At 42.5% G+C, this 57,671-nt stretch carries 47 protein-coding genes and 1 pseudogene (2 of these 48 running past the window's edge); 32 read left to right on the top strand and 16 right to left on the bottom strand.

All coding sequences use genetic code 11. The features are described from left to right. The 6 genes from AAFH98_RS14040 to paaA all read right to left on the bottom strand — a co-directional run. Nucleotides 1–337, bottom strand: the beginning of a protein-coding gene (locus tag AAFH98_RS14040; RefSeq protein ID WP_342523412.1) for an enoyl-CoA hydratase-related protein. 449 nt of this gene lie to the left of the window's left edge; only the first 337 of its 786 coding nucleotides appear in the window; it begins with the start codon at nucleotides 335–337; its stop codon lies beyond the left edge, outside the window. A gap of 20 nt (nucleotides 338–357) precedes the next feature. Further along, the gene (locus AAFH98_RS14035; protein WP_342523411.1) at nucleotides 358–756 is read right to left on the bottom strand and encodes a hypothetical protein; all 399 of its coding nucleotides are present in this window, start codon (nucleotides 754–756) and stop codon (nucleotides 358–360) included. A 3-nt stretch (nucleotides 757–759) separates the two neighbouring features. Continuing rightward, nucleotides 760–1,269 (bottom strand): 1,2-phenylacetyl-CoA epoxidase subunit PaaD, encoded by a 510-nt coding sequence (gene paaD, locus AAFH98_RS14030; protein ID WP_342523410.1) that lies wholly within the window; start codon nucleotides 1,267–1,269, stop codon nucleotides 760–762. Between the two features lie 71 nt (nucleotides 1,270–1,340). Continuing rightward, nucleotides 1,341–2,126 carry a 1,2-phenylacetyl-CoA epoxidase subunit PaaC gene (paaC, locus tag AAFH98_RS14025; protein WP_342523409.1) on the bottom strand — a complete coding sequence of 262 codons (786 nt, stop codon included), beginning with the start codon at nucleotides 2,124–2,126 and terminating at the stop codon, nucleotides 1,341–1,343. After that, nucleotides 2,123–2,437 (bottom strand): 1,2-phenylacetyl-CoA epoxidase subunit PaaB, encoded by a 315-nt coding sequence (gene paaB / locus AAFH98_RS14020; RefSeq protein WP_342523408.1) that lies wholly within the window; start codon nucleotides 2,435–2,437, stop codon nucleotides 2,123–2,125. The genes paaC and paaB overlap by 4 nt, the downstream gene beginning before the upstream one ends. A gap of 50 nt (nucleotides 2,438–2,487) precedes the next feature. Beyond that, a complete protein-coding gene (gene paaA / locus AAFH98_RS14015; RefSeq protein ID WP_342523407.1) occupies nucleotides 2,488–3,432 on the bottom strand; it encodes a 1,2-phenylacetyl-CoA epoxidase subunit PaaA in 945 nt (314 codons plus the stop codon). Between the two features lie 198 nt (nucleotides 3,433–3,630). Between paaA and hppD the strand changes: the two genes are divergently transcribed. From hppD to AAFH98_RS13960, 11 genes are all read left to right on the top strand, one after another. After that, the gene (gene hppD / locus AAFH98_RS14010; protein ID WP_342523406.1) at nucleotides 3,631–4,779 is read left to right on the top strand and encodes a 4-hydroxyphenylpyruvate dioxygenase; all 1,149 of its coding nucleotides are present in this window, start codon (nucleotides 3,631–3,633) and stop codon (nucleotides 4,777–4,779) included. Between the two features lie 146 nt (nucleotides 4,780–4,925). Next, a complete protein-coding gene (locus AAFH98_RS14005; RefSeq protein WP_342523405.1) occupies nucleotides 4,926–6,110 on the top strand; it encodes a homogentisate 1,2-dioxygenase in 1,185 nt (394 codons plus the stop codon). 157 nt (nucleotides 6,111–6,267) lie between these two features. Beyond that, nucleotides 6,268–8,025, top strand: a complete 1,758-nt coding sequence (locus AAFH98_RS14000; protein WP_342523404.1) for a tetratricopeptide repeat protein — start codon at nucleotides 6,268–6,270, stop codon at nucleotides 8,023–8,025. Nucleotides 8,026–8,193: 168 nt separating this feature from the next. Beyond that, nucleotides 8,194–8,646, top strand: coding sequence for a cupin domain-containing protein (locus AAFH98_RS13995; protein ID WP_342523403.1), 453 nt, complete (start codon nucleotides 8,194–8,196; stop codon nucleotides 8,644–8,646). 46 nt (nucleotides 8,647–8,692) lie between these two features. Next, on the top strand, nucleotides 8,693–9,460 hold the full coding sequence (mddA, locus tag AAFH98_RS13990) for a methanethiol S-methyltransferase (RefSeq protein ID WP_342523402.1): 768 nt from the start codon (nucleotides 8,693–8,695) through the stop codon (nucleotides 9,458–9,460). An 84-nt stretch (nucleotides 9,461–9,544) separates the two neighbouring features. Continuing rightward, nucleotides 9,545–11,158 carry a tetratricopeptide repeat protein gene (locus tag AAFH98_RS13985; protein WP_342523401.1) on the top strand — a complete coding sequence of 538 codons (1,614 nt, stop codon included), beginning with the start codon at nucleotides 9,545–9,547 and terminating at the stop codon, nucleotides 11,156–11,158. A gap of 26 nt (nucleotides 11,159–11,184) precedes the next feature. Next, entirely contained in the window at nucleotides 11,185–11,703 is a 519-nt protein-coding gene (locus AAFH98_RS13980; protein WP_342523400.1) for an OsmC family protein, read from the top strand. After that, the gene (locus tag AAFH98_RS13975) at nucleotides 11,700–12,398 is read left to right on the top strand and encodes a class I SAM-dependent methyltransferase (protein ID WP_342523398.1); all 699 of its coding nucleotides are present in this window, start codon (nucleotides 11,700–11,702) and stop codon (nucleotides 12,396–12,398) included. The genes AAFH98_RS13980 and AAFH98_RS13975 overlap by 4 nt, the downstream gene beginning before the upstream one ends. Before the next feature lie 32 nt (nucleotides 12,399–12,430). Next, nucleotides 12,431–13,252, top strand: a complete 822-nt coding sequence (locus tag AAFH98_RS13970) for a class I SAM-dependent methyltransferase (protein WP_342523396.1) — start codon at nucleotides 12,431–12,433, stop codon at nucleotides 13,250–13,252. 38 nt (nucleotides 13,253–13,290) lie between these two features. Further along, nucleotides 13,291–13,563 (top strand): DUF4242 domain-containing protein, encoded by a 273-nt coding sequence (locus AAFH98_RS13965; RefSeq protein ID WP_342523395.1) that lies wholly within the window; start codon nucleotides 13,291–13,293, stop codon nucleotides 13,561–13,563. Between the two features lie 130 nt (nucleotides 13,564–13,693). Then, nucleotides 13,694–15,934 (top strand): IGHMBP2 family helicase, encoded by a 2,241-nt coding sequence (locus AAFH98_RS13960; RefSeq protein ID WP_342523393.1) that lies wholly within the window; start codon nucleotides 13,694–13,696, stop codon nucleotides 15,932–15,934. Nucleotides 15,935–16,010: 76 nt separating this feature from the next. On the opposite strand, the gene AAFH98_RS13955 is transcribed toward AAFH98_RS13960, so the two are convergent. Then, nucleotides 16,011–16,631, bottom strand: coding sequence for a TetR/AcrR family transcriptional regulator (locus AAFH98_RS13955; RefSeq protein WP_342523392.1), 621 nt, complete (start codon nucleotides 16,629–16,631; stop codon nucleotides 16,011–16,013). 196 nt (nucleotides 16,632–16,827) lie between these two features. Here AAFH98_RS13955 and AAFH98_RS13950 point away from each other — a divergent pair, with 196 nt between their 5' ends. Next, a complete protein-coding gene (locus AAFH98_RS13950; RefSeq protein ID WP_342523391.1) occupies nucleotides 16,828–17,916 on the top strand; it encodes a class I SAM-dependent methyltransferase in 1,089 nt (362 codons plus the stop codon). Between the two features lie 140 nt (nucleotides 17,917–18,056). Here AAFH98_RS13950 and AAFH98_RS13945 read toward each other — a convergent pair whose 3' ends face one another. After that, nucleotides 18,057–19,742, bottom strand: a complete 1,686-nt coding sequence (locus AAFH98_RS13945; RefSeq protein ID WP_342523390.1) for a S8 family peptidase — start codon at nucleotides 19,740–19,742, stop codon at nucleotides 18,057–18,059. 36 nt (nucleotides 19,743–19,778) lie between these two features. Beyond that, the gene (locus tag AAFH98_RS13940) at nucleotides 19,779–20,597 is read right to left on the bottom strand and encodes a hypothetical protein (protein ID WP_342523389.1); all 819 of its coding nucleotides are present in this window, start codon (nucleotides 20,595–20,597) and stop codon (nucleotides 19,779–19,781) included. Between the two features lie 160 nt (nucleotides 20,598–20,757). On the opposite strand from AAFH98_RS13940, the gene AAFH98_RS13935 reads away from it, so the two are divergent. Further along, nucleotides 20,758–22,455: a tetratricopeptide repeat protein gene (locus tag AAFH98_RS13935; protein WP_342523388.1), complete on the top strand. Its 1,698-nt coding sequence runs from the start codon at nucleotides 20,758–20,760 to the stop codon at nucleotides 22,453–22,455. Nucleotides 22,456–22,610: 155 nt separating this feature from the next. On the opposite strand, the gene AAFH98_RS13930 is transcribed toward AAFH98_RS13935, so the two are convergent. After that, the gene (locus tag AAFH98_RS13930) at nucleotides 22,611–23,414 is read right to left on the bottom strand and encodes a protein-L-isoaspartate(D-aspartate) O-methyltransferase (protein ID WP_342523386.1); all 804 of its coding nucleotides are present in this window, start codon (nucleotides 23,412–23,414) and stop codon (nucleotides 22,611–22,613) included. 139 nt (nucleotides 23,415–23,553) lie between these two features. On the opposite strand from AAFH98_RS13930, the gene AAFH98_RS13925 reads away from it, so the two are divergent. The 3 genes and pseudogenes from AAFH98_RS13925 (at nucleotide 23,554) to AAFH98_RS13920 (ending at nucleotide 26,486) form a co-directional block, all read left to right on the top strand. Continuing rightward, entirely contained in the window at nucleotides 23,554–25,209 is a 1,656-nt protein-coding gene (locus AAFH98_RS13925) for a class I adenylate-forming enzyme family protein (RefSeq protein WP_342523385.1), read from the top strand. A 125-nt stretch (nucleotides 25,210–25,334) separates the two neighbouring features. Next, a pseudogene (locus tag AAFH98_RS15115) lies at nucleotides 25,335–25,478 on the top strand (four helix bundle protein); the annotation flags it as partial. 291 nt (nucleotides 25,479–25,769) lie between these two features. Next, the gene (locus AAFH98_RS13920) at nucleotides 25,770–26,486 is read left to right on the top strand and encodes a hypothetical protein (RefSeq protein ID WP_342523384.1); all 717 of its coding nucleotides are present in this window, start codon (nucleotides 25,770–25,772) and stop codon (nucleotides 26,484–26,486) included. A 151-nt stretch (nucleotides 26,487–26,637) separates the two neighbouring features. Here AAFH98_RS13920 and AAFH98_RS13915 read toward each other — a convergent pair whose 3' ends face one another. Next, complete coding sequence (locus tag AAFH98_RS13915; protein WP_342523383.1) at nucleotides 26,638–27,066, bottom strand: hotdog fold thioesterase; 429 nt, start codon at nucleotides 27,064–27,066, stop codon at nucleotides 26,638–26,640. 142 nt (nucleotides 27,067–27,208) lie between these two features. On the opposite strand from AAFH98_RS13915, the gene AAFH98_RS13910 reads away from it, so the two are divergent. The 4 genes from AAFH98_RS13910 to AAFH98_RS13895 all read left to right on the top strand — a co-directional run bounded on the left by AAFH98_RS13910 (nucleotide 27,209) and on the right by AAFH98_RS13895 (nucleotide 33,700). After that, on the top strand, nucleotides 27,209–29,017 hold the full coding sequence (locus AAFH98_RS13910; protein WP_342523382.1) for an AMP-dependent synthetase/ligase: 1,809 nt from the start codon (nucleotides 27,209–27,211) through the stop codon (nucleotides 29,015–29,017). A gap of 63 nt (nucleotides 29,018–29,080) precedes the next feature. Beyond that, on the top strand, nucleotides 29,081–31,453 hold the full coding sequence (locus AAFH98_RS13905) for a 3-hydroxyacyl-CoA dehydrogenase/enoyl-CoA hydratase family protein (RefSeq protein ID WP_342523381.1): 2,373 nt from the start codon (nucleotides 29,081–29,083) through the stop codon (nucleotides 31,451–31,453). A 102-nt stretch (nucleotides 31,454–31,555) separates the two neighbouring features. Next, the gene (locus AAFH98_RS13900) at nucleotides 31,556–32,737 is read left to right on the top strand and encodes an acetyl-CoA C-acyltransferase (RefSeq protein WP_342523380.1); all 1,182 of its coding nucleotides are present in this window, start codon (nucleotides 31,556–31,558) and stop codon (nucleotides 32,735–32,737) included. Nucleotides 32,738–32,845: 108 nt separating this feature from the next. Further along, the gene (locus tag AAFH98_RS13895) at nucleotides 32,846–33,700 is read left to right on the top strand and encodes an SDR family oxidoreductase (RefSeq protein ID WP_342523379.1); all 855 of its coding nucleotides are present in this window, start codon (nucleotides 32,846–32,848) and stop codon (nucleotides 33,698–33,700) included. 37 nt (nucleotides 33,701–33,737) lie between these two features. On the opposite strand, the gene AAFH98_RS13890 is transcribed toward AAFH98_RS13895, so the two are convergent. The 5 genes from AAFH98_RS13890 to AAFH98_RS13870 all read right to left on the bottom strand — a co-directional run bounded on the left by AAFH98_RS13890 (nucleotide 33,738) and on the right by AAFH98_RS13870 (nucleotide 37,754). Then, the gene (locus AAFH98_RS13890; protein WP_342523377.1) at nucleotides 33,738–34,589 is read right to left on the bottom strand and encodes a Gfo/Idh/MocA family oxidoreductase; all 852 of its coding nucleotides are present in this window, start codon (nucleotides 34,587–34,589) and stop codon (nucleotides 33,738–33,740) included. Nucleotides 34,590–34,671: 82 nt separating this feature from the next. After that, nucleotides 34,672–34,854, bottom strand: a complete 183-nt coding sequence (locus AAFH98_RS13885) for a PspC domain-containing protein (protein ID WP_342523376.1) — start codon at nucleotides 34,852–34,854, stop codon at nucleotides 34,672–34,674. A gap of 52 nt (nucleotides 34,855–34,906) precedes the next feature. After that, on the bottom strand, nucleotides 34,907–35,590 hold the full coding sequence (locus tag AAFH98_RS13880) for a CDP-alcohol phosphatidyltransferase family protein (RefSeq protein WP_342523375.1): 684 nt from the start codon (nucleotides 35,588–35,590) through the stop codon (nucleotides 34,907–34,909). Between the two features lie 134 nt (nucleotides 35,591–35,724). Further along, nucleotides 35,725–37,332, bottom strand: a complete 1,608-nt coding sequence (locus AAFH98_RS13875) for a M56 family metallopeptidase (RefSeq protein WP_342523374.1) — start codon at nucleotides 37,330–37,332, stop codon at nucleotides 35,725–35,727. 38 nt (nucleotides 37,333–37,370) lie between these two features. After that, a complete protein-coding gene (locus AAFH98_RS13870) occupies nucleotides 37,371–37,754 on the bottom strand; it encodes a BlaI/MecI/CopY family transcriptional regulator (RefSeq protein ID WP_342523373.1) in 384 nt (127 codons plus the stop codon). Between the two features lie 718 nt (nucleotides 37,755–38,472). On the opposite strand from AAFH98_RS13870, the gene AAFH98_RS13865 reads away from it, so the two are divergent. The 12 genes from AAFH98_RS13865 to AAFH98_RS13810 all read left to right on the top strand — a co-directional run. Beyond that, the gene (locus tag AAFH98_RS13865) at nucleotides 38,473–41,529 is read left to right on the top strand and encodes a SusC/RagA family TonB-linked outer membrane protein (RefSeq protein WP_342523372.1); all 3,057 of its coding nucleotides are present in this window, start codon (nucleotides 38,473–38,475) and stop codon (nucleotides 41,527–41,529) included. 55 nt (nucleotides 41,530–41,584) lie between these two features. Beyond that, on the top strand, nucleotides 41,585–43,150 hold the full coding sequence (locus tag AAFH98_RS13860) for a RagB/SusD family nutrient uptake outer membrane protein (protein WP_342523371.1): 1,566 nt from the start codon (nucleotides 41,585–41,587) through the stop codon (nucleotides 43,148–43,150). A 183-nt stretch (nucleotides 43,151–43,333) separates the two neighbouring features. Next, nucleotides 43,334–45,286: a glycoside hydrolase family 127 protein gene (locus AAFH98_RS13855; RefSeq protein WP_342523370.1), complete on the top strand. Its 1,953-nt coding sequence runs from the start codon at nucleotides 43,334–43,336 to the stop codon at nucleotides 45,284–45,286. A 91-nt stretch (nucleotides 45,287–45,377) separates the two neighbouring features. Beyond that, nucleotides 45,378–47,018 (top strand): alpha-N-arabinofuranosidase, encoded by a 1,641-nt coding sequence (locus AAFH98_RS13850; protein WP_342523369.1) that lies wholly within the window; start codon nucleotides 45,378–45,380, stop codon nucleotides 47,016–47,018. A 103-nt stretch (nucleotides 47,019–47,121) separates the two neighbouring features. After that, nucleotides 47,122–48,780, top strand: coding sequence for an arabinan endo-1,5-alpha-L-arabinosidase (locus tag AAFH98_RS13845; RefSeq protein ID WP_342523368.1), 1,659 nt, complete (start codon nucleotides 47,122–47,124; stop codon nucleotides 48,778–48,780). 55 nt (nucleotides 48,781–48,835) lie between these two features. Further along, nucleotides 48,836–50,773 (top strand): glycoside hydrolase family 97 protein, encoded by a 1,938-nt coding sequence (locus AAFH98_RS13840; protein WP_342523367.1) that lies wholly within the window; start codon nucleotides 48,836–48,838, stop codon nucleotides 50,771–50,773. Nucleotides 50,774–50,790: 17 nt separating this feature from the next. Then, on the top strand, nucleotides 50,791–51,945 hold the full coding sequence (locus AAFH98_RS13835) for an aldose epimerase family protein (RefSeq protein WP_342523366.1): 1,155 nt from the start codon (nucleotides 50,791–50,793) through the stop codon (nucleotides 51,943–51,945). Between the two features lie 47 nt (nucleotides 51,946–51,992). Beyond that, entirely contained in the window at nucleotides 51,993–53,537 is a 1,545-nt protein-coding gene (locus AAFH98_RS13830) for an alpha-N-arabinofuranosidase (RefSeq protein ID WP_342523365.1), read from the top strand. A gap of 61 nt (nucleotides 53,538–53,598) precedes the next feature. After that, entirely contained in the window at nucleotides 53,599–54,303 is a 705-nt protein-coding gene (locus AAFH98_RS13825; RefSeq protein ID WP_342523364.1) for an NUDIX hydrolase, read from the top strand. Between the two features lie 132 nt (nucleotides 54,304–54,435). Further along, nucleotides 54,436–56,124 carry a ribulokinase gene (locus AAFH98_RS13820; protein WP_342523363.1) on the top strand — a complete coding sequence of 563 codons (1,689 nt, stop codon included), beginning with the start codon at nucleotides 54,436–54,438 and terminating at the stop codon, nucleotides 56,122–56,124. Between the two features lie 15 nt (nucleotides 56,125–56,139). Next, nucleotides 56,140–56,844, top strand: coding sequence for an L-ribulose-5-phosphate 4-epimerase (locus AAFH98_RS13815; protein WP_342523362.1), 705 nt, complete (start codon nucleotides 56,140–56,142; stop codon nucleotides 56,842–56,844). A gap of 30 nt (nucleotides 56,845–56,874) precedes the next feature. Further along, a protein-coding gene (locus AAFH98_RS13810) for an L-fucose/L-arabinose isomerase family protein (protein ID WP_342523361.1) crosses the window boundary here: on the top strand, nucleotides 56,875–57,671 show its 5' portion. It continues 604 nt past the right edge of the window; the window shows 797 of its 1,401 coding nt (coding positions 1–797); the start codon lies at nucleotides 56,875–56,877; its stop codon lies off the right edge, out of view.

Genomic DNA, 57,671 nt, shown 5'->3' with positions numbered 1-57,671 from the left:
CGGCTCCGGCAGCAGTTCCGTTTACAGCACATAAAACAGGTTTTTTAAGTTCTCGAATAGCATTGATGATAGGATTGTAGCTTTTGCGAACCGTTTCGCCGAGTTCATAATCTTTGCCTTTATCAACGACTTCCGGTAAATCCTGTCCAGCTGAAAATGCTTTGCCATTTCCGGTCAGCAGTACACAGCGCACATCGTCGTTTTCAGCGGCATTAGCCAGAGCATCTTGAAGCTGCCGGGCCATCGGCTCAATAAAACTGTTGAGCTTGTTGGGACGATCAAGTGTAACTATTAGAACTGAGTTTTTTAAGCTGGATTTTACCAGTTGTTCACCCATAAATAAGAATTAATTTAGTGTTAATTTCCATTTGGATTATATTCATTAAATCGACTTAAAAATAATTTGTATTCTGAAGCTGTTTCAGGATAGCGTACTGTCGGACCGGGATATTTCCATGCATTTTCAAGAGAAAACATTGGAAAATTTTCTTGGTTACCCCGAATAAAACTGGTTCCAATCTTCAAGAGAGTTTTAGCAGTTTTATTAAGGTGGAAGGATTGGGAATTGTCAAACTGGAAATCTTGATGAATATATGGTTTGATTAATTCATCAAATGAATGGTTTGATAAATTTTCATGGTTCATAGATGATGTTGAATCAAATTTTACGATTACTCCATCTCGCACCGGCTGTGCCTGAGTAGAGATTGAAATTGTTACCATTAGGACACCAATGAATAGAACTGAATATTTCATTTCCTATATACATTTAAAATGTTCAAAAGGCTCGTCGCAGTCGTGACAATAATATTGTGATTTACAAGCTGTAGAGCCAAATTCACTCTGTAATTCGGTATTTTTAGAATCGCAATATGGACACGAAATAACCCGGCTTGACCCCTTTAAAGTTTTAAAAAAATCATCCTCTTTTTCAGTTTTTCCAGGCGGTGCGATCCCGTACTCTTTTAGTTTTTTCTTGGCTTCCTCGGGCATCCAGTCGGTAGTCCATGTCTCCGAAAAATCCTTTTTTACTTCAAAATTTTGGATGCCATTTACGCGAAGTATTTTCTCAATTTCTTGTTCAATAGCTTTCATAGCTGGGCATCCAGAATAGGTAGGGGTAATGCGAACAGTGACTTTATCCTCGTCAACAGTAACTTCGCGGGCAATGCCCAAGTCAATAATAGACAACACTGGAATCTCAGGGTCTTTAACCTCTGAAAGGAGATCCCAAATTTCATCTTTATTATATGTGGTTGTTGTTGCCATAACGTTGCATAACGATTATTGGATCAATTTATTCGTCTCGGAATCCCAATAACCACGACATTAATTTAATGCTACTGCCAATCCGCATCGGGATAGGAGCGACGCAAGTGTTGCATTTCAGCCAACAGGTGTCCCAGGTGCTCGGTATGTAAACCATTACGGCTGCCTTCTACCATAAATTGATCAAAATCGGGGACGTCCAACGTGGCTTCCTCTAATGTATCTGAAACCAGGTTTTTCCAATCTTTTTTAAATTGTGTTGTATCAGCTGCCAAGTTATTTGATTGAAGCAATTTTTCAACTTCATCTTGATAAAACAGCTCTCCGGTGTAGGTCCAAATGTCATCAAAAGCATTTTGGATACGTTCGTGACTTTCTTCCGTACCGTCGCCAAGTCGCAATACCCATTCCCGGCTGTGGCGCAGGTGATATTTTACTTCCTTAAAGTGCTTCTCAACTATTCCACGGAACTGTTCATCTTCAACATCAGACAGTAGTTGATATAAATAGTAGCTGTATGATGAAAACAAAAACTGCCGGGCGATCGTGAATCCGAAATCACCTTTAGGCAATTCAACTAACTTTAAATTTTTGTATTCGGGATCATTGCGGAAGTAAACGAGATCATCGCGATGACGTCCTTCGTCTTCGATCTCAACAGCATATTCATAAAGGTTGGCAGCGTGGCCAATATAATCTAATGCAATATTGGCTAACGCAATATCTTCTTCTAAAATAGGTCCGTGTCCACACCATTCTGAAAGGCGATGCCCAAGAATAAGGCGGTCATCAGCCAGGCGGACCAGATATTCAAAAAGTGCTTCTTGTTTCGTCAATTCTTTTGTGGCAGTACTCATGATCGTCGTTTTGTAGCTCGGGGTACGCTGTAAAATTGCGGATGTCGGTAGGGTTTGTCATCGGCCGGATCAAAAAACGGGCCTTCATCTTCACCTTTAGACGCTACGATCTGATCGCTTGGCACAACCCAGATATTGACGGCTTCCTTTCGACGAGTATAAACGTCCCGCGCATTTTCGAGAGCTTTTTCCGCATCCGGAGCATGTAAGCTACCGGCATGTTCATGAGGTTTGCCATCGCGGGGTTGGGTAAAAACCTCCCACAGCGGCCATTGGGTATCTTCGCTTTGTGATTTTTTATTGTTGCTCATAAAACTTTTTAATTGATTGTAGGGGCGTATTACAATACGACCTTACTGGGTTAGGAAGCTTTTTCTTTACTCAATTTCTGTTTACGAGCGTATTCTTCAGCAGCTTCGCGGACCCATTTACCATTTTCGTGGGCTTCGCGGCGCGCTTTCATACGCTCTTTATTCATAGGCCCGTTACCTTTGACAACATTCCAGAATTCATCCCAGTCTATTTCTCCAAACTCCCAGTGACCGGATTCTTCGTTGTATTCCATCTCTGGATCAGGAATTTCGAGTCCCACAGCATGTGCTTCTTCAACATGACGATCTACAAAACTCTGTCGCAGCTCATCATTTGTTTTAGATTTTACCCCCCACTTGATAAGTTCAGCACTATTGGGCGAATCTTCATCATGCGGGCCAAACATCATCAGCGTAGGCCACCACCAGCGATTAACAGCGTCTTGAATCATATCTTGCTGTTCAGGCGTACCGTTTGCCATCTTGGCAACCATCTCGTAGCCTTGCTTTTTGTGAAAACTTTCTTCTTTACAGATGCGCACCATTGCCCGCGAATAGGGGCCGTACGAGCTGCGTGCCAACATCGTTTGATTAATAATCGCGGCCCCATCCACCAGCCAGCCAATTACTGCGACATCTGCCCACGTAAGCGTGGGGTAATTAAAAATACTTGAATACTTTGCTTTACCTTCCAACAGTTGGTCGATCACCTCTTGTCGACTGATGCCAAGTGTTTCGGTAGCACTGTACAAATAAAGACCGTGCCCGGCCTCATCTTGTACTTTAGAGAGCAGAATCATTTTACGGCGAAGAGAGGGAGCACGTGTAATCCAGTTTCCTTCTGGCAGCATTCCAACAATTTCGGAATGGGCGTGCTGCGACATCATCCGGATAAGTTGCTGCCGGTAGCGATCTGGCATATCATCTTTGGGCTCGATTGTTTCCCCATTGTCGATGCGTTCCTGGAATGTTTTCATCTTGGATTCATTACTCATAATTATCACTTTATTGAAACCGGTTTCACCCGAACATATACATGAACATCAAATTAAACAAATACATTCAATAAAACGTGATCATATCATTAATCTTGTAGGGAATTTATGGCTATCATTAAATAATTTGAGACGTAAACCGTTGGATACTATATTAACTTTACAAATAATTACAACAAACGAAGAGGTAAAGAAAAGATGGGAGTTCAAGCTGATCAATTCGCGACATTAGAGCGACCGGTAGAAGAGAAATTTGATGATCACCTGGGGTTACAGGATGTGGATTTTGTGGAGTTTTATGTAGGAAATGCCAAGCAGGCCAGTCATTTTTATCAATCGGTATTTGGATTTGAATTGAAAGCTTTCAGTGGATTGGAAACCGGAAACAGAGATCGGGTTTCCTACCTGGTGCAGCAGGGAAATATTCGTTTTTTGGTGACTTCGGCACTGAATAGTAGCTCTTCCATTGCTGATCATATTGCTCGTCATGGCGATGGTGTTCGAGATATAGCCATGCATGTTGAGGATGTTGATCGTGCTTACAAAGAAACGGTAAAGCGCGGAGCAACCGGGGTTGAAGAACCTTATTCTATGGAGGATGAAACCGGTTCCATTCGCAAGGCAGCTATTGCTACGTATGGCGATACGATTCACACCCTGATCAATCGCGCAGATTATGACGGTATTTTTATGCCGGGATTTGAGGAAGCTGAATCCCCACTACAAAATGTGAAGCCCGTAGGTATTCAATATGTGGATCACTGTGTGGGCAATGTAGAGAAAGGGAGGATGAATGACTGGGTGAATTTCTATCGCGATGTGATGGGCTTTACGCAGTATATCCATTTTGATGACAAGGATATTTCGACCGAATATTCTGCTTTAATGTCGAAAGTGATGGCCGGCGGACGTGGAATGATTAAGTTTCCAATTAATGAGCCGGCAGAAGGTAAAAAGAAGTCCCAGATTGAGGAGTATTTGGATTTCTATGAAGGTCCGGGTGTGCAGCATATTGCGTTGTTAACGGGCGATATTATTAAAACAGTAAAGGAGTTGAAAGGTCGCGGGCTCGAATTTTTGAATGTCCCCACGACGTATTACGAGGAGTTGGAAAGTCGGGTTGGAAAAATCGACGAGCCGATCGACCAGCTTGAGGAGTTAGGTATTCTTGTTGATCGTGATGATGAGGGATATTTGCTACAGATTTTTAGCAAACCAGTAGTCGATCGTCCAACGTTCTTTTTTGAGATTATTCAGCGAAAAGGAGCGCGTGGTTTTGGGAAAGGAAACTTTAAAGCATTGTTCCAAGCTATTGAACGTGAGCAGGAAAAACGAGGGAATTTATAGAAAAGGCAGCTTTCAGTGGTCAGCCTTCAACTTTCAGAAAATCATTGTTTTACTGAAAGTTGAATGCTGAAAGCTTTGATCTTTTCATGGAAATCAATTAAAGCTTGGCTGACAAATTATCAAATAGAAACTAAACACATTCAGCCATGATTTATCATCAGTTAGGAAAAGTTCCGCACAAAAGGCACACGCAATTCCGTCGGCCAGATGGTGAGCTCTATCAAGAGCATCTGTTTGGCGCCGAGGGATTTCACGGGGTGTCATCGTTGATGTATCACCATAATCCGCCAACGAAAACGTTTAAGGTGGATAAAGGTGAAGAGGTGAATATTAAAAAGTGGGATGAGGGTATGCTCCGTCATCATCACCTGCGTACGGCAAATATTGAGGAGGGCGGTGACCCAGTAATGGGACGAAAGGTCTTACTCTATAATAACGATGTACAGATTGGAGCCGTGCGTCCAACAGAACCGATGGATTATTTTTATAAAAACGGAGAGCATGATGAGCTGCTGTTTATCCACGAAGGAGAGGGATATGTACATACGATGTTTGGCAAGCTCGAATTTGGATGGGGGGATTACATCTATATTCCGCGCGGCACGATCTACCAAGTAGTTTTTGAGACCGAAAAAAATCGGATGCTCACAGTGGATTCAACCGGACCAATAGATATCCCGGATCGCTATCTCTCTGACAAGGGACAATTCCTCGAGAACAGCCCGTTTTGTGAGCGTGATATTCGTCGTCCTGAGGGACCAATTTTTGTGAATAAGCAGGGTGAATTTGAGGTCCGTATCAAAAAGCAGGGTCGGTACACTTCGTATTGGTACGAACATCATCCGTTTGATGTGGTTGGCTGGGATGGCTATTTGTATCCGTGGATTTTTAACATTAAGGATTTTGAGCCTATTACCGGACGTGTCCACCAGCCGCCACCCGTGCATCAAACATTCAAGGGAAATAATTACGTAGTTTGCTCATTTTGTCCGCGTAAGTACGACTATCATCCCAAATCGATTCCGGCACCCTACGCGCATTCCAACGTAGATTCTGATGAAGTGCTTTATTATGTAAAGGGGGATTTTATGAGTCGGAAAGGCGTAGAAGAGGCGAGCATCACGCAGCATCCCGGTGGTATTCCGCATGGACCGCATCCCGGAAAATATGAGGGTAGCATAGGCAAAGAGGGAACTGATGAGTATGCAGTGATGATTGATACCTTCCATCCGCTTCATTTGACGACTGAAGCTAAGAAATTGGATGATGAGAGTTATCCATATTCCTGGAATGAGGATGTCGAAAAAGAAAAAGTAGAAGCCGAAGAGTAATGTTCGCTTTTACTATCAAGTAATTAAAGCCTGTCAGGTTAATGCCTGACGGGCTTTTTTATCTGAGATGGTTGGTTCTATAATGAAATTAACGCTAACTATTTGATTTTACTTAAGAAGCCCTACTTTTATATATTGTAAAAAACAGTCGGACGTGATGCGCAAAAGGACCATTGCTATCATATTGTTCTTGACTGTCTGTTGGGGAACGTCTCATGGACAGATCGATATTCCGTCAAATCCCGATTTTTCGGATACGACAGTGGTACATACGCTCATTGATTCCAGTTATGCCCTTTCTTTTGATGATCCGGATCGCGCGATTGCGTTTGCCGAACAAGCCCTGAAACTTTCTGAACAGATTGACTATCCAAAAGGGGTGGGGAAAGCACATCGCGAGTTGGGATATTCCAACAGTGTGAAGGGCAATTTCGAGGAGGCCCTTTCTCACCATCAAAAGGGAATTTCCCAGAGCCAACAAATTGGAGATACCCTTGGTATCATTTCACAGTTAAATGATATAGGAAACCTGTATAAGAAACAGACCCAGTACCACACGGCGCTGGAATATTTCTTTCAGGCCCTTGAGTTAAGTGAGACTCAAAAATTGGATCGGGGAATAGCCTCGATAGCGGGAAATATTGGGTTGGTTTATTTTGAGCTGGAGAATGAGAAGAAGGCCGAGGAGTTTTATAAACGTGCATTAGAAATCAATCAGCGGATGGACAATCGGCACGGGATGTCGATAAATTACAATAATTTAGGATTGCTTTACGGAGATCAGGGACGTTATGAACAGGCGTTGAAATACCATTATGAGGCATTAGAAATTCGCGAAGAGCTGGGATATACCATTCGTATTGCCAACAGTTTGAACAATATCGGGCGGTTACATATGCAGCAAGAGAATCATGAAGAGGCGATCAATTATCTTAATCGCGCTTTAGTGATGAATAATGATCGTGCCCCTGACCTTACCTCGATTATCCACGAAAATTTAGCAAAGGTGTATTATTCTTCGGCTCAATTCGATTCGGCGCTGGTCCATGCTAAAAAGACATTGGAACTGTCTCGGGACTTTGGTACTCAGCTTGGTGTTAAGGTGGGCCATGATCTGCTTTCGGATATATATAGTGCTCGTGGGAACTACGAAGAGGCGTTCCGCCATCAGCAGAAATTGACTACTGTTAAGGATAGTATCTTAAATAAAGAGAAATCGCAGCAAATCAATGAGCTGCAGACTAAATATGAGACGGTTCAAAAAGAAAAAGAGATTGCGTTGCTTGAAAAAGAAAATCAGCGTGAGACATTGATGAGAAAAGCTTTTCTGGCTGGATTGGTGATGATTAGCATCATTGGATTTTTGATTTACAACCGACAACGGTTAAAAATCAACAAAAATCGCACGGAGCTTGAAAATATACGCCTTAAAGAGAAACAGTTGGAGAAAGATATTGAGTTTAAAAATAAGCAGCTTACAACGCATACTCTTCATTTGGTACAGAAAAATGAGACCATGAAAGAGCTTAAAAACAAAATCAGTTCTATCCGGGAGAAGAAGGGTAATGGAGACCTTAGCAAGTCGCTACAGAAATTGCGCAACTTGGTGGATTACAGCTTCAGCCTTGATGAGGACTGGAAAGAATTTCGACTATATTTTGAGGAAGTACATACCGACTTTTTTGATGCGTTGAAAGAGCAGTATCCTGATCTTACCCCTAACGAATTGCGACTTTCGGCCCTGGCAAAACTTAATCTATCCATTAAAGAAACAGCAACCATTTTAGGTATTACGCCTGACAGTGTAAAAACGGCTCGGTATCGGCTTCGTAAAAAGCTGGATATTGAGACTGAAGAGAATCTCACTGATTTTATGATGGAGATCGAAAAGAGAGAGATAGGAGAAAAAAGTTAGTTTTTCTTTGTTTAAAAGAATTTAAGGCTGTTATAAGGTATTGTTTACCTATTGTTGACCTTTCTAAAATTGCCCTTTCCCATTGTGTAAGATAGGTTGATCTGTCGGTAATATTGTGTAGTTGTTTGTCACCGACCTCAATAAATACAATAACAAAAAACAGTTATCATGTTTAGAAATTCATCAAAATTGATTGTTACTATAAGTGCGTTACTATTATTTCCAGCAATGTTGATAGCACAAGGCCAAGATCATGCTTTTGTCCGTGGTGCTGATTCTCAGGAACTTGAATGGGGAGGATGTCCCGAATTTATGCCCGAGACTTGTAGCATTGCTGTTTTGCAGGGAAATCCGGCGGAACCCAATGCAGATGTTTTCTTCAAATTGGAAGGAAATACAGGCGTGCCCGACCACTGGCATCATTCTGCCGAACGCATGGTGTTGGTATCAGGAGAAATGGAAGTTGAATATGAGGGACAGAAGCCGAAAGTAATAGATGCCGGCTCATATGCATACGGACCCGCAGAGCAGCACCACAACGCGTCATGTATTTCAGAAGATCCCTGTGTGCTTTTTATTGCATTTGAAGAGCCCGTCGATGCTTTCGCCGTTAATAAATAGCGAAATTTATCGACTTATTTTCTAAACGGTAATGTCAAATCCTAACATGATGAAAAAGATAATCGCGTTTATTTATGGAATTATTTGTTACCTGATTTTCTTTGCCAGTTTTTTATGGTTGATTCTCTTTCTCGGTAATTTTGAAGCCTACGCCCCTACAACGGTGAATTCGGGTGCAGCAGGATCGCTGGCAGAATCGCTGCTTATCAACTTGGGACTAATTGCCCTGTTTGGTATTCAGCATACCGTAATGGCGCGCAAATCTTTCAAGGATTGGTGGACCAATTTTGTCCCCAAACCGGTAGAGCGAAGTACCTATGTCCTGTTTTCCAGCATTGCATTGATCCTGATTCTTTGGTTCTGGCAACCCCTTCCAGAACCAATTTGGCAGGTTGATGCTACATGGGCATCGCTCGTGTTGCAATGGGGTTTCTGGCTTGGTTGGCTGATTGTATTTCTATCAACTTGGATGATTGATCATTTTAACTTGTTCGGGCTAAAGCAAGTTTGGAACTATTTGAGGGATAGAGAACAAAGTCCTCCGCAGTTTATGGAACCAGGATTATACAAATACGTCCGTCATCCGTTGATGTTAGGTTTTTTGATTGCATTTTGGTCCATACCAAAGATGACTGTGGGCCATGTTGTTTTTTCTGTTGGGATGACTCTCTACATATTAATAGGAGTTTACTATGAAGAAAGAGCGATGGCTCGACAATTCGGAGATAAATATGAGAATTACCGGAAACGGGTCCCCAAGTTTTTTCCGGGATTGAAAATACAGGAAAAAGAATATAAGAAGGAACTTGTATAATGATAATCGACTAAAAGGTAGGAGAGGGCAATCATGCAAATCTTTGTGTTGCTCTTAAACTGATTGAAAAACGAGGAGAGAATTATGAAAGAGAAAATACTTATAGGTTTATTCGTCTTTGGGGGTATGATGATGGCACCTATCCAGGAACTGAGTGCCCAGTCTCACCAGTATGGGAAAGTAGATTTTAATGTTTCGTGCAATGAGCAAGTCCAGACTGATTTTAACCATGCCTTGGCCTTGATGCATCATATGATGTATGAACAGGCTCAGGATAAGTTTACTAAAGTTTCTGAACAGGATCCCAGCTGTACGATGGCCCAATGGGGCATTGCTATGAGCTATATCCACCCGCTCTGGGGACAACGACCATCGGATGCCGATTTTGAAGCAGGCAGCAAAGCTTTAGTAAAAGCAACAGAGATAGAAAGTATTGATGATCGAGAAATGGCGTATATCAATGCAATAGAACCATTTTTTGAAAATTGGGAGGCAACCACTTATCGTGATCAACTTCGTAGTTTTGAGGAAGGGTACCGCGAATTGTACGAACAGTATCCCAAAGATGTTGATGCGGCTGCATTTTACGCACTGGGACATTTAGCTACGGCACCGCCCGATGACGAGTCGCTGAGTCATCAGCGAAAAGCGGGTATGATGCTCGAAGAATTGCACAAGCAACATCCCGAGCATCCCGGATTATTTCATTATATCATACACGCTTACGATAATCCCAAATTAGCAGAACGAGCTGTTGATGTGGCACGGGCCTACGATAAAGTTGCACCTGATGTGCCTCACGCCCTGCACATGCCGAGTCATATTTTTGTACGACGGGGGATCTGGTCGGATGTTATTGATTGGAATAAGCGGTCTGCTGAAGCAGCGTTGCGCCAGTCATCCGAAGACGAGGTATCAATGCACTATGTGCACGCGTTGGACTACCTGACGTATGCTTACCTGCAGCGTGGAGAAGATGAGAAAGCAAAGAAGGTTGCACAGAAAACGATCGAGGTCAAAAATTTGCAGGATCATTTAGGATCTGCTTACGCAGTTGCCGCGGCACAGGCGCGCTACAACCTTGAGCGGGAAGAGTGGAATAAGGCGGCACAAATTGATCTGCAGTCCCCTAATAACTTTTCACTTGAAAAATATTCCCCAACACAATCGATGATCTATTTTGCTCGTGGCATTGGGGCAGTGCGTTCTGGTGATTTGGATGGGGCTCGTCAAGCCCGGGAGGAATTGGATATCATTTACAATTACCTGAAAGAACAAGAGGAAAACTATTGGGCAGTACTGACTGATGCACAACGTAAGGCTGTCGAATCGTGGATAATTTTTGAAGAAGGTAACCCAGAAAAAGCTCTTACTCTTATGAATGAGGCGGCTGATACCGAAGATTCTGTTGATAAGCATCCCATCACGCCGGGACATGTTTTACCAGCAAGAGAACTACTGGGTGATATGCTTTTGAAAATGAATCGTCCCGAAGAAGCTTTGGCGGCTTACGAGGAGAGTTTGAAGATATCTGCAAATCGATTTAGAAGTTTATATGGCGCCGGACGTGCTGCCGAACTGGCTGGTAATTTGGATAAGGCTAAGAAATACTACAACAATTTAGTTACGAATGTATCACCCAAAGAAGTGGACCGACCAATGTTTGAGGAAGTGCGTAATTTTCTTGCGACAAATTAAAAATAGAACTGTAAAAAGGAGCAGTTATGGCTGATCCAGAAACGATTAAGAAAGCTTTTGAGCGAAATCAAAAGGTGTTACGAATGCGTCCGTCAAAAGCCAAAAGTACTGCAACAACAAAAGTACGATTATTTGACGGAACGACTTGTGAAGTGAAACATAAACACTGGAAATTTAAAGTGGATATAGGGGAAGCCGAAGGTGGAAATAACGCGGGACCGGGTCCCGGTATTTTGGAGCGGGGAGCACTGGGAAGCTGCTTGGCTATTGCTTATTCACAACGGGCAGCAGTGCTGAATATCCCAATAGATAACATTGAGATTGATGTTGAGTCAGATTTTGATGCTCGCAGTATGTTGCACCTCAGTGAGGAGCCGCCTGGATTTAATACCATCCGATACAAAGTATATATCGAAAGTCCCGCCCCGGAAGAGCAAATAATGCAGATGATCGAAGAAGCGGATAGCCACAGCCCGGTATTGGATGATTTTAGCCGAGCCATTCCAGTAGAACGAGAAGTGACTATCAAATCCACGGTATCATGACGTTAAATATCTTGAAAAGTTTACAGAACTATTTTAGGTCTGAGCCGCCTCCAGAAATTATTGCTCAGCAACTCCGCCACCCATCGGGTGATTTAGCCGAAGAAATTGGTAACAAAATGAATGAAGCTAATGAACCTTTGTACGATCTGGTGTTGGATGTAATGCAGATCGAAAATTATGATAAAATATTGGAGATTGGCTTTGGCAACGGCAAGTTTTTTAACAGGCTATTTAAAAGAGCTGAAGGTTTACAAGTTATGGGCATAGATTATTCCCAAGAAATGGTTCGAGCTGCTAAGCGAATAAATAATAGATTTATTGCTTCCGAAAAGTTGAACTTGCAACGGGGTAACAGTGACCAGTTGCCTTATTCTGATCACTGTTTTGACAAGGTATTTTGTAACATGGTGATTTACTTTTGGGATGAGCCTGAAACACATCTAAGTGAGATACATCGCGTGCTAAAGTCTGATGGAAAATTTTATGCAGGACTTAGAAGTCATAAAAGTATGCTCAATTTCCCATTCGTAAAATATGGGTTTACACTTTTTAAGGTTGATGAATGGAAAAGGATTTTGGTAGAAAACGAGTTTTCTTTTTTGGATATACAGACGAAATTAGATCCTGAAATGAAATTTAACGGTAATGAATTCCAGCTTGAATCGTGCTGTATAGTTGCTGCAAAAGGATTGTAAAACGTTAACCAAAATTTAACTCCTGCTTAGTTATGAGACCGGAATTACAGCGTAGAGTACAACGATACGGCTGGGATTATTCATCCCCCTATTATCAAAAAGGATGGGAGCGACAGTTGCGACCGGCCCAGGAAAAGTTGTTAAGGAGAGTTGATTTGCAGTCTGGGGAAAAGGTACTTGATATTTCCTGCGGTACGGGATTGGTGACCTTTCCAATGGCAAAAGAAGTGGGAGAAGAAGGTAACATTATTGGTATTGATCTATCTGAAAAGATGATCGAGGAGGCTAAAGGTATATTCCAAAACTTGGAGGTATCCAATGTAAAGTTTATGCACATGGATGCGGAATCATTAGATTTTTCAGATACATCATTTGATGTCGCGGTCAACTCATTGGGACTAATGTACTATCCTAATCCAGACAAAGCGATTCAGGAAATGAATAGAGTGACTAAGTCAGGCGGCCGCGCTGCAGCATTAGTATGGGGACGGCGCAGTGCCTGTGGCTGGGCTGGGATTTTTCCTATTGTGGATGCACAGGTAAAAACGGATGTGTGTCCGCTATTTTTCCAGCTTGGTACCGGTGATACGTTGGCCAAGGAATTTAAAGAGGCTGGTTTTACGGATGTAGAGTCAGAACGTTTTGAGGTTTTATTACCGTACCAATCAGATGGGGAAGCCATTATTGGGGCTTTCCAGGGTGGGGCAGTAGCCTTGGCATATCGCAAGTTTGATAAACAGACAAAAGAAAAGGTCCATGCCGAATATATTGAATCTATTAAGCCTTTTAAGGATGGAACCAGCTATGAGATCCCCGGAGAATTTGTGATCGTATCGGGAAGAAAATACGGATAAAATATATAGGAGTTAACAATCCATAGTGAGGAATAACAATGCCAAAATATGTAATTGAACGAGAAGTGCCCGGGGTGGGAAAACTCTCCCCGCGAGATAGAAAAGCTGCCGCCATGAAATCAGTGAAAGCGCTCAAAGATATAGGTCCTGATATTCAGTGGATCCATTCATATGTGAGTGAAAATAAAACGCATTGCGTTTATCTTGCTCCAAATGAAGAGCTTATCCAAGAGCATGCTCGCAGAAGTGGTTTTCCGGCCAATAAAATTACGAAGATAGATTATATTATGGAGCCTTTAACGGCTGAGTGATATAACTTGTACCCGTAACTTTTAACATTTGCTATTTCATCTTTATAGAGGTTTTTGGAATGGCTATGACTTTTTCTTGTGTTTAGATGTAGCTAAATCAGAAAATAGAAGGAAAAACAGAGATTAGAGTATGTCCAAAGACAATATTTTAATCACTGAACTTGAAAACCAAGGACCCGGAGATATCCTCGGAGCTATTGGTGGTGAGACGGATATAGATCCGGCCATTATTGGTAATATTGATATCAACGGATCCAGAGCACTTGTCGAGGTAAATAATGGCAATGGTCAAGAGCTGGCTACGAAGTTGAATGGCAAAAAAGTGGGACATGCTCGCGTGTCGGTCCGCAATGTAGAGGACCAGGATTTCGATGATATTGAAACGATCTACAATTATTTAGATAGGTATCGCCAGCTCGTGGAATTGGAGCGCGAAGCAGAGATGCAGCAGCATGAAGAAAGTATACGTACGCTTTCGGGCCAGCAGCGACAGGCCGAGGGCAAGGCTGTTTTACATTTAAAGGGGCGTGATGAAGGGAATGCCCTCGAAGGAAAGTTGGTAAAGTTTATGCGCCAATACCAGGGAGAGCCGCTCCCGGATACCGAAATTTCTGTGGGGGATTTGGTTATGATATCCCGTCGCGATCCGTTGCTAAGTGACAATCCCACAGGGACGGTAGTACAGAAAACAAACTATTCGATTACCGTTGCTTTTGATCAGCCCCGCAGTTTTATCTTCGGCAAAGGGCTACGGATGGATCTGTATGTGAATGATATTACGTATCAGCGGATGAAAAGTGCCTTGAAACAGTTAGAAAAGGCTGATGGACGGTTGGCAAAGCTGAGGAATATTATTATTGGCCTTGAAGACCCTGCAGAATTACAAAAAACAGAGGTGGATCAGTGGTTCAATAAAGAACTTAACGAATCACAAAAAGAAGCGGTACAGTGTAGTCTTGGTGCAGAGGATTTTCATCTTATTCATGGTCCCCCGGGAACCGGTAAAACGACTACTGCTATCGAAGTAATTGAACAGGCCGTGGCAAATGGACAAAAAGTGCTTGCTACTGCGGCCTCAAATATCGCCGTAGATAATATGTTGGATTTTCTGCTCGAACGCGGTGTTAAAGCCGTCCGCGTAGGGCATCCGGCACGGGTAACTCCAAAACTAAAAGAACATACTCTGGATAGCGTCATTGAACAAAATGAACGGTATCAGAAGTCAGAAGAGCTACGGGACCAGGCATTTGAGAAGAAAGAAGAGCAGGAGGAATTCACCCATCCTTCTGGGAAATATCGCCGGGGGATGAGTAATTCTAAGATCAAAGAACTTGCCAAAGAAGGACGGGGATCTCGTGGCGTATCCGCCGATAAAATTCAAAATATGGCACAGTGGCTTGAAATTCAGGACGAGGTAGACGAGTTGTTTGGTGAAGCCGATGAACTTCGAGAAGAGGCTGTAAATGAAATTATAGAAAGCAATCAGGTTATTTGCACAACGAACAGTACGGCTGGAAGTGAATTGCTGGACAATCGGAGTTTTGATCTCGTGGTGATTGATGAGGCAACGCAATCAACCGAGCCAAGCTGTTTGATTCCTATTACGCATGGGCAAAAGGTTATTATGGCCGGTGATCATCGGCAACTGCCGCCTACGGTTAAGAATCTCAAAGCGGCTAATAAGGGATTAAAGGATACTCTTTTTGAGCGACTTGCTGATTCGTATCCTAAACATAAAAGTATGCTGGAGATTCAGTATCGCATGCACAAAAAAATTATGAACTTTTCTAATAATGAATTTTATGATGGGACCCTGTCGGCTGATGAAAGTGTGAGTAATCATACACTGGAGGATTTTGATTTGGATATCAATGCTATCGACAACGAAATGATGTCGATTTTAGATCCGCATGAACCGGTAGTATTTGCAGATACCGCCGGCCGGAATGCTGTTGAGCGAACCAAACAGGGATCGACGTCCAAAGAAAATCCTGAGGAAGCATTGTTGGTAAAACAGATGGTAGAGAATGTGCTGCGAGCTGGTATGCTACCCGAGGATATATCGGTCATTAGTCCTTACAAAGATCAGGTTGATTTGTTAGATCGAGAAATTGATACAGAAAACCTGGAGATAAAATCGGTCGATGGATTTCAGGGCCGTGAAAAAGAGGTGGTGATTATATCACTGACGCGGAGTAACAATAACAATGAGATTGGCTTTTTGGAGGATGTATGTCGACTTAATGTATCATTGACCCGGCCCAAACGAAAGCTGATCGTTGTTGGTGATAGTTCTACGGTTAGTTCCAATAAAGTTTATAAACGCTTTATGGATTATGTTCGGGAGAACGGAAGAGTTATAGAAGTTTAGTTTTAAAAAAAGTCCAAGCCTTAGCGAGTTAGGTTTTTATCACCGTTTTCTTTAAAACAGCCATAATTATATATAGTTATTTTGAGGATTCTTTAAATAGCATACTTAAATAATTATGATAATGAGATAGTTGCTGGGCGATAATTTTGTTTTCATTCAAAGATTGAGACAAAACGAATGATCCCTCAAATATTACCATCAACATATCTGCCAGACTTTCAAGGTCCACTTCGCGGCGGGGCGGATATTCTTGCTCGATTTTTTTGAGCTTTTCAAGAACTCTTGTGCGCCACAGTAGCATTGATTTTCGAATAATGTCCAAAATGTTGTGATCAAAAAGCTCAGACTGCTGAAGGTAAGAAGCGAAGAGACATCCAGGGAAGGGCTCTTCCAATGATTCTATTTCCTGTTCAAAAAGCTTCACAAATATAAGCAACTGTTGTAAGGGGTCATCACTTAGACCTTCTGCTTTGACGAGTGTTTGTTCAAGATGTTCGGCATCCTCATCTGCATAGCGTTGTACCAACTCTTTTCCCAGCTCAGCCTTACTGGAGAAGTAATGAAAAAAAGCGCCTTTGCTTACATCAGCTTGTTCAATGATGTTATTAACGGTAGTTCCTGCAAACCCTTTATCAAGAATCATTGATTCGGCGGCATTCATGATTTTAGTACGAGTAGTTTCTGGGCTTCTATCCATATCTGATTATCTGTAACATACTGATTGGTCTTTTTTGTTAGCGGAGGGTAATATACTGAACCCTTCTAACCATACAAAAATGATTGTTTTTTTAGCTTATTATGAGATCAGAGCAAATTATTTTGGCTTTTTTTGATAAAGTTTTATAACATACCGACCAGTTGGTTTGTAAAATATAAATAAATGGTAAAATACTATGTGTAATTCAGCGATAACAATGCCTCAAACGGCAAGTACTGAGACAGGGTTCGACGAATGGTTTGTTACGGCCTTAAATAGTGGTGCTTTAATGTTAATGATTTCAATCGGTCACCGTACAGGGTTATTTGATGCGATGGCTGAAATGAATTGGACCGACAGTGAAGAGTTGGCTGAAAATGCTGGTCTGAATGAGCGATACGTTAGAGAGTGGCTTGGAGCAATGGCCACGGGAGGAATTGTAGAGGTAGATGAATCGGAACGATATCTTCTACCCAAAGAACATACTCGACTATTAACGAGGGGTACGGATTCAGAAAATCTTGCTGTTATGTCACAATATATTTCAGTATTGGGTAGTGTTGAAGACGATATTGTGGAATGCTTTAAAAATGGTGGAGGAGTACCCTATGAAAAGTATGATCGATTCCATGAAGTGATGGCCGAAGATAGCGGAATGACAGTCGTAGATGCGCTTGAAGATTATATTCTGCCATTAGTTCCTGGACTTGTCGGAGAACTTCAAAGCGGGAAATCCGTTCTGGATGTAGGATGTGGTCGCGGACGAGCAATTCTTAAAATGGCCGGACTATTCCCGAACAGTAGATTTAAAGGTCTGGACCTGTCAGAAGAAGCCATAAGCTGGGCAAGGGCCGAAGCTAAGAAAAGAGGTTTGAAAAACGTAGAGTTTGAGATCCGTGATGCCAGTGACTTTGAGCAAACAGCTGAATCGGAGGCCTATGATTTTGTAACTACGTTCGATGCGATCCACGATCAGGCGAAACCGCTGTCGGTACTTAAGGGAATTAATCGTACGCTAAAGCCGGACGGACTTTACCTCATGCAGGATATTCATTCCACAGGACATGTCCATAAAAATCTGGATCATCCGTTGGGTCCAGCGCTTTATACGGTTTCGTGCATGCATTGTATGTCGGTGTCGTTGGCTCAGGGCGGAGATGGACTTGGTGCTATGTGGGGACGGAAAAAAGCGAAGGAACTACTTAGAGAGGCTGGATTCGAGGATATAGAGATTCACCAGTTGGATCATGACATCCAAAATGATTATTACGTAGTACAAAAATGAGGATTAACTATATTTTACTGGTGATTACTTAATCAACCAGTAGATAGTTCTTTCATTAATACAAAGTTGTAAGAAAGACTATATCTTATCTTTTCATATATATGGTATAGCTTTAGAATTTCTTATGAGTTGAGGTAAGGTCAACGATTGCTTAATTCTTCTGCTGCCTGAAGGGCTTTATAAACATTAACAACTCCATCAGAAACAGATAGTTCAGAAAATTGTACAGTTTCCGAAGCTTCTGGATTTCCCTCATTTGGGAGAATGACCTCTTGATCAGCATACCGGGTAGTGTTTTCCATGATGATCTGTCGAATTTGTTGAGTTGACAGATGAGGATAATAAGCCATAATGAGTGCAGCAGATCCGGCCACAACGGGGGAAGCCATGCTGGTACCTTCTTGAAATTTGTACTCGTTGCCGGGCATGGTTGAGTAGATATCTACGCCGGGTGCAAACAGATCTACGGTTTCATTGCCGTAATTGCTGAATTGAGCTACAAAATTTTCATCTGGTTTCCATGCAGTAGCCCCAACACTCAGCCATAAATTAGCAGATCCTCCATTTTCATACTTATCGGTGGGATAGCTGGGTTTCTTATCACTGTTTTCAGCACTATTGCCGGCACCATGAACCATTAATACGTCATTTTCGTCGGCATAAGCGATGGCTTTATTTACTACTTCTTTGTGGGGAGAATAACTTTTCCCGAAGCTCATATTAATGATATCGGCCCCATTATCCACGGCATAGCGAACGGCATTAGCTACGTCTTTGTCGCGTTCATCACCATTGGGCACGGCGCGAATAGCCATTATGCGTGTGTTGGTAGCAACTCCATTTACCCCAATCCCATTGTCACGTTCCGCGGCAATAATTCCGGCCACATGTGTGCCATGTGAGGGATCCGGTCCTGCTACGTCATGATTCCCGTAGTAGCGTTCGGTTTTGTCCTCATAGTTATCACCAACAATATCCCGCGGACTGAAATCAGGATTGTAGCCATATTTAGCAAACTCATAAATCTGTTTCTTTTGATCGGTAATGAGCGTAGAATCAATATCATTTTCGAGTATATAGCTCATTACATTTTTGGCAAAATTGAGCTCTTGACTGGTGGGCTGTAGGTTTTGAATATCTTCATATGAATATGAGGAATCCGCGAAATGGTTATCGAGGATATTCTGTGCTTCCTGCATGCTCTGGTTTAGCGATTCAATATTTTTGTACTGTTGATTGAGTTGATTGACTTCCGCTTCATAGTCCGACCGTATTTCTTTGTAGTAGACATACTTTTCGCGTGCTTGCTTATTAAGGGTAGTCGTATCTACATTGGCAAACCGTTGGTGCAGATCACGATAAATGCGTGTGAGTTCAAAGGTGTCATGATTTACATTTTTGCCATCCGATCCGCCAATAAAATTCCACCCGTTAACATCGTCTATATATCCATTGCCGTCGTCATCCTTTCCGTTAGCAGGAACCTCATCCTCATTGGTCCACATAACATCATCGAGATCCTCGTGTTCGGGATCTACGCCGCCATCAATGACTGCTACCACCACTTCTTTTTGAGGCGATTTATTGCTAAGCACGGTCTCATAAGCATTTTTGCTGCTGATGCCCCGAAACTGGGTATCTTGTTCATTCCAGTGATGCCAGCCCTTTGGAGGTTCCAGCATCGTCGAAAAGTCTATGGGTTCTTCAACAACTTCTGGCTGTTTTTCCGATGGAGCCGTCGGTTCTGGTTGTGTAGTAGGTTCTGTTGTAGAACAGCCAATGAAGGTGGCGATGATGGAGATGATGAGAAGAATACGGGTAATCATAGGATATAATGGTTTAACGGTCTGAGGTAGTACTCGTTATAAGTTCTCAATGGATTGCAGAAATTCGTCTGATGCTTTCTGGTAAGCGGATTTCAATGCCTCGGCTGTTGTTTGGCTGAGCCACCGGCCGGCTTCCGATTCATAAAAGGATTGATAGTCGCGAATCAGCTCATTATCAATACCATAAAATTGAACCATCAGCTTTTGTGTTATTTCACGCTCAATCTGCGATTGCGCTTGATTCCTAAAATTACTGACAAAGCCTTCAATTTGGGCATCGCTGAGTGTTCTTTGCGTATTGAGTATTCCAAAAGCTTTTACCAGAGAGCGAAACAGGATAACCTGTGTTTCGAGCTCCATTTCTGTGGCAGATTTGGTTTGCGCAAGGTTTGATAGCAACTCTTTTCGCTCCGCAGAAGGCGGATCTTGTTCCATTTCGTACCGGTTTACGACACGCTTTCGTATACCTTCAATAGTATAATACTCTTTTTCCGCATTGATTAAGGGCTGATTCTTTTCCTGAGAAAGCCACTCATTAACTGACTGCGCGTGTTTTTTATCAATACTGTCTTCAAATGTTTGGCGGATGTGTTCCGAAAGGGTATCTGTGGTGAAGGTCTCCAGAAAGATCTCCATCATTTTTTCATTTTGGGATGGAGGTAAGCCAAATGGATTCTGAGAAAATTGTTGGTGTAGGTCTCGTGGGCTTTCTTCAAGCATCTCATTAAATGGAATAGTACTTACAATATGTTGGATGGCATCAGTTTGTGAGGAGGCTGTGGGTTGTTGGCCTACAGAAATAATAGGTAAAGACGTTAGCAGAAAAAGAGTAAAGATTAATCTGAGTATAGTCATTATGTCAGAATTTGTAGTCGTAATACAAAAGAATGATAAATGAAGCTAAGAATAATTTATTAGTACAAAAAAAGTTTCTAAAGAATCGAAAGGCGGGATCCAAATATATCTTATAGAAGTATATAATATTATTCTGTTAATCTCTTAATAGGAGGGCATTATGTATAGATGGAAATGTCGTTTAGTTACATCTGGTATTTATGTTATGGGGCTTCTTGGTAGTCTTTTTCTATTTACCAGTTGTTCTGATGAATCTGACGATCGGCATTTGTTTGCCGATCAGCGAGCGCCCTTATTTGAGGGGATGGGGAACCACAATTTTGATGTATCTCTGCAGGATACGCTGGCTGATCAATATTTTGATCAGGCCATGATTTTGACTTATGGTTTTAATCATAAAGAAGCTGAGCGCTCATTCCGTCAGGTTGCCGACCTTCAGCCCGATCATCCGATGGCATGGTGGGGTGTGGCATTAGTGCAGGGACCGAATTTGAATCTTCCAATGATGCCTGATGCCATTCCGGTAGCTTGGGAAGCGCTGCAAAAAGCGCAGGAGTTGAGAGCTAATGGAACGCAGCGCGAGCAGGATTATATTAATGCTCTGGCGAAGCGCTATGCTGAAATTCCGCCCGAAGATCGTACTCAGCTGGACAGTGCTTATGCTCAGGCAATGGAAGAAGTAGCCGAAAAGTATCCCGATGATATGGATGCGCAGGTATTATATGCCGAGGCTTTAATGGATTTGCATCCGTGGGATTTTTGGGCGGAGGAAGGAGAAGCACAACCGTGGACGCCCAAGATTTTAGGGATACTTGAAAATGTGATAGAACAACATCCCGATCACCCAATGGCTAATCATCTGTATATTCATGCCACTGAAGCTTCACCCAATCCCGAGAAAGCATTGGAAAGTGCCAAACGACTGGGTAATGCGGTACCTGGGGCGGGACACTTGGTACACATGCCGGCACATACCTACATCCGTGTGGGAATGTACCACGAAGGGTCGGAGGCTAATGAGCGGGCGATTGAATCCGATAATGAATATGTGGCACAATGCCATCAGCAAGGGATGTATCCACTGGGATATATGCCACACAATCATCACTTTTTATGGGCTACAGCTACGTTGGAAGGGCGCATGAAACGTAGTTTAGAGGCTGCCAAAAATACGTTTGAGCATGTCGATACGACCATGATGCGTGAGCCGGGGATGGGACTCTTGCAGCATTTTTGGGCTATCCCAATGTATGGCAATGTGAGGTTTGGAGAATGGGATGCCATTATGTCTACTCCAAAACCTGATGAGGAACTACTTTATCCTCGTGGTGTTTGGCATTATGCTCGTGGAATGGCGTTTTTGGCTAACGAAGAGATTGACAGCGCAAGGCAAAGCCTCGATAATCTTAAAACTATTGCTGCGGATGATTCATTAAAAGAGGTTATCATAATGAATCACGCTTATGATCTCATGCAGATTGCTGCCCGCGTGTTGGAGGGGGAAATTCATGCCAAAAATAATGAGTATGACCAAGCTGTTGAGTCATTAAAAGAGGCGATCGCGATTGAGGATGAGTTGCTTTACAACGAGCCGCCAGATTGGTTCTTCCCTGTACGCCATAATCTCGGTACAGTTTTGTTGGATGCCGGTAAAGCTACCGAGGCCGAACAGGTTTTTCGCGATGATCTTAAGGAGTTTCCCAACAATGGATGGGCGCTCTTTGGGCTGTATCAAAGCTTATTGGCTCAGGGACGCGAAAGTGAAGCCCAAGAAGTTAAAAATCAGTTTGATGAAGTATGGCAATATGCTGATTTCGAGCTGACATCTCCCCGCATTTTAGAGCGGAAAGGAGCTTAATGGTTTAAAGAAAAGATCCTATGCTATGCAATCCTGAACCTTGTAACCTGTGTTAAAACTTCGCTGTATAAATTTTAGAATCTCGCAAAATAAGTTATAATAAAGGATACTTGGTACTTCTAAATTGTCAAGGCGTAAGTCATATAAGCAATATTTTATTGCTTTTGGGATTTCCCCGTCATCGGCACAAAACGAACGGGCAGCATTTTTTGTCGCGACAGGTTACCCTTTTCATCTTTGGTGATTTTGGTTAGAATTTGATTGCTGTCCACACTACCGATGGGGGCAATCATAATACCACCAGGTGCCAGTTGATCTATTAATGGTTGGGGAATCTCTTGAGGAGCGGCAGTTAGTATGATCTTGTCAAAAGGGGCATACTTAGGCCATCCTGTATAGCCATTGCCAATTTTTGTTTGGATGGTGTGATAGCCGAGTATCTTAAATCGACGAATAGCTTGATCGCCCAGTGGCTTTACAATTTCAATAGTGTAAACATGTGGGGTTAATTCGGATAACACGGCAGCCTGGTAGCCGCTGCCCGTACCAATTTCGAGCACCTTTTCTCCAGGTTCAACCTCAAGCGATTTGGTCATATAGGCAACAATATAGGGTTGAGATATTGTTTGATCATGTCCAATTGGCAATGGTCGGTCGGAATAGGCTAAATTTTGGTGATTTTTTGGGACAAAAAAATGGCGTGGGACGTGTTTCATCGCTGCAATAATAGATGAGTCTGTAATCCCTCTGCTGATAATATCATCTTCTACCATTTGGTGTCGCTCCTCTTTGCGCTGATCAAAGCGCGGGTGATTCCAATGGAGGGTGTCAGTCAAAACAGTGTCTACAGAAGATGGGGGTGTTAGTTGATCTGGTGGAAGAGGGGCTGGTTTGTCGAGTGTGAGCCAAAGTCCCGCCCCAGTAATAAGCAAAACGAGAAGATAATTAAGCTTTTTCATAGCTCCATCTTAGATCGTATATAACTTTTTTAAACATACTGCGGGCAAAAGTTCGTTCAAAATGTGGTTATAGGTTTGCCTTTCCGCCCGCCAAAACCTAAAATTGAGCACAGATCAACGGGGAATAAAAACAGTAGTTATGGATTTTAAAGAGCTTCAGAAAAAAATAGATCACGCACGAAATATATCAGGAGAATTACCGACCTTGCCATTTCAAGATATTTCTGGCTTGTTAGGGGCTCGTTCGGAGAAAAAGACAGAGTATCTGATCTATATTGATGAAAATGATAACCGTATTGAAGTTACCTATGCAGAATTTTACCAGCAGGTGCTTGACTGTGCTCGTTTTTTACAAAATCGTGGATTAAGTCGAGGGGATCGTGTAGCGACTATTGCTCATAATCACTGGCACACAGTGGTCCAATATTTTGCCGCTTGGTTATTGGGATTAGTGGTAGTGCCTATAAATTTGGGGGAAGATGATGAGCGCATTGCCTATATCCTGGAAAATGGAGAAGTAGAGCTGGCATTTGTACGCACGGAATATCGTGAGCGATTTCGAGGCATCCTGGAACAATATGAATACTTGAAAAATGTAGAGTGGATTGTTTGTGAAGGAGAGATCGAAAACTTTACTTCTCAGAAAGGTGACTTAGAGCTGCCAAAAGATTCCCTGGCTGAATCCGAAGCCCTGATTGTGTTTACATCTGGAACCACAGGCGCACCTAAAGGGGTTGTTTTAAGTCAACGTAATCTGCTTGAAGACGCCCGCAGTATTGCCAACTGGCACCAGATAGATGCCCAAACACGTATGATGTGCGTGTTGCCGATCCATCATGTAAATGGTACGGTGGTTACGCTTATTACACCCTTTTTCGTTGGTAGTTCAACGGTGCTTAATCAAAAATTTAGAACCAGTCGATTTTTTCCTCTTATCAAAGAGGAAGGTGTTCATATCGTAAGCATGGTGCCTACATTGCTACAGTATCTCAATAATTATTATGTGGATAGGGATAGCCCCAATACCTCGTCGTTACAACATGTGATATGTGGTGCGGGGCCACTGACTGTCAAAGTAGCTAAAACCTTTGAAGATCGATTTGATATCCCCATTATGCACGGCTACGGACTTTCTGAGACGACCTGTTACTCTTGTTTTTTACCTATTTATTTGGATCGGGAAGAACACAAAAAATGGATAGCTGACTACGGGTATCCGAGTATTGGTGTACCTATTCCAGCGAATGAAATGGCGATCCACGATGAGGATGGTAATGCGCTACAGGAGCAGGAGCGTGGTGAAATTGTGATCCGTGGCGTGAATGTGATGTTGGAGTACTATAACAATCAGGAAGCCAATGAAAAGACATTTAAAAACGGCTGGTTTCGTAGTGGTGATGAGGGATTTTATGTGGATGATGAGCAAGGACGATCATACTTTTTTATTACCGGTCGGTTGAAAGAACTCATCATCCGAGGTGGTGTGAATCTTGCGCCGCTTGAAATTGATGAGGTGATAAATAAAGCACCAGGCGTCAAGGCCGGTATTGCCGTGGGATTTGAAAACGATTGGTATGGAGAAGAAGTGGGAGCTTATGTCCAGCTTAAAGAGGGTGTTGAAGAGGATGAAGAAGCCATTTTGGAATTTTGTCGAGAGCACTTGCCATTTTCAAAGTCTCCCAAAGTGGTTGTTTTTGGGAATCAAATACCGGTGACCTCAACGGGAAAGTACCAGCGTAGAAAAGTGGTTCATCATTTTGAGGATTGGAAGGATGTGCAGTTTCGGGAGGAATGATGACATGAGATTCGGAGCATGGGGTATGGATTTTTGGGAGAGGTGGATAGGAGGCTATTTTTGAACTATTAATTCATATTAACATCAGGAGAGAAAAACTATGAGTCAATTTCGATTTATCGGATACCTTGGAAGATGATAAAAAGTTTAGATTTGCTGAGCAGTTACGGGGTGCTGTTATGAGTATCAAGAATAATATCTCAGAAGGAGTAGGTTCGAATTCAAAGAAAGATTTGGCCCGCTTCTTATTCAAGAAAATCCTGCTTTGAAACAGCAAACATTTTAATTCTTATGAAAAGCGAGACCATATGTCTTCAAAAATATTAAAGGTTAAACTTGATGAAATTGAGATCCTCAGTAAAATGATCACTAATTTTGAGAAGTCATTATTTAAAAAGTAGCGGTAAGTTTTGCTTATTTTTACTTTCTGCCTCAAACACCATGCTCTCGGTTCCGACCTTCATACCATAGCCAAACAATAAAACTTGCCCCTCTCTTCGTTATTAATTAAGGTTGAAAAAAGGATCATCTATCGTACGGTACAAAAGAAGGAGGTCACTATGGCATATTCGCTCAATATCGATCTGTTTACACGAGTACAATCGGATTTTGAATCCCAGCAGTATAAAATTTTGGCGGGACTTAAATCTGTTTCGAATGACTTTCAAATGAATAAGATTTATCCGCATCTAAGTCATCTTGTGGAACTCTATAACACTCTTGATGATATCCTAAATCGTCTGCGCGATTTGCGCAATGAATTTCCAAAGCGCATCAAAAAAATCGATTTTGTTAATGAAGTTATCGAACACGAAGTTGTTTTTGTGGATGGGTCAGATCTCTCCCAGGTAGAAGATCTTATTGAGTGGGCGTTGCCACATCTCAAGGCAAAAATTGAGGAAGGGAAGACGATTTATGAGTTTGTCAACGACGAGATAAAGCTCGAAGAGGTGGGCATTATTCCTAATTATACAGATGAGGGCTACTTTTTTGTGCCTGATAATGAAGAGTCGAAATTATTGCTTTTTCAGTATGAACTCACCGTTTTTGAAAGTGCGCAGGATAAGTACAGGTCGCTAAAAACGGCTTTTTTGAAAGGGCTTGAACAGGGAAGCGCACATCGATCACCGAATGCTATCAAACTGGATCTGATTGATGAAAACAAAGAATTGCCTAATCCGGCAACTTTTGCTTTTAACACTGATCTGGATTTTCCCTTTCGGGAGACGATTTTTCCTGTTACCAAGCGGAAATTGTTGCAGCAGCTTTATGAGTGATTTAGTATTAAGTCAAAAGTAGAAAGTATTGAGACTTACTGCACTATTTCTTTTTTAACTTATCTATGCTAAAAGTAAGATCAGGTAGATAGGGATTCCTTACAGAAAAAAATGCTTTGTAATGTGTAGTCTCACCTCCCAATACTCATATCTAAATATCTACCACTGCCAACGTACAGCGCGATATGCACACCAATTTTTCATCCTCATTAAAAATTTTTGTTTCCCAAACTTGGGTTTGACGTCCGGTGTGGATGGGTTTGGAAACGCCACGAACGGTTTCTCCTTTTTGGGCCGAGCGTACATGGTTAGCATTAATTTCCACGCCTACCGCCGTTTTACCCTCTTCTTCGATATTTAACCAAGCTCCGATAGATGCCAGCGTTTCGGCCAGAGCAACAGAAGCGCCGCCGTGAAGCAATCCGAAAGGTTGAATGGTATTTTCATCAACCGGCATGGTTGCCGTTACTTCATCCGATTTGAAAGAAGTAAACGAAATGCCAAGGGCACCTCCCATGTTTTTTTCTGTGATAGAAAGAAATTTTTCAACGCGATTTTCGATATTCGGTTGGATATACATAAATGATTCTGTTACAATAGATTAGTGGATACTTAAGATAATTATAAAAGACAAAGAAAAAATTTAAATAGACTTTTAAATCATCTACAATCGTTTAAATTATTGGTAACAAACGTCATCGACAATTAAATAGCGTACTGTTATGGCTTACGATCCAACTACCATCATTACTGAAATTGAAAAGGGTATAAAAAAGCATGATAAAGAAGTTTTTATATCCACCAAACGCAATGGGGAATGGGTGGATACTTCGAAAGAGGAGTTCCAAGAAAAGGTTCGGAAGTTAGCGCTGGGATTATACGAGCTTGGAGTACGGGCTGGCGATAAAGTGAGTTTGCATTCTGAAAACAGTGCTGAATGGGTTATTTGCGATCAGGCTATCCTTTCTCTCGGAGCGGTTAATGTGCCTATTTATACCACACAACCTGGCGAACAGATTAAGTATATTCTCAAAAATTCAGATGCAAAGGTTCATATTGTTTCGAATGATGACCTATTTGCAGATACCAAGCCGATTGTGAAAGGAATTGAAAATGTAAAGGCTATTATTTCAATTTTTGGATCAAAGCATGATAAACTGAAAGATTTTGATGATATCCTGGAGATGGGGGCCAAAAAGCACGAAGAAAATCCAGGATTATTTGAAGAATTGTGCTCACAGGTGGATCCTGATGACTTGGCGTCGTTAATTTACACTTCCGGCACGACCGGCGATCCCAAAGGAGTGATGTTGACGCACAACAATATTGCTTCGAATTTGTTGGCTTCGCTGGAGCGTGTTCCTTTTAATGAGGAAGTAGGTGAAGGTGAGCGTATGCTTTCGTACTTGCCACTCTCGCATGTTTTTGAGCGGATGATCACTTATATGTATCTGAGAATGGGATATCCTATTTACTACATTGAGGATGTGGATGAGATACGCGACGACTTTGCACATGTTCAACCCTATTATTTTGCAACGGTACCGAGATTGTTGGAGAAAATTCATACGGGAGTTAAGGTAAAGGGGCAGGAGATGAGCGGACTCAAAAAGCAGCTCTACTATTGGGCTATTAACCGGGCCGAAGAGTACGACCCCGAAAACCCGCCCAGTGGACTTGATGCCATCAAGCACAAAATTGCAGATAAGTTGGTTTATTCGAAAATACGAGAGTTATTTGGTGAAAATCTCCTTGGCATGGTGAGCGGCGGTGCAGCCCTGTCGAATAACTTATTCCGATTTATGAATGCGCTTGGCTTTGTCTGTATGCAGGGCTATGGACTTACGGAAACATCACCGGTGTTGTCAGTTCATGATGAAGACCACATGCGCATAGGCAGTTCGGGAACGCCATTATCTAATGTAGATATTAAAATTGCGGATGACGGCGAAATCCTGGCCAAAGGTCCAAATGTGATGAAGGGATACTATAATAACCCCGAAAAAACCAATGAGGTCTTTACCGATGATGGCTGGTTTATGACTGGTGATGTGGGCAAGCTGGAAGACAATTATTTGTTTATTACGGATCGTAAAAAGTCAGTTTTTAAATTGTCAACCGGAAAATATGTGGCACCTCAAACGATTGAAAACTTGCTCAGTGAAAGCGGTTTTATTGATCAGGCAATGGTGATTGGCTATCAGCGAAAATTTTGTTCTGCTCTCATTGTTCCTGATTATGGAAACGTCAAAAAACGACTAAAAGGACAGGGAAGATCAATTTCTGATCCTGCCAATGAAGATCCAGAGGTCCGTAAGCTTATTCAGCGTGAGGTTAACAAAGTGAATAATGAGCTTTCGCCGTGGGAGACCGTCAAAAAGTTTGTACTTCTTGAAACACCATTTTCTATTGATTCTGGTGAGCTTACACCTACGCTGAAAGTTAAACGCCCAGTTGTGAAAGAACGTTATGAAGATGAGATCGAATCGATGTATGCTGATGTAGAGGAGAAATCGGCAGCTGAAAAGTAATTTTCCTTTTGATGTAGCAACTCTGCTCCAAAAGTTAATGTAAAATTTTATACGATATTATTTATGTCTACGAGCAAATATGATATTCAGAAAGTAGCGGTACTTGGATCAGGAACCATGGGTAGTCAAATTGCGGCGCATTGCGTAAACGCTGGTATGCAAGTTTGGCTTTTAGATCTCAAAGATGAAGAGAGCGACAATCCCAATCAAACTGTGATCGACAATATTGCCAAGCTCAAGAAAATGAATCCATCGCCCCTGGGGTTGCCTGAATATGCTGATCGCATTCAGCCGGGTAATTTTTCGGATGATTTGGATGTACTTTCTGAGGTAGACTGGGTTTGCGAGGCCATCATCGAAAAGATGGACATCAAGAAAGATATGATGGCCAAAATTGAGGAGGTCCGCACGGAAAATACGATTGTGAGCTCCAATACTTCGGGCTTACCGATTGGCAAAATAAGCGAAGATTGTTCGGATGAATTTAAAGCTCATTTCTTGGGGACTCACTTTTTCAATCCGCCGCGTTATATGAAACTGCTTGAAGTTATTCCCACGAAATCTACTGCAGATGAGGTCGTGGAATATATGAGCCGTTTCTGTGAGCGCGATCTGGGCAAGGGCGTAGTGCAGTGCAACGATACGCCCAACTTTATTGCCAACCGCATTGGTATTTTCTCAATGGCCAGTATCATGCCCCACTTTTTTAATGGGAATTTTCGTGCCGAGGAGATTGATTATCTGTTGGGCACACTCACGGGCTATTCCAAAGCGGCTACTTTTCGAACAGCCGATATGTCTGGTTTGGATGTAATTCACCATGTAGCTACAAATTTATATCCCGTTATCCCCGATGACGAGCGACGCGAAGTGTTTAATCTGCCGGAAGCGTTTGAGAAAATGGTCGAAAATGGTAAGCACGGTAATAAAGCCGGCGAAGGTTTTTACAAGAAAGTCCGTACGGATTCTGGCAAAGAGTATAAAGTAATTAACCCCAAAACGGGAGCATACGAGTCGCAAATAGATCCTGAATTTGAAAGTGCAACTGATGCCAAGAAAAAGTTCGAATCATCTGAGGAACGACTGAAATTTTTGGTAAATCAGGATGATGAAGTGGGGCAGTTTTTATGGGAAGTTCATTGTGATTTGCTACTGTATGCGGCCAACCGTGTTCCCGAGATTACGGATTCGGTCGAAGCCATCGATCGTGCAATGAAGTGGGGCTTCAACTGGGAGTTAGGACCATTTGAACGATGGGATGCTATAGGGGTTTCCGAATCAGTTGAGCGCATGCAGGGTGAAGGTTTGGACGTCCCGCAGAATGTGTTGGATATGCTTGATAGCGGCCGTGAGCAGTTTTATAACAAGGATGAAGGTACGGTTTACAATCTGGCAACCGGAGAGGCTGAGAATTTGAGTCCGCCCGCAGAGGGAGCAATTCGTGTAACGGATCTCAAATCTAACAATAAAGAAGTGTTTGGCAATGACAGCGCTGGGTTGTACGATCTTGGGGATGGTATTGCCCTTTTCGAATTCCGTACCCGAAAATACACGCTCGGCTTCGAGCTAGTTCAGTCGCTACAGAAAGCTTGTGATGTGGTAAAAGAACAATTTGATGGGCTGGTTATTAGTCATGATGGGGACAACTTTACCTACGGCGCGAATTTGATGGAAGCCATGGGGGCCTGGCAAAAAGGGGAGAAAGATCGGGTGAGACAGGCAGCAAAGAATTTCCAGGATGTGGCAGTTGGATTGCGTTATCAACCGTTTCCTGTAGTAGTTGCTCCCTTTGGTAGATCGCTTGGGGGTGGAGTAGAATTTCTTCTTCACGCTGACAAGGTAGTGGCTGCCCATGAACTTTACTGTGGACTCGTAGAAGTGGGCGTTGGGTTGCTTCCAGCAGGAGGAGGAACGAAAGAAATGTTACTACGCACCATGCAAGGTCTGATAGATGATGAGCAGGTTGATCCCATGCCGAATATTAAGGGGAAATTTAAAACGATTGGCATGGCCAAAGTATCTGACGGAGCCCCCAAAGCCAGAAAATATGGCTATCTGCGTGATTCCGATTCTGTTGTGATGAATCGTGACTTGCTGATTTCAAATGCCAAGGCGGAAGTCCGGAGAATGGCCGATGCGGGTTATTATCCGCCTGAAAAGCCTATGATAAAGGTACTTGGGAACGAGGCATTAAGTTCGCTTAAGATGATGCTGCATATTATGCACGAGGCCAATTTTATCACCGACTATGATAAAGTGGTGGCTGAAAAAGTGGCTTATATTATGAGCGGTGGTGATCTGAGCGAACCACAAGAAGTGCCTGAGGATTATCTGTTGCGACTTGAACGAGAGGCTTTTTTAGAACTATTGGAGGATGAGCGAACCCAAGCCCGGATTGAGCACATGCTCAAGAAAGGTAAACCATTGAGGAATTAGCGTTTAGAATTTCAGGATCAGAATACAGAATAAATTGTTTCTGTATTCTTTGACTTAACTACAAGAAGGAATTTTCAATTAATAGTTTAAAACAAAAAAGCCATGAAACAAGCCGTAATTGTTGCTGCTGCGCGAACGCCAACTGGAAAAGCAAATAAGGGATCACTACGATTTACGCCGCCTGATACATTGGGAGGAGAAGTGATCAAAAATGTATTAGAGCAAGCCCCGAACTTGCAGCCCGAACAGGTAGATGATGTGATTTTGGGATGTGCCTTTCCCGAGGCGGCTCAGGGATTGAATATCGCACGTCAAGCTGCTGCTTTGGGAGGATTGCCACCGTCAGTTCCAGCCGCTACGATGAATCGATTCTGTTCTTCGGGATTGCAAACTATAGCCCAGGCCGCCGAACGCATTATGGTTGGTGGGGCGGATGTTATTATTGCCGGTGGAGTAGAGTCGATGTCGCTCGTGCCCATGGGCGGATATGTATCACGATTAAATTCTGATTTGGTAGATAATTATCCCGAAATTTATATCAATATGGGGTTGACGGCTGAGAATGTGGCTGATAAATATGATGTCAGTCGTGAAGATCAGGATGCTTTTGCTTATCGCAGTCACCAACGTGCGCTGAAGGCGTGGGATCAAGGCTATTTTGATGATCAGATTGTACCCATCGAGGTAAAAGAGAAAAAGGTTACGGCCGATGGAGAAGTAGAAGAAACGGAATTTATATTTGATACCGATGAAGGCCCGCGGAGTGATACTTCGGAGGAAATTCTGGCTAAGCTAAATCCTGCCTTCAAGCAAGGGGGCTCGGTTACAGCTGGAAATTCATCCCAAATGAATGATGCAGCTGCTGCCGTTATGGTAATGAGTCGCCAAAAAGCAGAAGAGCTTGGACTGAAACCCATTGCCAAATATCACGGTTTTTCAGTAGCTGGGGTGCCACCCGAAATTATGGGTATTGGGCCAGTCGAAGCAGTGCCGAAAGTGCTAAAGCAAACTGGATTTGATTTGGGTGATATTGATTTGATTGAATTAAATGAAGCATTTGCCGCTCAATCATTGGCCGTTATTCGTGAGTTAGGTCTGGACGAAGATATCGTTAATATTAACGGTGGGGCTATTGCCATGGGGCATCCACTTGGCTGTACTGGCGCAAAGCTCACGACGCAGATTTTATACGATCTCAAGCGTCTTGACAAACAGTTCGGTATGGTAACTATGTGTGTGGGCGGTGGTATGGGTGCAGCCGGTATTTTTGAGAACTTGAATTAAAATGCAATAGAACAGGATTGCGCTGATGAAGCGGATGTTCGCAAATAAAATATCTGCGAGAATTAGCTATATCAGCGTTATTTGCGTTCAATTTTTAAAAATAAATTTATGTTTGCAGAAGATACGTTAGTAAATCAAACGATTTTAATTACCGGTGGCGGTAGTGGTTTGGGATTAGCGATGGCTAAGAAGTTTGCCTCACTTGGTAGTAATATTGCTATTTGCGGTCGAACCGAAGAAAAGCTTCAAAAGGCAGTCAAAGAGATTGAGAACGATGCGAATGATAGTACTGCCAAATATTATGTGGCTGATGTCCGTGATTATGATCGGATTGAGGAGATGATTGGCGAAATTATATCCGATTTTGGAAATATGACCGGTCTTGTTAATAATGCGGCGGGCAATTTTCTGTCAGCTTCCGAAGATCTTTCGCCCGGTGGATTTAAAGCTGTGGTCGATATTGTACTTCATGGCTCATTTAACTGTACGCATGTCTTTGGCAACTACCTCATTAATAATGAAAAAGAGGGTAATATTTTGAATATGGTCACGACCTATTCTGAGGATACCGGATCGGCGTTTGTGCTTCCATCCGCATGCGGAAAAGCAGGGGTATTGGCTATGACCCGATCACTGGCCTATGAATGGGCAACGTATGGCATCCGACTCAATGCGATAGCTCCGGGTCCATTCCCAACCAAAGGTGCCTGGGAGCGGTTGGTTCCAGATGAAAGTGCAGAAAAAAAATTCTTATCAAAGATTCCCGCTGGACGGTATGGTGACAAAGAAGAGTTGGCAAATTTGGCGGCTTTCCTGATGTCTGATTTGGCTCCTTATATCACCGGAGAATCGGTGGTAATTGATGGTGGTGAGCGTTTATCTGCTGGACAGTTTAATTTTATTGATAAGTTGGGATCTCGGGATGAGCTAAAGAAGTTTTTCAAGATGATGCATAAGAAATGATAAAAATATCAGGTGTCGATGTTTGATATACCAATTACTAAACACGGGTAAGACGTTTTTTTATCTTATCGATAGTTTTATTCAGTTCCCACAGGTGATAGGCGTTATAAATTGTTTGGCGATTTAGTTGAATTGACTTAATAAACTCCAGTGCTGATAGTTCTGCGGCTTTGCTGGCATCAAAAGATTGTTTTTTGAAAAATAGGTGCCCCCCGCCGTTTTCTTCACCCATTCGAACTTTTTGTTCAAGCACATCGCAATCCAGTAAAAAATGATTGTTAGCAGCAATGCGATGGTGACGGGAGGTGTCTGCGGTAGCATTGACAAAAATATTTGCCGTAGCTCCGCTTTCAAATCTGAGCAATATATGCAGGGCATATTGATGCTGTTTGGATAAGTCCACCGTTTTTAAATCCATATGATGCACAGATCCGTTCATCCACCGTAAGCAAAAGGCCAATTCATCAATCCAGTAATATTCGAAGGGATGATCAGACTCTGCATATTCGGTGTAATTTATTTCTCGATTAACCTGTATAAAAGAAGGTTTGGAGATTTTTTTACTCATCCATTTTGAGGCGGGTGCCAGGGTGGGCCAGTGCGAAAATTGCACCAATACATTTGATTCTTCAGCCGCATGATACACTTTTTGAGCTTGTTGGGTATCAGTAGGAATAGGAGCAATCAGAAAGGTATGATATCCTGCTTTGACTGCCTCTAACAGGTGGGGTAGGCGGTCAGGGTTTTCATCCAAAAGAAAACAGGCATCAATATTTCCGATTCCGGATAGTTGCTTAGCAATAGCTACTTCCGAAACCGATTGATGGGGGCGTAAATGTTTTTCCCAAGCGACGGCTCTGTCAGCAGGACCTACAATTCCTATTCTCATAACCGGAATGTTCATTGTGTTGTTGGTTACCCATAGTTATGAAATAGGTAGAAAATTTCAAAACAGATTGTTGGGTAGAAGATTAATCAGGCATTACCAATGCAAGGATAAAATAAAGCAATATGGGAGTACCCGATCCAAGGAAAGTGAGAACTACAAAAATTATTCTGATCAACGTTGGATCCCATCCTAAGTATTCTGCGATGCCGCCACAAACGCCGGTAATCATTCGGTCTGTGCGAGATTTTCTTAAACGAGCTCCCATAAGCAATATCAATTAGTTTTTTGTAGGTGTTTGTCGAGATAATACGGCATATTTAATGGGATGTTTCAACCGTTTTTAGGTTAACATAAAAAGACAATCCAAAGTAGTAGAACGGGAAGATGAATGAGCTGTAAATTAATAGAGGGGGAGAATGATCAAAATAATACAGCATGGCTATCAGCTGTAATGTGAAAATAGAGCCGAGAATAAGTGTAATAGGTCGTAAGAATTTAGTTCGTGACGGATATACAAATTTTACTGGCACGAAGGTTACGAAAGCGAACATCAACAAAATAGCTGAGGCAAATATGGTGGGTAAATTAAGTAAGAATATATAAAAGACGACAATATTCCAGTATGAGGGGAAGCCGAAAAAAAAGTGATCTTCTGTTTTAGCTTTTGTATTTGAAAATCCGAATACACTGGCTACAGCACAAATGAGTAGAACCCATACGGGGATTTCCATGGTGGCAAAAATCCAGAGTAGAGGAGCGATCGTCCATGTAATAAAGTCAACGATATTATCCATCAGGGCGCCGTCAATAGCTGGGGCATGTTCTTTGGTTTGGGTAAGCCGTGCTAACCCCCCATCCACAGAATCGATAATGGCGGCAATGGCTAATACCCATACCGTTTCTTGATAATATCCATTATATGTTAATATGAGTGCCCATAAGCCAAGTCCTGCACCTAAAGCAGTAAATAGATGGACCCCGTACGCTGCTGCCTTTTTCACAAACAGATGTTATTAAGTTGCACTATCTTTGTTTTGAACACCCGTAATAAAATAAAAAAAGCGGAACCTACGAAGTCCCGCTTTAAAACTGATGGAAAAAATGTAAGCTTTTTACATTTTTGAAACTTACTTAATTATGAATCCTGGTTATCTGTAGAAAGTCGGAAGCTAATAGGGAGTGAATACTGCACGCGAACAGGTTCGCCATCAACTTTTCCTGGGGTAAAATCGGCTTGCTTAACGACTCTGAGGGCTTCTTCATCTAAGCTTTCGTGAACGCTCTTTACGATGGTAGGATTTTCGATATTACCATCCTTATTGATGATAAACTGTACAATTACACGTCCTTCAGCACCCGCCTCACTTGCTTCTTTGGGATAGTTGATCATCTGTTGTAATGAGCCTAAGCCCCCGACCAGTTCGGGCATGTCTTTTACGGTAACGTAATAATCACCGTCATCGGCTTTTGATGGAGTTGAGGGTGGAAATATAGCCTCATCTTTAAGATCGGTAAATGCTTTATCGGGATTGTTCACTTCCATCTTGATGACCCCGTTCTTGCCTTTATTTCCATACTGGTTTTCAGCGTTTTCCCCTTTAAGTACGTTAACTGATTTTATGTATTTGGGTTTAAGACGTGTTAATTTCCTTTTGTTTTCTTCGGTCTTTTCCCACTCTTCTCCGTTGACAATATATAAGGGAAAGTTTTCTGAAGAATTGTTACTCATTTGCGCTTGCGTTTGTTCTACATCACTTTTCGTGATGTTATCATCAGCCATATCAGTACAAGAGATGGTGATGGTTAAGAGGGAGGCAGCGAATAACGTAATAAGGAAACTCGATCGAAAATTCATAGAGGTATGGTCTTGATTTGACATGATTTGGATACGTTTTTTTAAAGATGATTTACTCACAGCCATTGATAAGGCTAATTGTTGATTGTGATCTTGCTTTGCAAGCTCAAAAAGTAGCGACGCATATTTTTTCTTTGAAAACCGATTGGTAGCTAATACTTGGCTGTCACATAAAATTTCGCGGTACTCTTCGCGCGATGCATAAAGGTGGTTTACCAATGGATGGAACCAGAAAAGATTTTTTATAGAGACCAAGAAACTGTTAAGCAGAAAATCGTGATTTTTGATATGGATCAGTTCGTGTTGAACAGCCATAGCAAGCGACTCTGTATCTCCTTTTAGATCTGTTGGAAGTACAATTTTTGTTTTTAACCACCCATAGGTGTAAGGAATAGCGGTATTGGCAGAATAGGCAATCTGGGTGTTTTTATATTGCGAAGAACTTTCTGGAAGAATAGCCAAAAGTTCTTGTTCATTGGCAAGAGAAGTGAAATTGAGTTCTTTACCTATCGCTCGAAGTCGAGTAAAATCGACCAGAAGTTTTAGTAATAACAGTATGGCCCCGATCAAAAAGATTAAGCTGATGTTCCCAGTCCAAAATTGGACAGTCATAAGACTACTTAATATTGAGGGATCTGACGAAGTAGCTGATACGGGTATTGGATTCTGAATGATAATGGTTAAACCTGATGCTGTTGATTCGGTAGCACTGTTTATCTTATCCATGAGATAGGTTCCCAGAAGTGCAAGGGGAAGAACAAGCAGCAAAGCTGTTCGAATGTGGTAATGATAAATCGCATTGAGCGATTCATATCTGGATAATGCCCATGTAAGGGGGGCCGCTACAAGGGTCCAAATGATAACTGGTAGCCATAATTGCTCGATCATTTGATCACCGAACGATTGTAAAAAGGTAATGAATTCTATCATTGATTATCCTCCATCTGATCAATCAAGTTTTTGATTTCAGCAAGATCTTCTGAGTTTAAATCATCACTATTAACCAGTGCTTGTACTAATTCTTTGGGAGACCCTTTGAATGCCTTTTTCATTAAATTGGTAATGATATTCGAACGTACGGATTCCGGTTTTTGAGCGGAACTGTAAACATAGGTTACGCCGTCTTTTCTATATTTAAGAAATCCTTTGTCGGCCAGGTTTTTCATAACCGTCATGATTGTTGTGTAGGCAACATCGCGTTCTTTTAGGATGCGTTTGCGCACTTGCTTGACTGTGGCTTCGCCCAAATCCCACACGTGATTAAGTACTTCCATTTCGGTTTCTCCCAGAGGGGTGAGTGATTTTTTCATACTATCTTATATACTAATAATTTAGTTTTAATCAGATAGTACTAATATAATAGTATTTATGTTTTTGTCAAATTGGGAGGGGCAAATTTCAAGTAGGGTTCATGATTACTATGTGAATGTCCAGTTTTGTTGATGAAGGCATACCAGTCTCAAAAACTGTATATGAGCAAACAAAATTGTGCTCATGCATAATTGCAGTGGCATGTCAAGATGGGCTTAATAAATATCCAAATAATCAGCTGAAAGTAGTTGAGAAAAAGGGGGGAGATATGGAGTTATTCGAAAACTGAATGAAATTATATTAAGGCTAATTTCGCCTGATGGTTTTATTGTTTTTGGAAAATCAGGCACAAAATTTAAAAAATGAAGAAGAAAAAAATCAGAACCGCAATATAGATTTTTAAATTATTTGGAAGTTAAAATCAGCAAAAGAAATAATTCAAAAAGAGATATTAATGACTTCAATAATGCTCTCAGAGGATGTAAACCCATTATTAGTGTTTGTTCTACACTTATAGCCCACCTCGTTGTATTAATCATACTTTGCCTTCCGTTATTTCTTTTCTGATTCTCATGTAACCGCTTGCATCTCATTTTAAGAATGCTTAAAAATAAGAGGCGAAAGAAGTGTAATTAATACACTTAGTAATTTTTCTGTTTTGATCAGCCAGAAAAGTTGCCATTTAACTTGTTAATACCTTAACAAAATCAGGGATTTATGAAATCACACTTACATATTAAAATTGTATTGTTGATGGCTGTATTTACCGTCTTTTCGTCGGTAGATGTGTTAGCCCAACATACCGTTTCGGGAACGGTGATAGATGCAAGTACTTCAGAATCACTTCCGGCAGTAAATATACTGGTGAAGGGAACGACTCGGGGTGCTACATCAGATGTTGATGGACAATATGAAGTAACCGCTGTGTCATCAACCGATACACTCGTATTTTCTTATGTTGGATATCAGTCTCAGGAAGTTCCAATACAAGGACGGTCAGAAATACATATCTCATTACAACCCCAAGCCTTAATGGGGGAAGATGTTGTAGTTGTAGGATATGGAACCCAGCAACGAGAAGATGTAACCGGTTCCATATCTCAGGTTAGTTCAGAAGAAATTGAAAAATATAGCGCAACGGATCCGTCTGAAGTACTGCGTGGGCGGGTGCCAGGTTTACAGGTAAAATCAGATGGAGAGCCTGGAGCCGCACCGAATATACAAATTCGTGGTGTGGGTACCTTTGGTGATAGCCAGCCCTTATATGTTATTGATGGTGTTCCGGTTGGCACAAGTATCAGAGATTTTAATCCGAATGATATAGCATCAGTAGAGGTATTAAAAGATGCATCTGCTGCTGCTATTTATGGTTCGCGTGCAGCAAATGGTGTAGTACTTATAACCACTGAGAAAGGGACAAAAAATACGCCGTTGCAAGTAAGTTATAGCGGAACATATGGAGTCAGCCAAATTTGGCAGGATATACCTGTTACAGAACGGGAAAATTACCAGATGTTGAGTAATGAAGGGCAAATAAATGCTGGTGAATCTTTAAATCCTGGAAACGATCCTAATCACCCAAATTATGTGGATGATGTAAATACTGATTGGCAGGAGGAAGGATTGGAAACGGGCCAACGAATGAATCATACATTGAAATTTTCTGGCGGTGGTGATTATACCACGTATAACGTATCGCTAGATTATGTAGATGATCAGGGTACATTGGTAGGACATGGACCTGATTATAAGCGCTATTCGGCCCGGCTTAATACAACAATGGAAAAGGGGATATTCGAATTCGGACAGAATTTTTACTATACCCATACTGATGAAAAAGCATTGAATTACAATACCAATGTGCTGACGGGTGGGCGTCCGCCTATGATTGTCGACTTGAATATTGCAGTGCCTACACTTAGTGTCTATGATGAATCTAATATAGGAGGATGTGCAGGTACAGAATCCGATGTTCATAACGTGATTGTATTGAATGTTCCATGTACCAATCAATTATTGGAGGGAGAGACCAATGTGGATCGTTCTTTTGCGGCTGGTTATGCTCAGGCTAATATTATTGACCAAGATGATCAGGCATTGACCTATAAGTTAAATGTAAGCTATGATCGGACGAATGTTCGAAATTATAATTGGGTGCCTGAATTTGAAATGGGCTTTTTCTTTAATAATACCAGTGCCCGGCTCAATGATGGTCAGGATATTTACAGTACTACTGTTATTGAGAATACACTAACCTATGAAAATGTCTTTGCCGATCGGCATAATGTAACAGCTTTGATTGGACAGACATATCAAAAGGGAACATCCGTACTTCGTAATGGATATTCCGAAAACTTTGCACAGCCATACTTTAAGGTGCTTGACAACGGGTCAAACAAAACGGCATCTGGAGAGCAGTATGAAAATGCACTTGTTTCCTACTTTGGTCGAATGAATTACAATTATGATGATCGCTATTTGCTTACTGCCACTATTCGGCGGGATGGATCATCTCGATTTGCACCCCAAAATAGGTACGGTAATTTTCCCTCAGCTTCATTAGGGTGGAATATTCATAACGAAGAGTTTATCTCGTTACCAGACTTTATCTCGGAATTCAAAATACGGGCCAGCTATGGTAAATTAGGTAACCAAAATATTGGAGATTACCTGTATTCCAGTACGGTGAATCCGGGAGTGGTTTATAATTATGGTGGAACAAAAGTTATTGGCAGTACTCAAACACAAATTGCGGATGAAAGTATCAAATGGGAAACCAAAACGACGAAAAACATTGGTTTTGATGCTTCCTTTTGGGATCGAACGGTTGATTTATCTGCCGAATATTATCAAAGCGTAACATCTGATATTTTAGTAGGAGTACCAATTCCGTTGTCTGTAGGAGCAAATAACAGTCCAACCGTTAACGCAGGTGAGCTTCAGAATTCAGGTCTGGAGTTCGCAGCTACGTACCGAAAAACTCGGGGAGATTTTACTTTCGAGATTACGGCCAATTTGAGTACGCTTAGAAACGAGGTGCTTGCGTTGGGGGGAGAAGATGAACCCATAATTGGAACTGGAACACGTACCGCCGTAGGTGGTGAAGTCGGTCGCCATTATGGTTATGTAACTGATGGTATTTTCCAATCTCAGGATGAAATTAGTGATCACGCTTTCCAAAATGCGGGTACAGCTCCGGGAGATCTCAGGTTTAAAGACTTAAACGATGACGGAGTAATAAATGATGAGGACCGAACCTATCTGGGAAGTGGGTTACCAAGTATCAATTATGGCCTGAATTTCACCGGGGAGTACAAAAACTTCGACTTTACAGTATTTGCCTCGGGAATGGGAGATTATCTCATTCATAGCCGGATGTATCGTACCCTTATGGCTACCAGCGATTATATGAATTATCATACTGATATGCTGGACCGATGGACACCAGAAAATACCGATACTGATATTCCCCGCAGAATCGTAGGAGATCCCAATAATAACAACCGTAACTCCGATCGCGAAGGATGGCTGCAGGATGGGACACATCTCCGGATCAATACATTGCAGTTGGGTTATACGCTACCTGAAAATCTGACAAGTTATTTGTCAATTTCCAATGCTCGGATATACGTAAATGCACAAAACGTATATACCTTTACCGCTTATAAAGGGTACAACCCGGACTTTACTTCCGGTGTATTTGAACCCGGGTATAATAATGGGTCTTATCCAACACCAAGAACATTGACTGTGGGCATTGATGTTGGATTCTAATCTTAATTTTTACACCGATTTTGAGTGTTCAATACCAAATTTAATGACTAAGACCATGAAGAAACTAATATTTTTAATTGCACTTATGATGTTTGTGGGTTGCAATGATCAGTTGGATTTAACAAATCCCAACGAGCCCACTGCTGATACCTTCTGGGAAACAGAATCAGATGCCGTACGAGCCAGTCATGCCATGTACAATGGTTTGATCATGGACGGTACCTATATGCGGATGATACCGGCTTTAACGGATGGACGTAGCGATGGGTTTAAGGCAGATACCCCGTGGCCAGATTTATGGCAGGTAGCTGCTTTTAACGTTCCGGCTACCTCTGGTCCAGTTGAGTGGGTATGGAGAGAACATTACGTTCTTATTTATCGGGCCAACCAGATCCTGGAATATGTACCAGAAATGGAAATCGATGAAGCGTTAAAGGAGCGTATCGTTGGACAGGCTCACTTTTTACGTGGATTGGCTTACTTTAATCTTGCCAATAATTTCCACAGAGTACCAATTAGTGATGCCTTGCCCGATCCCGATGAATTTAACGAGCCTACGGCATCTGAGGAAGATCTGTGGCAGCAAATAATTGATGATTTTAGTGACGCGAAAGATCGGCTTCCGGTTTCCTATGAAAATATTGACGGCCCTGACCAAGGACAAGTTGGCCGTGCTACAGCTGGTGCAGCAACTGGTATGTTGGGGAAAGCCTACCTATATCGTGAGCAATGGCAAAATGCGGCCAGTGAATTTGAGTTGTTGATACCCGGTGCAGGAGAAAGTAGTCCGATGGAAGTCTATGACTTAGTGGATAATTTTCGCCACAACTTCAATATCGATAACGAAAACAATGTAGAGTCACTTTTCGAGGTCCAGTTTGCCGATCCTGATCAAGTTGGAGGTTCAGAAATGAATTACTGTTGTGAACCGAACAGCAACTGGATGCAGGTATCTTCACAATCTTATACCTATGCAGCCGAAGGATATGGATATTCGGATTTCTTGCCCACACAGTGGCTATATGATGAATTCAACGAAGAGCAAACGGTAAGTGGAAATAAAGATCCGCGCTTGCTGGATACCATTGTTTCGTATGAGCCTGGAGAAAATTCCACGACTGTGTATGGAGATCCCTGGCCATATGGACAGGATGAAATATATCCGCGAAAATATACCCATGAAGGGTTGCCATATGCAGAGCTTAGGGAGCAGTCCGGTATTAACTATCGTGTACTTCGTTATGCCGATATTTTATTGATGTATGCTGAGGCACAGAATGAGCTTGACGACCGAGCAACAGCGGCTCAATACATGCAACAGGTTCGAGATCGGGCAAATCTACCTGACCGTACAGCCGAGTTTACCGGTTTTACACGAGATGAAATGCGTGAACAGATTGCTCATGAACGAGCCCTTGAGTTCGCTATCGAAGGCCAGCGTATCCACGATATGATTCGGTGGGGATGGTTTGATGAGAGCAGTCCGCGGTATAAGGTACCCGAGCTGCAACAGCGTGATGCTGAGTTCAACAGTTGGGATACCGGTGATGAATACTTGCCAATTCCGCAGCGCGAGCTCGATGTGAATCCGAATTTGGAACCCAACCCTGCTAACGATTAACGTAAATGAGATCTATACTGCCGGGTTAAAAGCCCGGTAGTATTTTTATTAATACAAAGTGGTAGTACTATTGATGTGATAAAAACAGATGCAATAAATGTTTTTATCACATGGACAGTATCCCAAAATTGTAAAGGTGAGCGTACTGAGTAGTATCAGTATTATGTTTAATAGCATGAAATTATGAGTAATATAAAGGTTTCATATTCAAATCTATCAAAAGGTGCATTGCTGATAATTCTGATACTAATATCGGGATTGGGGCTATCATTACATGCCCAAGATCATACCTCATCAGCGATCAAGCTAAATATGTTTGCACTCAGTGAGGTAGAACTACTCGATAGTCCATTTAAAAAAGCCATGGAACTCGATGGTAAATATCTTTTGAGACTGGAAGCCGATCGCCTGCTGGCTCCGTATTTGGAAGAGGCTGGTTTGGATCCGAAAGGAGAAAGTTATGGCGGTTGGGAAGCCCAAGGAGAAATAGGAGAAGGGCTCGACGGTCATTCGCTGGGCCATTACCTGTCTGCACTTTCCATGATTTATGCCTCGACGGGTAAACAGGCATTTGGAGAGCGATTAAATTACGTGGTTAGTGAATTGAAACGTGCCCAGAAAGCCAACAAAACTGGCTACATAGGTGGCGTACCTAACGGCGAAGAAATTATAAACGAGGTTCGGTCGGGCGATATCGAAGCTGAGTCTTTTGCATTAAATGGAAGCTGGGTACCATGGTATAACCTGCACAAGCTGTTTGCAGGGTTACGCGATGCCCATCGACATGCTGAAAATGAGCAGGCCCTGGATATACTGATTAAATTATCAGACTGGACGGTTGAGTGGGCGGATGATCTTTCGGAAGAGCAATTCCAAGAAATGCTACAGACTGAGCACGGCGGCATGAAAGAAGTAATGGCTGACTTGTATGCTATAACAGGTGATCAAAGGTATTTAGAATTGTCTGATCGATTTACCCATGAAGCTATTGAAGATCCGTTAGCTGAGAATGAAGATCAACTCGAAGGATTACATGCTAATACCCAGATCCCCAAAATTATAGGAGCGGCGCGGAACTATGAGGTCTCAGGAAATGAAGAGATGCGGGAGCTATCTACTTTTTTCTGGCAAACGGTAGTCAATGGACGTACTTATGCCAATGGTGGCAACAGCGATGGTGAGCATTTTGGTCCCAAAGGTGGAATTATATCAGAAGAGTTAAGCCGATCCAGTTCCGAGACGTGCAACACCTATAATATGTTAAAACTTACCCGGCATCTATCGCAGTGGGAAGCTGATGCCGCTTACGCTGACTATTATGAGCGAGCATTATATAATCACATTTTAGCTTCACAAGATTCGCAAACAGGCATGTTCGCCTATTATATTTCGATGGAGCCGGGAACCTATAAGACCTTCAGCAAGCCATTCGATTCGTTCTGGTGCTGTGTGGGCAGCGGAATGGAAAATCATACCAAATACGGCCGCTATATTTATATGCATGGTGAGGACGAGTTATACGTGAATTTGTTTATTCCTTCTGAGCTCAATTGGCAAGAGCAGGGAATTTCGCTCCGTCAGGAAACCGCATTTCCAGAATCAGAGAAAAGTACATTTACGGTTAGTACTGAGAGTCCCCACAAGTTTGTAATGAAGGTTCGACGGCCAAGTTGGGCCGGTGACGGATTTACCATTTTTGTGAATGGGGAAAAAGTTGAAGTTTCTCAACAGCCGAGCAACTATATCGCAATTGAAAGAACCTGGAAAGATGGCGATAAAATTGAAGTGCAGTTGCCAATGAAAACAAGAACAGAGCCACTTAGTGGTGATGACAGCAAGATTGCTTTTATGCATGGGCCCATTTTACTGGCAGGCATTGTAGGAGAGGAAGTACCCATTCAGGGACAATATGCCGGCAGCGAGCAATACGAATATTTTGACTTACCCACTGTGGATGTCCCGGGATTAGAGCCCGAAAATGATAAGACGGAGAGCTGGATGAAATCCTCGCAGAAACCACTGCAGTTTGAGCTGCAAAATGTTGGTGAAGCAAGTGGTATTACACTTGCTCCGTTCTACCAGGTAAACCATGAGCACTATACCGTTTACTGGGGTTTGAATCACAAAAATAACTAAGTGGTTGGTTACGAATAAGATATCAGATAGTGAGATAGCCTGATCTGATTCTACCAACGCAATTAATATTAACTCGACATCGAATATAACTATGAAGAACCTTCAGAAGATAATGGCGGCAGGAGTTGCTTTATTATTGGTTATAATAGCTATACCAACCCAAGCTCAGGATGCACGTATTAAAATTGATATCGATCGTACGATTGGTGAAGTGCACGAGCACCTGTATGGAAACTTTACTGAGCACTTGGGGCGTCATATTTATGGGGGGATATATGATCCCGATTCGCCGTTGGCCGACGAGGATGGTTTTCGAACGGATGTTATAAAAGCGGTTAAAGATATGAATGTGACGTTGCTTCGATATCCCGGCGGAAATTTTGTTTCCAATTATCACTGGCAAGATGGGGTAGGACCCAAAGAAGATCGTCCCACACGCATGGATTTAGCTTGGGACGTCCAGGATCCCAACACTTTTGGGACCAATGAATTTATGGAGTTTGCCGAGAAGGTAGGCACAGAGCCGTATTTTGCCGTGAATCTGGGAACCGGGACTATTGAAGAAGCACGTCGCTGGGTAGAATACACTAATATTGAGGCAGGTCCCGATGAAACCGACAAGCGGAATCTTGAAAAAGGACCTTATTATGCTGATCTACGTGCTGATCATGGTTATGAAGAGCCCCATAATATTAAGTATTGGAGTCTGGGCAATGAGATGGATGGACACTGGCAGATGGGTCATTTAAATGCAGAAGATTACAGCAAGAAAGCGCGCGAAGCGGCCAAGTTGATGTCGTGGACTGACCCGAGCATCAAGATTGTAGCAGCGGGATCATCAAATTATTACGGCGAAGATGCCGATCCCGATGAATGGAATCGAACGGTTATCCAAGAGCTCAAAGATTATATCGATTACATTTCGCTGCACATTTATGTGGGTAACGAAGACGATAACTACTACGATTTTATGGCCAGTCCACGTGTGATGGAGCAGCGCACACAGATTGTACGGGGGATGATTGAAGAAGTAATGCAGGATCCCGAGCGCGGAGAAGATGAACAGATTTATATCGCCTGGGACGAGTGGAACGTCTGGTACCGTGCTCGTGGCGGAGAAGGGGGGACAGGTTATACTGCCTTGGAAGAGCGTTATAATCTTGAAGACGCACTGGTAGTAGCGGGATTTCTTAACGGATTCATCCGTAACGCCGATATCGTAAAAATGGCGAATATGGCACAACTTGTGAATGTCATTGCACCTATTTTTACCAAAGAAGACGACATGTTCCTGCAGACGATCTATCACCCCATGAAACTGTTTGCTAATAATGCGCATGGCACGGCATTAGATGTGTATGTGGATTCCGATACCTATGATACGGAGATCTTTAACAGTGGGGCGGGTTATTCTCCGACTAAGGAAAAAGATGTGCCTTATTTGGATGTTTCAGCAACGTATACTGATGATGGTGAAGTAGTAATTAATGTGGTTAACCGCCATAAAGATGAAGCTATTAACACTGATATCATCTCCCAGCAGGGTATTTTTGATGGAGAATTTGAGGTTCATGAGGTAAATGGTCCAGACATTAAAGCAGAAAATGATTTTGATAATACCCGGGTTGAGGCGGTGCAAAAGTCCTCTATCCAAGCTAATGGAGAAACGATCAATTATACCTTCCCAGCTCATTCGTATACGATGATCAAAGGGAAAATAACGTCAGAATAGGGTGTGCTCTAACGCCTGAAGATAGAATCATCAGGCTAAGAGGAATCCTAAACTCACTTAAGTGAGCTTCTATATAAAAAGTGCTTAGCCCACGGATTTATCCATGGGCACAAAGGAAGTAATGCCATCCGCCGAAGAATTTGCAGTCGGACGGATAAATAAATCCAACATAAACATGAATTACCTGAAATTTATACTTATCGGATTTTGCTCGCTGGTGCTTCTTGTGAGCTGCAGCGATAATTCCACTGGTGTAGATGATGATGGTGATGATGAAGATTCCGATGAGGAGACCGAAACGTTTGATGGTCCGATGTATTCTGATGACTACACTTCCCGGTCGGATTGGTCGGATCGCGGTGAATGGGATCTGGAAAATGTTCATGACCCAACGGTAGTAAAAGACGGAGATTTTTTTTACATGTATCAGACGAATGCCTCTTATGGCAACGTACACCAGGGACATGGGAATTATCCTTATCGCCGGTCAAAGGACTTGGTGAATTGGGAGTACCGGGGAGCTGCGTTTTCTGAGGTACAATCTTGGGTTAAGGATTCATTGAATAGTATTCGTGCTGAGATGGATTTACCCCCAATAGAAAATCCAAATTATGGATTTTGGGCTCCCCATATCACAAAAGTGAATGGAACCTATCGAATGTATTACAGCGTAATTATTGATAATCCCATTGAAGGAGATGATCCAAATACATCGTGGACTGAGCGGGCATTTATTGGGCTGGCCGAATCGGATGATCTTTCTTCTAATAATTGGGAGGACAAGGGAATGGTGATTCATTCTGTTGCCGATGGCGAAGAAACCTATGACCGGGATGGGGGCAATGACTGGAGCGCTTATTTTAAATTCAATGCCATTGATCCATCCTATGTTACTACGCCCGAAGGAGAGCACTGGTTGATCTATGGTTCCTGGCATTCGGGCATCGCAGCAGTTGAACTCGATCCGGAAACAGGTAAGCCGTACGAGCTAACTGATCTGGAAGATTATGGTACAAAAATAGCGGGACGTGGAAATTCCCGATGGCAACCCCTTGAGGCTCCAGAAATCATTTATAATGAAGAGACTGGCTATTACTACCTATTTTTGGCTTATGATGAATTGTCGGTGGCATATAACACACGTGTGGTTCGCTCTGAAAATATTACTGGTCCATATTACGGCATTGATGGTAATAACGTAACAAATGGGGCTGAGGATTGGCCTGTGGTGACGCACCCCTATAAATTTGATGGACATCACGGGTGGGTAGGTATTTCTCATCCTTCTATTTTTCAAGATCCGGATTCCGGGGAATGGTTTTATTCTTCGCAAGGACGATTGCCTCCGGATATATCTGGCATTAACGCTTCGAATGCAGTGATGATGGGGCATGTGCGTGAAATTTACTGGACCGATGACGGCTGGCCGGTGGTAGCTCCTGAGCGGTATGCGGATGTTCCCGAAACGGAAATTACCAAAGAAGATATTATAGGAAACTGGGAAGAAGTTACGCTCGAATATGAATACCAGACCATGCAAACCTCATATCGCGTTGAATTTAACGAGGATAATACGCTCGGAGGAGCATTAGATGGCACATGGTCGTATGATGAAGAGTCCCAGACGCTGACGGTAAATGATATGGAACTGATCGTAGATAATGCCTGGGACTGGGAAATATCGCCTCGATCAACCACGATAACGTACACCGGCCTTACGTCCACGGGGCGTTCGGTCTGGGGAAAAAAGACAGGAGAATAAATAGAAGATAGTTTTGATCATAAAAACACACGCACATATCATTAGGCTATCGATAATGCCCGTTCTTGTTTTCCTATTTGTGGCATGTGAAAATGATGGTCACAATGTTGAGAGTCCGGAGGGAAGCATTGAACTTCATTTTGAACTGATGGATGATACCCAGCCAACGTACTCAATTTCGTATCAGGATTCTATTGTGTTGGAGCAATCTCAACTGGGTTTAACCCGCGATGATATTGATTTTTCCCGGAATATGATGTTGGAATCGGTATCCGGTCCGGAAAAAATTGAGGATCAGTATTCGCTGCAGCACGGCAAGCAAACCGAAATTAGCTATACAGCAACAGAACAAACATATCATCTGCGGCATAAATCGGGGGCTCCGTTGGACATCACTTTTCGGGTTTCAAATGACGGCGTAGGATTCCGGTATCATTTTCCCAATGAAAGTGACCAAACTCATTTTATTACTGAGGAACACACGTCCTTTAATGTACCGGAAGACAGTCGGGCATGGCTCGAGCCGTTGGCCAATGTAAATACCGGTTTCGCTGAGACGAATCCCTCGTACGAAGAGCATTATCTGCAGGATGTCAAAGTTGGTACTTCTGCTCCCGACAGTGCGGGATGGGCGTATCCGGCATTGTTTAAATCGGGGGAAACATGGCTATTGATTTCCGAAGCAGGAATGGATGGCAACTATCCTGCCACGCGTTTACAGCAGGAAGCTCCAAATGGCAATTATCAAATCGGCTTTCCACAGGAGGGAGAGCAGTTTCCGGGCAAGGCGCTCGATCCAAAGTCCAATTTGCCGTGGCCAACCCCGTGGCGTATTATTACGGTCGGTGACCTGAAAACGATTACGGAATCAACACTGGGGACCGATTTGGCAGCAGAGTCGCAACTGGAAAATACCTCGTGGATTGAGCCGGGCAGCGCTTCGTGGAGCTGGGCAAAGCTCAAAGATCCCTCGGTGAATTACGAAGATCAAAAACGGTTTATCGACTATGCTGCCGAGATGGGCTGGAAATACACGCTTGTTGATGTCGCATGGGATTCGACGATTGGCTACGATCGCATGGCGGAGCTTGCTGACTATGCGGACTCTAAAGATGTTGAGCTTTTTCTTTGGTACAATTCGTCGGGCAGCTGGAATTCAACAGATTATACGCCTAAAAGTCAGCTGTTGACCCATGAAGACCGAGTCGAGGAATTTAGCAAATTACAAGAAATGGGTATTGCAGGAATAAAAGTAGACTTTTTTGCCGGCGACGGGCAATCAATGATACAGTATTACTTGGATATTTTTAAGGATGCCGCCGATCACAATCTTCTTGTTAATACGCATGGCACAACGTTGCCGCGTGGTTGGCACCGTACGTGGCCCAATCTTATGACCATGGAATCGGTCAAAGGATTTGAATTTATCACTTTTGAGCAGCAAAATGCTGATAAAGCTGCTAATCACAATACGATGTTGCCGTTTACACGGAATGTGTTTAGTCCCATGGATTATACGCCCATGAGTCTGACTGAATTACATAATGTTAAGCGGAAAACGACTACTGCCCACGAGCTGGCTTTGCCGGTGCTGTTTACTTCCGGGATTCAGCATTACGCCGAGACGGCACGTGGGATGGAAGAAGTTTCGGAGGATGTACGGGAATTTATAAAGCGGATTCCTGTGGCGTGGGATGAAATGCAGTTTGTAGATGGATTTCCCGGCAAGCATGTAGTAATAGCACGCAGGGCCGGTGACCGCTGGTTTGTAGTAGGGATTAATGGAGAGAAAAATTCCAAAGAAATATCCTTTGATTTGTCATTTATTCCGAGTCAGTTACATGGAACAATCTTTAAAGATGGTGAGGAATTATACGACATTAGCCGTGATGAAACTATGCCTTCTGAAACAATAAATGTAGTAATGAATGGAAATGGAGGGTTTGTGATGCTTTTTGAGCAAGATAATACCGTCTTTAAAAACAGTAATTAAAATAAAGTAGGATAAAAATGATCTCATTATTCAAGGATTTACAAAATCTGTCATCTGTTGCATCTGTAGTGGTGTCGTGTAGTTTTTTGTTGATATTAGTTATAGGATGTACACAGCAAGCGACTGAAACGCAGGAAATCAGTATTGAAGAAGAACCCTTTGGCACTCTTGAAGATGAGCGGGAGGTAACGGAATATACGTTGTCGAATGCCAATGGGATGGAAGTTAAAATTATAAATTACGGGGGTATTGTGACCTCAATACAAACTCCTGATGCAGATGGTAACTTCGAGAATGTTGTACTGGGATTTGAATCGCTGGATAAATATATCCCCAATGGAGATTATTTGGGGGCAATAATCGGGCGTTATGGCAATCGTATTGCCGAAGGTACTTTTTCCATTGACGACACCGACTATGAGCTTGCTACAAATGATGGTGACAATCATTTACATGGCGGTGATGAAGGATTTGATCAAAAGCTGTGGAATGCCAAAATGCAGGATGATGGCTCATTAACGTTGAACTATCTGAGTGAAGATGGGGAAGAGGGATATCCCGGCAACTTGGATGTGACCGTAGTTTATTCGCTTACCAATGACAATGAACTAAAAATTGCGTACAAAGCTACTACCGACAAGGCCACACCGGTAAATCTGACCAATCACAGCTATTTTAATTTGAGTGGTCAGCCCGACAGTCCCATTCTGGATCATGAACTGATGTTAGCTGCTGATCGCTATACCCCAGTAAATGAGGAGTTGATACCAACGGGGGAACTTGCTGAAGTGGAAGATACACCTTTTGACTTTACGGAGCCCAATGGAATTGGTGATCGTATTGATGATGTGGATGGGGGATATGATCATAATTGGGTGTTAAATCGTACAGAAAGTGATTCGCTATTCCATGCAGCAACGCTTTATCATGATGAAAGTGGTCGTGAGATGAAAGTATTTACCGAAGAGCCCGGCCTACAGTTTTACTCCGGTAATTTTTTGGATGGAAGCATGGAGGGACCCAACGGTACGCCATATGTGAAACATGGCGCACTCTGCTTGGAAACGCAACATTTTCCTAACGCTCCTAATGAGTCTGATTTCCCATCTACGATTTTGGAACCCGGGGAAACATATCAAACAACAACCGTGTACCAGTTTTTAACTCGATAATTCTTTAAATCATAATAGTTATGTCATTTTTAAAACAATCATTTCGTATGAAGAAAATAATATTGACGCCGTTAATGGTTTTATTGCTGGGTTGTTTTGCAGCTACAGCACAGAATAGTATGGTTATTACGGCCGATCAGCCGCAAAGCACCATCAGTGAACATATTTATGGGCAGTTTTCTGAGCACTTGGGAACCGGCGTATATGGCGGACTCTGGGTGGGGGAGAATTCTGATATTCCTAATACCGATGGTTTTCGCAATGATGTCATTCAAGCATTGAAAGAGTTAGAGGTTCCCAACGTACGATGGCCGGGTGGTTGTTTTGCCGATGAGTACCACTGGAGAGATGGCATAGGTCCGCGTGATGAGCGCCCCGTTCGCATTAATACACACTGGGGAATGGTAGAAGAAAAGAACCAGGTAGGAACACACGAATTTATGCGTCTGACCGAATTGATTGATACGGAACCGTATATCTCGGCGAACGTGGGAAGTGGAACGCCCAAAGAGATGGCTAACTGGATTGAATATATGACTTACGATGGCAATAGCACCCTTGCCAATTTGCGGCGCGAAAATGGTCAGGACGAAGCCTGGGAAGTGAAATTCTGGGGTATTGGTAACGAAAGTTGGGGCTGCGGTGGAAATATGCAGGCCGATTATTATGCAGATTTGTATCGCCGATACGCAACCTTTGCCAAAAATTATAGCGGCAATGAACTCTTTAAAATTGCCAGTGGTTTTTCTGATGATAGGTATCAATGGACCGAAACAGTTGTAGAGGAGGCCGGCAACCAAATGGATGCGATTTCGCTGCATTATTATACCTTGCCAACCGGTAATTGGCAGAAAAAAGGTCCCTCAAAAGACTTTGGTGAAGACATGTATTTTTCTACCCTCAAAGAGGGACTTGTTATGGATAAATATGTAAAGCAGCACTCCAATCGTATGGATAAATATGATCCCGAAAAGCGTATTACCCTGGCTGTTGATGAATGGGGTGTTTGGACCGATCCTATTGAAGGTAGTAATCCCGGATTTTTACAGCAACAGAATTCTATTCGTGATGCATTGGTAGCTTCAACGACACTTGATATCCTTAATAAGCACAGCGATCGCGTTCGTATTGCAAATATAGCACAGACTGTAAATGTGTTACAGGCGATGATTCTTACCGAAGGGAAACAGATGATTAAAACCCCAACCTACCATGTATTTGATTTTTACACAGTGCATCATAATACTAAGCTTTTACCGCTGCATTTAGATGCCGGTACTTATGAATATAAGGGGGAAAATATTCCAGCCGTTAGCGCTACCGCTTCAAAAAGTGATGATGGAACAGTAAACCTTACCGTTTCAAATTTACATGCATCCGAAACACAAGAAGTAACAGCTGATATTCGGGGTGCAGATTTATCATCGGTAAATGATGCTCGTATTCTTACGGGCGATGCTGTGGATGCTATTAATACCTTTGATAATCCCGATAACGTATCACCGCAAAGTTATACCGATTACGAGCTCAAAGGAGGCGAGTTGACGTTGCAGATTCCCTCAAAATCTGTTATCGTCTTACGCATTCAGTAAAAATAAGAGTAGCAAGGCGTTGCAGGAATACGCCTGCAGCGCTACAATTAAGCGTTTTACCATGGAAAATTATTATAAAGATCACGACCGAATACTTGTAGCACTCGATTGTATTATTTTTGGCTTTGATCGCAATGGGTTAAAGCTGTTACTGATCAAGAGGGATTTTGAGCCAGAAAAGGGAAAGTGGTCGCTTATGGGCGGGTTCTTAAACCGGGAGGAAAGTCTTGATGAGGCTGCCGACCGTATCCTCCATAAACTAACAGGGCTTGAAAATGTGTATCTCGAACAACTTTATGGATTTGGTGAAGTAGACCGTGACCCCGTTGAACGAACCGTCTCCATTGCTTACTACGCGCTAATCAATATCCATCAACACGATAAGGAATTGATGGACAAATACAGTGCTCGCTGGTTCCCGATTGACGATTTGCCTGACCTCATTTTTGATCACAATCAAATGGTTGAAGCTGCCAAGTCGCGCCTTAAATACCGGGCTTCTCACGAACCGGTTGGCTTTGAACTACTTCCCGAGAAATTTACGATGCCCGAGCTGCAGATATTATACGAGGGCATTTATGAAACAGAGCTCGATAAACGGAACTTTCGCAGACGTATTTTATCTATGAATATTTTGACCAAAACGGATGAAAAACAAAAAAAATATTCTAAGAAGGGAGCTTATCTCTACAAGTTCAATGAGGACAAATATGAAGAGAAAGTTGAAAAGGGAGATAGCCTTACCTTTAAGCCCATAAAATTGTAACAAAAATTTGAATTCTGATAAACTATGTGGATTATTAGGCCTAAAATTTTAAAGTGTTTTTTTTACAATTAATAATGTTATTGGTCTCTTAATCCAAGCATTTTTGAAGTAATTAAAAAGAAATATAATAGAATGAGTGCTCAAAACAATTGTGTAATTGGTATTGACTACGGTACAGATTCGGTACGTTCAGTGTTGGTTGATACCGAAGGAAATAAGCTTTCAGAATCTGTGCATCAGTATTCGCGCTGGAAAGATAAGAAGTATTGTCAGCCTACTGAAAATCAGTTTCGTCACCATCCACTTGATTACCTTGAAGGATTGGAGAATACACTATCCAACGTATTACAAAATGTTGATGATGAAATTGCAGCCAATGTTAAAGGTATTGCCGTTGATACGACTGGATCTACGCCGGTTGCAGTAGATAAAACTGGTACGCCGCTGGCGTTTAAGGATGAATATGCAGAGAATCCCAATGCAATGTTTATCCTGTGGAAAGATCATACAGCGGTTAAAGAAGCCGAAGAAATTACCGATTTAGCTCGTTCGTGGGATGGACCTGATTACACAAAATATGTGGGCGGTATTTATTCTTCAGAATGGTTTTGGGCTAAGATTCTACACACTATCCGTAACGATCAGCAGATTCGTGATGCGGCCTATTCTTGGGTAGAGCTTTGCGACTGGGTTCCCTATGAGCTTACTGGAGGGGACGATGTGCATCAGATGAAAAGAAGCCGTTGTGCTGCCGGACACAAGGCAATGTGGCATGAAGAATTTGATGGATTGCCGAGCAAAGAATATCTGTCTACGTTAGATCCTGAGCTTGCTGATCTTCGAGACCGACTGTTTACCGATACCTTCACCTCGGATCAGCCGGCGGGAACACTATCAAAAAAATGGGCCCAAAAGCTTGGTTTGTCGGAAGATGTTGTTGTTTCGGTGGGAGCATTTGATGCACATATGGGTGCTGTTGGCGGAGAAATTGAACCTTACTACTTGAGCCGTGTAATGGGTACTTCCACCTGTGATATTTTAGTTGCTCCCTATGATGATGTGCAAGACAATCTTGTAAAGGGTATTTGTGGACAAGTTGATGGTTCAGTTATTCCGGGTATGGTTGGACTTGAGGCTGGGCAGTCCTCGTTTGGGGATGTTTATGCTTGGTTCAGGGATGTAATTCTTGAGCCTTTTGCTCAAGTAATTGATGAGTCTGATTTACTTTCGGATGATCAGAAACGGAAATTGATTGATGAAGCAGAAGATAAATTGATTCCAAAGTTATCGAAAGCTGCAGCTGAGGTCGAAGAAGTTGATACAGGTATTGTGGCTCTTGATTGGCTTAATGGTCGACGTACGCCCGATGCTAATCAGCTTTTGAAAGGAGCTATTGAGGGCTTGGATCTTGGCAGTGATGCCGGACGAATTTTTAAAGCTCTTGTGGAAGCTACTTGTTTTGGTGCCAAGGCTATTGTCGAGCGGTTCCGGGATGAAGGAATCCCTATAGAAGGAATTATTGGCCTGGGCGGTGTTGCAAAAAAATCTCCATATGTAATGCAAACGCTGGCTAATGTACTTGATATGCCGATTAAAATTGCCAAATCAGATCAAGTTTGTGCAACTGGTGCGGCTATGTTTGCAGCTACAGCTGCGGATTTATTTTCTGATGTAAGCGAAGCCAAGGATGTCATGGGTAATGGGTTTGGAACAATTTATGAACCTAATCCCGATAAAACTGAACAGTACCAGAGGTTGTACCATCAGTACCAATCGCTGGGAGAGGCCATAGAGAAACGAATCGAAGATAAGACTAATTAACAGGGTTTTAAGAATATGAGTGAATTTCAAGATTTAAAGAAAGTTGCCTATCGCAGTAATATGCGTCTGCCAGAGCTGGGTTTGGTGCTTTTTACGTTTGGAAATGCCAGTGCTGCAGACCATGAGCGAGAAGTTTTTGCGATAAAGCCGAGTGGGGTGCCTTACGATGAGTTAAATGTGGATGATATTGTGATTGTTGATTTTGACGGTAATGTGGTGGAGGGAGAAATGCGCCCTTCTTCAGATACGGACACACATGCCGTTTTGTATAAACATTGGGGAAATATTGGTGGAATTGTCCATACACATTCGACTTACGGTACGGCCTGGGCTCAGGCACAAAAAGATATCCCGATTATGGGTACTACGCATGCCGACCATTTAACGGATGATATTCCGTGTGCACCACCGATGAGTGATGAGATGATTCAAGGGGATTATGAAGAGCAAACCGGTCATCAAATTATTAATGCACTGGACAATCGCGGATTGTCGTATGAAGAAGTAGAGATGATTTTGGTTGGGAATCATGCCCCGTTTACATGGGGCCAGACGGCTGAAAAAGCTGTTTATAACAGTGCGGTGCTTGAGGAAGTGGCAAAAATGGCATACTTGGCACGACAAATAAATCCCGAAGCCCCACGGCTGAAAGATACACTTATCAAAAAGCACTGGGATCGCAAACATGGCGATGATGCTTACTACGGACAAGAAAATTAATTAACACTTAAATTTTAGAGTTATCTACAAATGATTGAACAGCGAAAACCACGAATCGGCCTTTTGGGTATCATGCAGGAATTATACGATGATGATATTCCGGGTATCACAGAACATCAGGAAAAATATGCACAAGAGGTTTGTGAACAACTCAGCGATGTAGCAGAGTGGGATTTTCCCGGTGCTGCCCGAAATCGTGAAGATATTGAAGAGATTCTTGGAGATTTTAATCACAAAAACTTGGACGGGGTGATGATCGTTATGCTTACCTACGGGCCGGCAATGCGAACTGTTCGCGCGTTGCAGAAGAATAATCTCCCTTTGTTATTAGCGAATATTCAACCTGTATCCGAAGTCACAACCGACTGGGATATGGATGACCTAACCTATAACCAGGGTATTCATGGTGCACAAGATATGGCAAATGCCATTTTGCGAACCTGTGGTGACAATTTCGAAGTGATTTCTGCTGATTGGAAAAGCGATGAGTTTGAAGATTATGTTGGAGATTGGGCTCATGCAGCGCAGGCGGCCTCTGAATTAAGACAGATGAAGATCGCTTCTATTGGGAAAATGCACGGTATGGGAGATACGCTTTCTGATGAGGCAGCATTTACCCGCATCATTGGTCCCGAAGTTAACCGAGAATATATGGGGCAAGTATTTCGAAATATGGAATCGGTCTCCAAAGAAGAAGTTGAAAGCCAAATGGCTATAGAAAGAGATCGTTTTGATGTCGATGATGATATGCCTGATGAAAACTTTCGTTATGCTGTGCGCATGTATTTGGGCTTTAAGAAGTTTTTAGAAGATGGAAACTATCGAGG

Origin of the sequence: Fodinibius sp. Rm-B-1B1-1, from assembly GCF_038594945.1 — a bacterium.
In the GTDB taxonomy this organism is placed as follows: domain Bacteria; phylum Bacteroidota; class Rhodothermia; order Balneolales; family Balneolaceae; genus Fodinibius; species Fodinibius alkaliphilus.
Note: the sequence above shows the minus strand (reverse complement) of the source record. Positions and strands in the feature narration are given on the sequence as shown.

Bases quoted from the DNA above. Each gene is read 5' to 3' on its own strand.
- AAFH98_RS14035 (WP_342523411.1), bottom strand. From the start codon at position 756: ATGAAATATTCAGTTCTATTCATTGGTGTCCTAATGGTAACAATTTCA.
- paaD (WP_342523410.1), bottom strand. From the start codon at position 1,269: ATGGCAACAACAACCACATATAATAAAGATGAAATTTGGGATCTCCTT.
- paaC (WP_342523409.1), bottom strand. From the start codon at position 2,126: ATGAGTACTGCCACAAAAGAATTGACGAAACAAGAAGCACTTTTTGAA.
- paaB (WP_342523408.1), bottom strand. From the start codon at position 2,437: ATGAGCAACAATAAAAAATCACAAAGCGAAGATACCCAATGGCCGCTG.
- paaA (WP_342523407.1), bottom strand. From the start codon at position 3,432: ATGAGTAATGAATCCAAGATGAAAACATTCCAGGAACGCATCGACAAT.
- hppD (WP_342523406.1), top strand. From the start codon at position 3,631: ATGGGAGTTCAAGCTGATCAATTCGCGACATTAGAGCGACCGGTAGAA.
- AAFH98_RS14005 (WP_342523405.1), top strand. From the start codon at position 4,926: ATGATTTATCATCAGTTAGGAAAAGTTCCGCACAAAAGGCACACGCAA.
- AAFH98_RS14000 (WP_342523404.1), top strand. From the start codon at position 6,268: ATGCGCAAAAGGACCATTGCTATCATATTGTTCTTGACTGTCTGTTGG.
- AAFH98_RS13995 (WP_342523403.1), top strand. From the start codon at position 8,194: ATGTTTAGAAATTCATCAAAATTGATTGTTACTATAAGTGCGTTACTA.
- mddA (WP_342523402.1), top strand. From the start codon at position 8,693: ATGATGAAAAAGATAATCGCGTTTATTTATGGAATTATTTGTTACCTG.
- AAFH98_RS13985 (WP_342523401.1), top strand. From the start codon at position 9,545: ATGAAAGAGAAAATACTTATAGGTTTATTCGTCTTTGGGGGTATGATG.
- AAFH98_RS13980 (WP_342523400.1), top strand. From the start codon at position 11,185: ATGGCTGATCCAGAAACGATTAAGAAAGCTTTTGAGCGAAATCAAAAG.
- AAFH98_RS13975 (WP_342523398.1), top strand. From the start codon at position 11,700: ATGACGTTAAATATCTTGAAAAGTTTACAGAACTATTTTAGGTCTGAG.
- AAFH98_RS13970 (WP_342523396.1), top strand. From the start codon at position 12,431: ATGAGACCGGAATTACAGCGTAGAGTACAACGATACGGCTGGGATTAT.
- AAFH98_RS13965 (WP_342523395.1), top strand. From the start codon at position 13,291: ATGCCAAAATATGTAATTGAACGAGAAGTGCCCGGGGTGGGAAAACTC.
- AAFH98_RS13960 (WP_342523393.1), top strand. From the start codon at position 13,694: ATGTCCAAAGACAATATTTTAATCACTGAACTTGAAAACCAAGGACCC.
- AAFH98_RS13955 (WP_342523392.1), bottom strand. From the start codon at position 16,631: ATGGATAGAAGCCCAGAAACTACTCGTACTAAAATCATGAATGCCGCC.
- AAFH98_RS13950 (WP_342523391.1), top strand. From the start codon at position 16,828: ATGTGTAATTCAGCGATAACAATGCCTCAAACGGCAAGTACTGAGACA.
- AAFH98_RS13945 (WP_342523390.1), bottom strand. From the start codon at position 19,742: ATGATTACCCGTATTCTTCTCATCATCTCCATCATCGCCACCTTCATT.
- AAFH98_RS13940 (WP_342523389.1), bottom strand. From the start codon at position 20,597: ATGACTATACTCAGATTAATCTTTACTCTTTTTCTGCTAACGTCTTTA.
- AAFH98_RS13935 (WP_342523388.1), top strand. From the start codon at position 20,758: ATGTATAGATGGAAATGTCGTTTAGTTACATCTGGTATTTATGTTATG.
- AAFH98_RS13930 (WP_342523386.1), bottom strand. From the start codon at position 23,414: ATGAAAAAGCTTAATTATCTTCTCGTTTTGCTTATTACTGGGGCGGGA.
- AAFH98_RS13925 (WP_342523385.1), top strand. From the start codon at position 23,554: ATGGATTTTAAAGAGCTTCAGAAAAAAATAGATCACGCACGAAATATA.
- AAFH98_RS13920 (WP_342523384.1), top strand. From the start codon at position 25,770: ATGGCATATTCGCTCAATATCGATCTGTTTACACGAGTACAATCGGAT.
- AAFH98_RS13915 (WP_342523383.1), bottom strand. From the start codon at position 27,066: ATGTATATCCAACCGAATATCGAAAATCGCGTTGAAAAATTTCTTTCT.
- AAFH98_RS13910 (WP_342523382.1), top strand. From the start codon at position 27,209: ATGGCTTACGATCCAACTACCATCATTACTGAAATTGAAAAGGGTATA.
- AAFH98_RS13905 (WP_342523381.1), top strand. From the start codon at position 29,081: ATGTCTACGAGCAAATATGATATTCAGAAAGTAGCGGTACTTGGATCA.
- AAFH98_RS13900 (WP_342523380.1), top strand. From the start codon at position 31,556: ATGAAACAAGCCGTAATTGTTGCTGCTGCGCGAACGCCAACTGGAAAA.
- AAFH98_RS13895 (WP_342523379.1), top strand. From the start codon at position 32,846: ATGTTTGCAGAAGATACGTTAGTAAATCAAACGATTTTAATTACCGGT.
- AAFH98_RS13890 (WP_342523377.1), bottom strand. From the start codon at position 34,589: ATGAGAATAGGAATTGTAGGTCCTGCTGACAGAGCCGTCGCTTGGGAA.
- AAFH98_RS13885 (WP_342523376.1), bottom strand. From the start codon at position 34,854: ATGGGAGCTCGTTTAAGAAAATCTCGCACAGACCGAATGATTACCGGC.
- AAFH98_RS13875 (WP_342523374.1), bottom strand. From the start codon at position 37,332: ATGATCGAGCAATTATGGCTACCAGTTATCATTTGGACCCTTGTAGCG.
- AAFH98_RS13870 (WP_342523373.1), bottom strand. From the start codon at position 37,754: ATGAAAAAATCACTCACCCCTCTGGGAGAAACCGAAATGGAAGTACTT.
- AAFH98_RS13865 (WP_342523372.1), top strand. From the start codon at position 38,473: ATGAAATCACACTTACATATTAAAATTGTATTGTTGATGGCTGTATTT.
- AAFH98_RS13860 (WP_342523371.1), top strand. From the start codon at position 41,585: ATGAAGAAACTAATATTTTTAATTGCACTTATGATGTTTGTGGGTTGC.
- AAFH98_RS13855 (WP_342523370.1), top strand. From the start codon at position 43,334: ATGAGTAATATAAAGGTTTCATATTCAAATCTATCAAAAGGTGCATTG.
- AAFH98_RS13850 (WP_342523369.1), top strand. From the start codon at position 45,378: ATGAAGAACCTTCAGAAGATAATGGCGGCAGGAGTTGCTTTATTATTG.
- AAFH98_RS13845 (WP_342523368.1), top strand. From the start codon at position 47,122: ATGGGCACAAAGGAAGTAATGCCATCCGCCGAAGAATTTGCAGTCGGA.
- AAFH98_RS13840 (WP_342523367.1), top strand. From the start codon at position 48,836: ATGCCCGTTCTTGTTTTCCTATTTGTGGCATGTGAAAATGATGGTCAC.
- AAFH98_RS13835 (WP_342523366.1), top strand. From the start codon at position 50,791: ATGATCTCATTATTCAAGGATTTACAAAATCTGTCATCTGTTGCATCT.
- AAFH98_RS13830 (WP_342523365.1), top strand. From the start codon at position 51,993: ATGAAGAAAATAATATTGACGCCGTTAATGGTTTTATTGCTGGGTTGT.
- AAFH98_RS13825 (WP_342523364.1), top strand. From the start codon at position 53,599: ATGGAAAATTATTATAAAGATCACGACCGAATACTTGTAGCACTCGAT.
- AAFH98_RS13820 (WP_342523363.1), top strand. From the start codon at position 54,436: ATGAGTGCTCAAAACAATTGTGTAATTGGTATTGACTACGGTACAGAT.
- AAFH98_RS13815 (WP_342523362.1), top strand. From the start codon at position 56,140: ATGAGTGAATTTCAAGATTTAAAGAAAGTTGCCTATCGCAGTAATATG.